This is a genomic window from Methanosarcina sp. KYL-1 (assembly GCF_024372725.1).
Classification (GTDB): Archaea; Halobacteriota; Methanosarcinia; order Methanosarcinales; family Methanosarcinaceae; genus Methanosarcina.
This window is the reverse complement of sequence record NZ_VOUA01000023.1, coordinates 1-57,671: the sequence shown is the minus strand read 5'-3', so window position 1 is coordinate 57,671 and position 57,671 is coordinate 1. Positions and strand designations below refer to the sequence as shown.

Genomic DNA, 57,671 nt, shown 5'->3' with positions numbered 1-57,671 from the left:
CACAATACTCCTTGAAGAGGGTGCCTGGGGCGATGGTTTTGACTTCCAGGGAAGGAACTGGGCTACGTACTTCACCTGTGAAATTCCGGAGGAAACCCCGATTATCCCCGATCCGACTCCCCTTGAACCCTGAAATCAAGGAAAAAACATAAGCCTGCAGGAAGACTTTACTCTGGACACTGATGCGGTCATGTTACATGGAAAAAAGAAGACAACTGCTTTGAACCCCGGGTTGTATAATTTACTCCCCTCTTACAGAAGTTCTCCTGCATGAAAAAGATAAACAAAATACAAAGAGACCGAATTCCAGAACCCCAGACCCATGGATTTCGGTCCCTTTCTTCCTATCCCTACTTTTTTATTGCCAGGACACATTTTTGCATTAAAATTGCATGCAGGCGGTGAAGATGATCGAAGAGTCTGCCAATCAAATGCCAGTGTTATGTGGTTCAGTCGAGTCCTGTTCACTGCTGCTTTCCTCAAGCCTCCCGCCAAACGTTGCACTGCTGCCAGTTCCTGTCAATTCCTCTACGCGGACTGTGACCTGATCAGCTTCAAAGGTCATGCTCACCTGGAAATTGTTAATATTGGAGACTTCATTGTAATAGAAAACAAATTCGTTGTCAGTTTTCCAGAACCCTTTCAGTGCCAGGGGTCCGAACTGCCCCCCGGGAGATAGGCGATAAACATTATCCAGCCCGACCAACAGTATCTGTGGACCTTCTTCCAGAGAGAGATTAAGAAGGGCTTCTTCCTGTCCCTCAAAACTCAGGGAAATGGCTTCTATTCCATAGGGATTTGGCTCAACCACATAAGTTTTGCCTGAGATCTTCTCTGCAGTTTCCGGAAGAGCCGGCACAGGTTCCGGATCAGGTGGGGTTGAGGCAGCTGCTATTTTTTCCTGAAGCTGTCCGTAGGCTTCCGAATTTTCCGGAAGGGCCTGATCCGACTGCAGAGATGCAAGAAGGAAGGGGGCAAGCTCATCGGGCTCAAAACCCCCGCCTGTGGTCACAAGTATAATGTTTTTCTCAGGCCAGATAGTTATGCGTTGACCTCCACGACCCACGGCTTCATAAATTCCAGGGACACTACCTGAAGTCCACCACTGGTAACCATATCCATCGCCTTCTTCCAGAGAGACGTGCTTTTGAGTGGATTCAGACACCCACTCTGCCGGAACTACCTGTTTACCCTCCCAGAAACCTCCGTTCAGATAGAGGTAACCCATTTTTGCCATGTCATAAGGGGTCAAACGCAGGTCCCCCCAGCCGTGATTATTCCCCTGAGGGTCGGAAGGCCAGCTGACATTGGAGATACCAAGAGGCTCAAAGAGACTTCCATTGGCATAATCCTGTTCGCTCATACCGGTGGTCTCCCGGATGATCCCGGAGAGGAGGTGGGAATTACAGCTGCAGTAGACAAAGCGGGTTCCAGGCTTTTCTGCCATGGGCAGGTCAAGCACAAACTGGACCCAGTCAGGGCTTTCCCGCATCTGAGAAAGTGTGGCTTCATCGTTGGCACACTCAAAGCCGGATCTCATGGTAAGAAGGTCTTCGAGAGTCATTGCCTCCTTTTTCGCATCAACATTTTCCACGGTGCGATCCGGGAAAAATCCCAGGACAGGCTGCTCGACCCCGGAAATGTACCCCTCGGAAATGGCAATGCCGGTCAGGGCAGAAGTGAAACTTTTGGTAACGGAAGCGGTGTCGTGTATGGAACCCTCAGAAAAAGGATAAAAGTAAGCATCCGTCACGACATAACCGTTCCTTATGAGCAGCAGGCTGTGAATGTTAACGTCCTCTTCCCGGATGTAATCCAGCGTCTCAGCCAGCTTTTCCGAGTCAATCCCCTGCTGTTCCGGGGTTGATGTCTGCCAGCCCTCTGTGGGCCAATATACGACTGCTTCTGTACTTGTCTCTGTACCTGTCTCCATTCCTTGTTCTATGCCTTGCTCCGTGGCCGACTCGGGCGGTTCAGCGCAACCTGCGGCTGCGAGCATGACCGCCGTGAGAGCCAGTAATCCGAGAAATTTCGAATTCTTTGCATTCCCCATTAATTCTACCCCCTCATAACAGACCTCAAAAAGGATGCCTGAGCATTTTGAATTCAGCTTCAAGCAAACCGGGGATCCCCCGCAAAAATAGAAACAATAATGCAATAAAAATGCAACAACAATATCTGGAACTTCTGAAAATATATATCTCAAATAATATTATGCATTTTGACCATAAAAACAAAACCTTTCCCCGGGGAAAAGTGAGGCAGTTTATCTAATTTCAGGGCAATTAAAAGGTTGAGCAAGATGCCAGTAGATCAGATCCCAATCGGTAAATTTTCCTTCATGACCCGCCTCTCCCAGAAAGCGCTCAGGCTCTATGACAGCAAAGGGCTGCTTGTTCCGGAAGCAAAGGACCCTTTCACAGGATACCGCTACTACACGGTTTCCCAGCTTGAGCAGGGAATAAAGATAAAGACCCTTTCCTACATGGGTTTTTCCTTAGACGAGATTGCCGTGCTTCTGGACGCGGAAGGTACGGGAAACTGCGAAGTCATCGAAGCCTGCTTCAAAAAGAGGCTTGAGGATATCCGGCTGGAGATCGGGCAGCTGCAGAATATCGAAGGCATTTTGCAGGGCGCCTGCAGACACGATGGAAAATTTATGGAGTTATTCAAGATGTCAGTTACAGATCCAGTTATCAAGGAAGTCCCTGAAATGCGCGTAATAAGCAAGCGTGAAAAGGGGATTTATGCAGTGACTATCGGAAAGCTCATCGGCGAAATCTGCGCCTGCGTAAGCAGCCCGGAAAACCAGCGGAACCGCGTGAAAGTTACAGGCCCTGTCATGTTCATCTGCCACGACGAGGAATACAAAGAAACCGGTGCCGATATTGAAGTTGCTCTTCCGGTTTCGGGCAGGGTCTCGGTAGAGGACCTGAAAATGGAAGTAAGGACCCTCCCTGCAGTCAAAGCTATTTCCGTTATCTACAGAGGCCCCTATCAGGGCGTCGAAGCCGGCTACAACCGGATCTTTGCTTATGCTGCAGAAAACAACCTGGAATCCCTGGGAACTTTTGGCCCGAGCAGGGAACTGTACTTAAACGATCCTGCCGAGGTGCCTGAAGCTGAACTGGTGACAGAGATTCAGGTCCCGATAAAAGAAGGAAGTGAGTAAAGCATCAGAAAGCTGGAGGGGTAAAGGAAAGCTTGAAGGGTAAAACCCAATCCAGCATTTTTTACCATCATGAACAGAAAAGCCGTATAGTTCAGTAGTAAAAAGTGGGTAGTCCTTTTTTAATCGGTTGATTTATTTCGGAATTTTCGGAATGGTATCTCCCTTTTTTCTTCCAGGCATCCTGGAACGGCTGGCTCCAACCTTCTACAATGGAGTAAAAACGTAGACATTCGCCATACAGGAAATTCGATAAAGGACATGTCAACAGGTTAAGCAGGAAACACAAAAAATTAGTGCGTGCATTATGAGTATGCACGCTTAAGATTCGGGTATTAAGGAACGTAGTAGCCATCTGAGAGAGTTTTCAAGAAAGCGACGATAGCAGCTTCCTCTTCAGAAGTCAGACTCAGGTTGCCCAATTCTTCAGTATTAACATTTTCAGTGACTTCAGGCAATGGCCAGCAGTTCATCTTCAGGGCGTCCTTCTCCGTGGTGAAGGGATCTGGGCATGTATCCAGTAAATCCCTGGTATTGTAGAAGTGCACAATACTTTCCAGGCTCTTGAAGTACCCGTTATGCCCGTAGGCTTTGGGGAAAACCTTTCCAGGCTGCTGGGCCACGTTCCTCAGCGTTGGCACTTTATGTTTGCCCATGTTATCAGCGGCGTAAGTTGACCACTCTGGTCTTGTCGCCAGGAAACCTCCAAGACCCGGATCAACCCAGTCCATTCCTTCAGGATTGATCGCTTCACCATCGACGAATACCGTGTCCATGTCGTAGAAAGGATTATCCGGGTTTCTGGGAATCCCCAGGTTATCGAAGGTGAAATCCGTGAACAGGGGAGGCTCGCCATTTTCCGGGTTGCTTGGATGGCACGCCGCACAATTTCCACCTTCACCTACTTGTTTAATACCATCGTTATTATTCGGTGCGTTGAACAGCTCAAGACCCCACGCTTCCTCCTCAGTCAACTCGTCACCTCTCGTCAGGTTGGCATCATATTTGGAAGAGAACTGGTTGACCTCACTCGAACTTTCATAAGCTGCGATCGCCAGAGCAGTTCGATTATAACTCTCATTGATCTCGTCTGTGTCGCCATAACTTATCGGTTCACCCCAGACTAGTTCCCACAGCCAGACATATTTCGATGCAGCTATCTGTTCCAGAACGGCCTTTTTGTCAAAATTATTCTGTTCTACCGGATTCAAGAATGGGCCCATGGCTTGATCTGCTGCAGGATTCCCGAGCACTTCGCCAGTGGCTCTACCATCCCAGAAATTTCCTCCAATGAACAGAACTTCCCCTGGTTCATCCCCTGGTTCAGTATAGAGGTTGGGGCTCAAGGTGGCATAGGCTGCACTTGGTGGTTTGCGGTTTCCGAAGCGCTGAGGCACAGCACCCCGGTATACGGAACCTTTGAGATTAATGCCAGCAATTGGTCCGGTAAAGCCGACTTGCGGAGCATGGCAGTCGGCGCAGGACATACTGTCAGGATCTGAAATTTTGTCAAAAAATATATTTTTCCCAAGCTTTTCTTTATCAGTCAACTCTGCAGAAGCCGACCCAACGAGAACTGTCAGGAGCAGAACCAGCAAAAACATCCATAACCTTATTTTGGTCAAATAAATCCCCCTTATTATTCTGGTGCATTCCGGAAAAATCAGATGATGTCAGTTACAGGGTACGGCCGTCACCAATCATCACCCCCGACAAAGAATTCCATAACGTCCCCCTTTTGTGGAATTCAGGAAATGTATATGGGCCATTATAATATAAACATGCCGATTTTAATTTTCAAAACCAATTTTTGTGTATCTATTGTGTATACAAATGGATTAAGACGGCATATGTTCGGATTCTTAATGAAAAACGGATTAAAAATAAAAATGTGGTGTTATTTTTAACATAGCCTTCTCTGCGGCGGTTCAAGCATAAAGGCAGGAAAATTCAAACCTGTAAAGGAGCTACAGGTTACTGCTGGTTTTTATCTTTTTTTCTCCAGAAATACAACAGTATTGTAGACAGGTGGCTCCGGTTGGACTCTTTTATGTTCCTCAAAGCCCTCAGGCAAATCAAGCAGGCAGTCCCTGTTCAGCAGTTTCCTGAACCCCTTTTCGTAGATCCTGCATGAGACCCTGCTCCCTACCGGCATAACCTCCAGAAGGCGTTCGAATATTTCCTTTTTGGGCTCGGCCTGGGCAGCTATCATCAGGGCTTTTATCCCAGCCTCCGGCTTTAAGCTCAAATCCTTTCCGTTTAACGAAAAATGGTTCCCATTTACTATTGTGACAGCTTCGGAAAGCCCCAGTTTTTTGAGCACTCTCTTCGAAAGTCCTGCGCGCCCGGAGTCCTGCTCGATCCCCGTGCTTTTTACCCCGTGCTGCCTGAAAAAGACGATCAGGGTAAGGGGAAGCGGGCCACTTCCGAGAAAGAAAACCCTGTCTCCGGGGGAAAGCCCAAGACCTTCGTATTCCGTGCGGACCAGCTTGAGGTAATTCTCATAAAAATAAAACTGTTCCAGGGAAGCCCAGGGGGAGTCGCTTGCAAGGATTTCGTTTGCGTGCTCGGTTTCAAGTTTTACTGTGTACAGGTTCCTGAACCTGCTGATGTCAGCAAAGACCGGGTCAAGTTCTTTCTTTTGCAGGATCTCCCATGCTGTATCATTCTCGATGTCCAGGGTGATCAGGGCATCCAGTTTCCGGAACAATTCCTCGTTTCGGTCGGACGGCCCGTACAGGATTTCTTCATCGGGCAGGTTTCTGATATTCCGGTATAGACTGAGAATTTCTTCAATAATATACTCTGGCGAAAGCTCCGAACCACCACTAACTGCTACAGTCATAACAACCCCCGTAGGATATTTGGGGGTCTTATGATATATTTCTGTTGAAAATCCATCAATAGTAATCAGTAATCAGTAATCAGTAGGTATCACCGGAGATCCTGCATTTCTATTTCTTTATACTTTCTTTATACTTTGCAGTTTTTTTATTTAAGTTGTCGGCACCGGGAAAGTTCATTAACGTTTTGGACGCCGGTATAATATTCAGCGGGCATATTGTTTCTGTTTTCTTTTAATCACCGAATATGCATATAATTATAATAACTTAACTTTTATATATAAAAAGAGTGGAAGAGTTAATGATTTCAGTTTATTAAAAAGGTGTATCTATGAATCAGCTAAAAAAAACAATTTGTGTTCTTTTTTTACTTACCAGTATGCTACTAGCCGCGGGATGCGTTTCAGAGAAACCTGCAGATGATGCGGGGAATGGCTCCCTGTCTGAAGAAGTAACCGGAACTATCGCCGCGGAACAGGTGGGAACTCTCCGTGATGCTCCAAGTGAAGTTCTGCTTCAGAAAGAGTATATTGCTTCCGGGGTAAGGGATGCTGCTTCCCTTATAGAAGAAAAGGGAGAAGAATCATTCCCCGAATTCAGGCAGCCCGAGAGTGAGTGGTTCCAGGACGACTTTTATGTCTTTGTCTGGAAAACCGATGGCATGCGACTCGTATATCCTCCAGACCTGGGCGGGGAAGGAAAAAATATGAGCGGGCTTCAGGATTCCAGGGGAAAACCGATAGGGAAGCTCTTCATTGAAACGGCTCTTAGCGGCGAAGGAGAGGGCTGGGTTTCGTACTACTGGCCGAAACCCGGAGAAGTCGAACCGTCCCTTAAATACGCCTTCATAAAGGGGGTTTCGGTTGACGGCGAGGACTGCCTTGTGGGATCGGGGTTCTACGCCGACGACTACATCCTGACGAAAAACCTGGACGAATGCGAGTACTTCAGCCGGGAAGGAAACATTTTCATAAGCAACCTCTTCCACCCGGACCTTTATGAAAGGGACATGTACATCGACTACAGCATCGCCCACGCCATCATCAGGCCCGGAGAAGCCCTTGCCCCCCACAGGATGAAAAACCCCGAGATCCACTACGTCCTGGAAGGAGAAGGGGTAATCTACATTGAAGACCTTCCTGTCGACCTGAGGCCCGGGCAGATGGTGTACATCCCTGCAAATGCCACCCAGTCAACCCACAACACCGGCAACACGAACCTGACATTCTTTGCAATAAACGAGCCGGCCTGGAAAGTGGAAAATGAGGAAATCCTCGAGTGATCCATTTAAATTTGAAGGACCCATTTGAATTTGAAGGACCCATTTGAAGAGCTGAAAGGCTTCAGACCTCTTTACTCTTCTTTTTGGTCCGCTTCTACGCAAAAATGGAAAAGATAAAAGAGGAGTAGCAATGGAAATTTTCATGAAAGCTGCAATAGAAGAAGCAAGAACCGGTTTGCTGGAGGGTGGAATCCCCATCGGCTCCGTCCTTGTCAGGAATGGGAAGATTATAGGTAGAGGTCACAACAGGCGTGTCCAGGACAACGACCCCCTTGCTCATGGGGAGATAGTCTGCCTGAGAAATGCAGGAAGGATCGTAAAATATCACGACACGGTGCTGTACTCCACTCTTATGCCCTGCTACCTCTGTGCAGGGGCCGTGGTGCAGTTTGGAATAAAAAAGGTAGTGGTCGGGGAGTCCAGGACGTTTGAAGGTGCAAAGGAATTCATGGAAGTCCACGGTGTGGAGGTTATAGATCTGGACCTTCCGGAATGCAGGGAAATGATGGAGGAGTTCATCGGTAAATATCCGGAAATCTGGAACGAGGACATCGGGGAATGAGAAAAATAAGGATAAAGGATTAAACAGATAACAGGTCAATGGGGGTTACGACTTGAAGATTGACTTTTCAACAATTGCTGCCAGGTACGAGGCCCATTCCCTGGTCCAGATGCCTGCGGCAGACCTGCTTTTAGACTTGCTTGAAATAGGGAGTGCTGACGATGTGCTGGACCTGGGGTGCGGGAGCGGGAAGCCTACCAGGAAGATCAGGGAAATTACCCGGGGGAAAGTGGTCGGAATCGACCCTTCCGAAGGGATGATCAAAGAAGCGGTAGAAAAAAGCAGGGGGATGGGCATAAGCTATGAGGTCGGGAGTGCGGAAGAGCTGGACTGTGAAGCCTGTTTTGATGTGATTTTTTGCAATTCTGCCTTCCAGTGGTTCAGTGACCCGGAAAGAGCGCTTGACAACTGCTCCCGGGCTCTTCGGAAAGGGGGGAAGCTTGGAGTGCAGGCGCCTGCTAAAAAGGTGTACAGCCCCAACTTCGTAGAAGCGGTTCAAAAGGTAGCAGAAGACCCGAGGACAGGAGAGGTCTTTTCTCACTTTAAAGCCCCCTGGTTTTTTCTTGAGACCGAAGCTGCGTACAGGGAATTATTTGAAAAACACGGCTTTCGGGTGCTTCTGGCAAAAATAGAGAGCGTAAAGACAGCGCACACGCCAGAAGAAGTCTTTGACATATTTTCGGGGGCAGCGGTCGCGGGATACCTTAACCGAGACTGCTACGATAGTGAGATTGACGCCGGGTATGTGGAAACTTTCAGGGAAATCGTAAAAGAAGCCTTTGTCCGGCAGGCCGGTGGACAGGGAGAAGTGAACCTGGTCTTTAACAGGCTCTTTCTTGTGGCATTTAAGGAATGAGCAGGTAGAACGCAAAAAAGCAGTACAAAAAAGCAGTGCAAAAAAGCAGTGCAAAAAAGCAGTGCAAAAAAGCAGTGCAAAAAAGCAGTACAAAATAGAAGCACAAAGAAATCGGGAAAAAAGCATGACGATTGACCGGTTTTTGGTCCAGGTTAGCTAACTTTGATCATCCTTATCCAAAAATTCGTTCCAGGTCTTCCATCCCCAGGGAAACTTCAAACTCCTTCAACCGATAAAATTTCTTGGCCCGCATATCGTCATCCTCAAGCCGCAGGTCACTTTCAACAAATCCGGCTTTTTCCAGGCGTTTGAGGTGCAGGTTCACCACCTGTCTTGAGAGGTCCAGGTCTTTGGCGAGTTCGTATACGTACCTCTCCCTTTCGGCCAGCAGGTAGAGCAACTTTAACCTGACAGGATGAGAAAGGGCCTCGCCGATATCAACGATTTGCTGAAGTGATTTTGTCATCAGGAATACCTTCACATGTTTTTGTTGACGCTGGACCTGGAAACATTCCCTGAAATTGCCTTCATTCCTGAAGTTGTCCTATCCATATTAAGCTTTAGATTTTTGAGCTTTAAGTTTTGAGCTTCTGATTTTTGAGTTTTATGTTTTTGAGCTTCAGATTTCTTCCAGTTTATTTTTAATTTCTTCAACTGTCTTTTTGATATCTTCTATATCCTTTTCGATCCTCACAAGCTTCTCGTTGTCCCTGGGAGCTGCATAGCCGGACCTGCTCAGCAGCACGACCACTGCACCAACAATGATCAGGATGATGAGAATGTTCAGCAAAAAACCCCATATAGAACCGTACATGCCGTATCCCATACCGTTCAAACTGTTCACCTCGAAAAAACAGACCTTTACCGAATGTATCTTTTTTCTTTATTTTTTCAAGTTCTCTTTAAGTTCTCTTTATATTGTCCGGTTTTTCCTGAGTCATTTATCACTGCCATAAATATAAAAACTGATGGGTAAAAGGGGTTTTTGCTGGCTGTATACGAATCAGGGTCTCGGGCTCGGACTCAATAAAAAAGGAATGGCTTAGTAGCCATAAGCCCTGCAATAACCCGTTCCTCTTGCATACCTTCCGCCAGCCTGAGGCTCTGCAGGAACATTATAGTCGGTAAACACGTCACCTGTCACCGCATCGATTCTGGCCTGTTTGTAAACGCCGTCCTCATTCTCATAAAAAACTACCCACCATCGGCCCATCTGATAGATGTCATCCTCTGAAACACCGGAATCGATCTTCTTCTTTGCGATTTCAAAGGCTTCGTCTGCGGTCTCTACTTCAAGTTCTACAGTTTCATCCGTGGAGGCATAGGGACAGTAGGAGTCGTATACAGGGCAGTTGCCGGGTCCGTATCCGGGACCGTAACCCGCACCATAACCCGCTCCTCCGTTTCTTGCAGCCCACATACGCATATGTCCGTACCCGTAGCCTGTTCCTGCATCATCCGAAGCTACGGCATTGACAACCGCTGCCCCTAAAGTGCCTATCAACAGTGCGCCAAGGAGAATTGCTATTATTTTCTTCATTTTTTTACACCTTCGTTCAATTTCATTTTTATGCCGTTCTATTTTTGTGCTTTGATGCCTTCTTAGTAATCTGAGCTGTGACCTAATAGCTTACACAACATATGTAGTGTTTATACTACATATGTAGTTATATCTCCTATATATACCCTGGGCGCAGCTGTCATTTTATATAAAGGGTTTAGCGGTACTTCTCGTGCAGCCAGCCCATAAGCGGCGGGACCCAGCAAAGGTTTGCGGCAATGGTCTCAAGGGCGGTGAAAGTCTGGGTGGTGGGGCTAAAACCCAGGAACCTGGCTGCAAAAAGCCCGAGGGGCACAAGCGTAATTACGAAAAGGCTTGCCAGCATAACCGGATGACGGACATACCTGTTCAGGCCGGCTTTCCAGGCCCCTTCTTTTCTCCTCAGGAACAGGAGGCCTGAAATATTAGCTCCTATCTGGTCGCTCAGGGCATAGAAGTAAGGAATGTAAAAACCCTGGATGCCGTAGACGTCTACCCCTGCCAGCCGGCTTCCAAGATCGATGACCCAGGGGACTGCAAGCCCGAACAATTTACCCCAGCCGTAGGCTTCTGCCATGCTGCCTTCGGCCTTCCGGAAGCGCTGCCTGACGGAATAGATCCCCTCAAAGATACTTTCCCCCTCCCCTGCCAGGGTCCGGACGATCCACTGCCCGACAGGGCTTCTCTGGTAACCCTGCAAATCCAGGAAAATGCCTGCAAGAAGCCCTATGGCATAACCCGGCAAGGTGTATTTTATCAGTTCGGAAAATTCTTCTCCTTCAGGGAGTTCTTCGTTTTCCTCATCTTCTTCAACGTCCCCTCCATTTTCCTCATCTTCTTCAATTTCCCCTTCAGTTTCTTCTTTATCCATTTTTTCATCTTTCTCGAATTCGTTCATCATTCTGGAATTATTTATGCCTGGATCATTTAAAAAAACAGGTGTAAAGGCAAAAGGATAAGCACAGGATAGGTCTCATGAATACGGTTTTAAATAAAAAAATAATTTATTGCAGCTGTTAAACTGTCTTTGCAGGAAACAAATATAAACCGTCCTGCCAGATTATACATTCGAGCGTACATGGAAACTTTTGAGTGCAGGACAATTGACATTGCTCCTACGATTTCAAAGTTGCTGGAAATCCCCATGGTCCTTCCCACAGGGAAGCCGATCCCCGAGGTCGAAGCCTTTACCAAAGGAAAGCCCTGCAAAAGAGCGGTAATAATCATTGTCGACAGCCTGGGCTATTCCCTTTTCAGGCGCCTCTGCCCCGTAATGCAAAATTTGCAAGCTCTTGCCAGGGAAGGGGTCCTGTTTAAATGCAAGTCCCCTGCGACCCACACCTCTCCTGCGATTGCGTCCATATTTACAGGCTATTTCCCGGAGGAGCACAGGATATTTTCAACAGGGGACATCTATGTTGAAAGGGCAAAAGACCCTGAGAACCCAAAACTGAAAAGCATCATGGAATGGGCTTACCAGGCAGGGATGAAAGCTTCCGCCGTGATCGAATCCGAAGGGGCGGAGAGTTTCAGGGGCAGGATAAAAGAGTTTTATGGGGTCCCGGATTCCGAAGACATCCTGGACTATGACCGAAAGATTACGGAGTACGCCGTACAGGCCCTCAGGGAAAAACCTGACATCCTGGCCGTGCACCTGCGGGCTCTTGACCGCTTCTCCCATCGGGCCGATAGCTGGGAAGAACTAAAAAAAGCTGCAAAAGCCGTGGACGAAAATCTCGGAGAGGTTTTTCAGAATTCACAAAAAGGCACCATTTTCTTCATCTGCGGGGACCACGCAGTCCACGGAGGGCAAAAGTGGTTGAAAAATGCCACCGGAGAAGAGGTAAAAAACCACCAGGAAAACCTTGTGGCATTGATCGCAGGCTGCTGTTAGAAATAGAGAAGACTCAAAAACCGGATAAAACTACTTTCTACTCTCAAATAAACCACTTTCTACTCTCAAATAAATCACTTTCTACTCTCAAATAAAACTACTTTCTACCCTCAAATAAATCACTTTCTACCCTCAAATTATTCTAATACATTCTTTCCGGTCTGAACCGTGAATGGTAATGTATATTAATTATAATTCTCAATGTTCTGCGGGGAAAAGCTCCATTCCTTCAACAGGGTCCGGAAAGCCCCGGTAGAGTACAAAGGTTTTTAAATAAACTTCAAGTTAAGTTCCCTAAATACATCCAGCTGGAGAAGATCTTGCATGCAGGAAAAAATCAAGGAAATCGCATCCCGGGTCCGTGAACTGCGGGAGCTGTCTGATATTTCGCTCGAAGAAATGGCAGATTATCTGCAGGTACAGGCCGAAACCTACCAGAATTACGAAAACGGAACCGAGGACATTCCGGCCAGCATCCTCTTTGAGATTGCCCACAAACTGCAGGTGGACATGGCAACCCTTCTTACGGGAGAAGAGCCCCGGATGAACATCTTTACCGTCACCCGTGAGGGAAAGGGGGTCAGTGTGGAGAGAAGAAAACAGTACAAATACCAGAACCTGGCTGAAAAGTTCATCCACAAAAAATCAGAGTTTTTCATCGTTACGGTCGAGCCCAAACCCGAGGGCATAAGACCCGGAACCAACTCCCATCCCGGGCAGGAGTTCAACTACGTGCTTGAGGGAAGCCTGAAAGTCTACATCCACAACAATGAAATAATCCTGAATGAGGGTGACTCCATATTTTTTGACTCCAACTATGAGCACGCCATGGAAGCTCTTGGAGGAAAACCTGCAAAGTTCCTGGCCGTAATCATGTGAATTTTCATCAAATGCCGATTAAGTCATAAATACCGATTACGAGTACTGCCCCGAAAGCCTTCGAGTATCATACAGGCTTCAATCATAAAAGCTTGAATCACACGAGCCTTCAATCATATAAGCTTGAATCATACAAGCTTCAAATCTCACAGAAAGCACAAACAGAAAGCACTTAAAACGGGTGTCCAGAATGACTTCCTTGCTGAGCCGATTTGTTTCACAGACTGATTTTGAGTCATACGAGGATTTCCAGAAAAACTTCAAGATCCTCGTCCCTGAAAATTTCAACTTTGCATACGACGTGGTCGATGCCTATGCGAAGGCCTGTCCTGAAAAAAGGGCAATGGTCTGGTGCGACGATTATGGGGAAGAGAAGATCTTCACCTTCAAAGACCTCAAGTATTACAGCGACAAAGCCGCCAATTTTTTTGCAAATCACGGGGTCGGGAAAGGCGACTATGTGATGCTTACCCTGAAAAGCCGCTATGAGTTCTGGTACTGCATCCTGGGGCTGCACAAGCTGGGAGCAATAGCGGTCCCTGCAACCCACATGTTGAAAACCCGGGATATAGTCTACAGGATAGAAAAAGCCGGGCTGAAGATGATCGTCTGCATTTCCGAAGACGAGGTCCCTGAGCAGGTGGACGAAGCCCATGCCGAATGCGGAGACATCCCCCTTAAAAAGGCCCTGGTCGGGAGAGAGCCCCGGGACGGCTGGATCGATTTCAGGAAAGAACTCGAAGAAACTTCCCCCGATTTCGAGAGGCCCACAGGGGAAGCTGCTACAAAGAATGAAGACATCTGCCTGGTATACTTCTCCTCCGGGACTTCCGGCTTCCCGAAAATGGTGGAACATGACCATACCTACCCCCTGGGGCATATCCTGACTGCAAGCTACTGGCAAAAAGTCGAAGATGACGGGTTGCACTACACGGTCGCAGACAGCGGCTGGGGAAAATGCGTATGGGGAAAGCTCTACGGGCAGTGGATTGCCGGCTGTGCGGTCTTTGTCTATGACTACGACCGCTTCGAGGCAAAAAACATGCTGGAAAAAGCTTCCAAATACGGGGTTACGACGTTTTGCGCCCCGCCCACCATCTACCGCTTCCTTATCAAAGAAGACCTCTCCCAGTATGACTTCGGCAGCCTGACGTATGCGGTCGTTGCAGGCGAACCCCTGAACCCCGAGGTGTTCAACCGCTTCCTGGAATTTACGGGCATCAAACTCATGGAAGGGTTCGGACAGACCGAAACCGTTGTTACAATTGCGACCTTCCCCTGGATGGAACCAAAACCAGGGTCCATCGGAAAGCCAACCCCCGGTTTTAAGGTTGAACTCATGGACCGGGACGGCAGGCTCTGTGAGGTGGGAGAAGAAGGGGAAATCGTAATCAACACCAGGGAACAAAAACCGGTCGGGCTCTTTGTCCACTACGGAAAGGACCCTGAAAAGACCGGAGAAACCTGGTTCGACGGTTACTATCATACCGGGGACATGGCCTGGATGGATGAAGACGGGTACTTCTGGTTTGTGGGAAGGGCTGACGACATCATCAAGACCTCCGGGTACAAGGTAGGGCCCTTTGAAGTGGAAAGCGCCCTGATCCAGCACCCTGCAGTGCTTGAGTGCGCAATCACCGGAGCCCCCGACCCGGTAAGGGGCCAGGTCATCAAGGCGACCATCGTGCTTACGAAGGACTATACCGCAAGCGAGACACTTAAGAAAGAGCTGCAGGAACACGTAAAAAGTGTTACTGCCCCGTACAAGTATCCCAGGATCGTGGAATTCGTTCCCGAGCTCCCGAAGACCATCAGTGGAAAGATCCGCAGGGTGGAAATCCGGGACATGGATCAGAAACAATAAAAAATAAAAAATGATATAATACAGTCAGGAATACAGTCTAAGTTAAGAGGAAATTTAAGGAATCTTTCCCTGCCAGATGGAAAAAGGGACCTGATCAAAAAAGGCTCTGAAAAGAAGAAGAGAGGTCTGGAAAGGAAAGAAATAAGTACCTTAAACTTTTCCTGAGAAGTTTGCTCTGAAAGGGGACCGACCCCGGACTGTACCCTTATGGCTGTATCTTAATTTTTTGCAGTTATAGATTATTTATATACACAGTTCCGAAAAATGGCAGGCTCTCCACTTTCCAGGGAAAACCGGTTGCAAAAACAGGGGCATGAATAGTTCCGGAAAAGAAAAAGTGAAAAATAGAAGTCAAAAAGGAAGGGATAAATCCGGAAAACAGGGCCCTTAAACCCGGGAAAGGGGATATAAGGCTGTGGAGAACCTGAAAAAAGACGGGAAATAAAACCATATGAGGATCCGACATGTCAAAAAGTGATAAAAAAGAACCTTACCCTGTTATCAACATCCTGGAGTGCAAGGCCTGCGGGCGCTGCCTCCTTGCATGTCCCAAAGGCGTGCTTTCCATGAGTGAGGGCCTGAACGCAAGGGGCTATCACTACGTTGTGTATAAAGGTGAGGGCTGCTCAGGCTGTGCAAACTGCTATTACACCTGCCCGGAACCCCTGGCAATCGAAATCCATATCCCCCTGAAGGAGGAAGAAACCGAGTAAGGCAGGAAGGAGGAAAAAAGATGGCAACACAACTAGTAAAAGGCAACTCCGCAATAATCATCGGCGCAATGTACGCCGGATGCGACTGTTTCTTCGGATACCCCATCACTCCGGCAAGTGAAATCCTGCACGACGCCTCCAAGTACTTCCCTAAAATCGGGAGGAAATTCGTCCAGGCCGAGTCAGAAGAAGCCGCAATCAACATGGTCTACGGCGGCGCATCCGCAGGGCACAGGGTAATGACCTCATCTTCAGGCCCGGGAATCAGCCTGATGCAGGAGGGCGTATCCTACCTGGCAGGTGCGGAACTCCCCTGTGTGCTCGTGGATGTCATGCGGGCAGGGCCGGGGCTCGGGAACATCGGGCCCGAACAGGCCGACTACAACCAGGTGGTCAAGGGCGGAGGGCACGGGAACTACAAGAACATCGTACTTGCCCCGAATTCCGTGCAGGAGATGTGCGACTTCACAATGAAGGCTTTTGAACTCGCCTTTAAGTACCGGAACCCGGCAGTGGTCCTTGCGGACGGGGTGCTCGGGCAGATGATCGAGTCCCTGGAATTCCCAAAAGAAGCCATAGTCCCGAAAATCGATACAACCTGGGCTGTAAACGGCACTGCCGAAACCAGGCCGAACCTGATCACCTCGATCTTCCTGGATTTCAACGAACTCGGGCAGTTTAACGAAAAGCTGCAGGCAAAATACGAACTGATCAAGCAGAACGAGGTCGACTGCGAGGAATACCTGACCGACGATGCCAGTGTCGTTCTGGTCTCCTACGGGATCAGCAGCAGGATCTGCAGGTCTGCCGTGGACCTTGCCAGAAAGGAAGGCCTCAAGGTAGGGCTCTTCAGGCCAAAGACCCTCTTCCCATTCCCAGAGGCGCAGTTAAAAGCCCTGTCTGACAAAGGCTGTTCCTTTATCTCAGTGGAGATGAGCAACGGGCAGATGATTGATGACATCAGGCTTGCCATCAACTGCTCAAAGCCGGTGGAACTCGTAAACCGTATGGGAGGAAACCTGATTACCCTCGACCAGGTTATGGACAAAATCAGAAAAGTTGCAGGGGAGGCATGAAAATGGCAGCAAAAATCATAGGTGATGAAAAGGTAATCAAAAGGCCTGACGCCCTGTATGCGGAATTCCCGAGGAAGGGTGGAGCCGCTCCCACAGCCACCCACTACTGCCCCGGCTGCGGACACGGGGTTTTGCACAAGCTCATTGCCGAGGCCATTGACGACCTCGGGATCCAGGACAGGACCGTCATGATCAGCCCTGTGGGCTGTGCGGTCTTTGCTTACTATTATTTTGATGCAGGAAACATCCAGGTCGCCCACGGCCGCGCTCCTGCAGTCGGGACCGGAGTTTCCAGGGCTGAGGATAACGCTGTGGTCATTTCCTACCAGGGTGACGGTGACCTTGCCTCTATCGGCCTGAACGAGACCCTCCAGGCGGCAAACCGGGGCGAAAAGCTCGCTGTCTTTTTCGTAAACAACACCGTATACGGCATGACCGGCGGACAGATGGCTCCCACAACCCTTGTGGGCGAAAAGACTACCACCTGCCCCGAAGGCCGCGACCCCCGCTTTGCAGGCTATCCGCTCCACATGTGCGAGCTCCTGGACAACCTCAAAGCCCCTGTCTTTATTGAAAGGGTTTCGGTCTCGGACATCTCCCACATAAGGAAAGCCCGGAAGGCTGTCAGGAAAGCCCTCGAAGTCCAGCGCGACGGCAAAGGGTACGCTTTTGTGGAAGTGCTTGCCGCCTGCCCGACCAACCTGAAGATGGACGCCGAACAGGCTATCAAGTTCATCAACGAGGAGATGGAAAAGGAATTCCCGCTCAAGAACTTCAGGGACAACTCCGAAGAAGCCGAACCCCTTGACCGCGGGACCAGCGACTTCACAAAAGAAACTCTGGACAAGCTCTTCGGCATTGAAGCCGGAGCCGAGGAAATTCCCCCCAGGACAGATTTTACTCCTGTCCAGACCAAGATTGCAGGTTTCGGAGGCCAGGGCGTCCTGAGCATGGGCCTTATCCTCGCCCAGGCCGGCTGCAAGGCAAACCTCAACGCCTCCTGGTTCCCCTCCTACGGCCCGGAACAGCGCGGAGGGACCTCCAACTGCTCGGTCGTGATTTCAGGCCAGGCCATAGGCTCCCCGACAGTCTACACCCCTGACATCCTGGTCGCCATGAACCGCCCCTCCCTTGAAAAATTCGAAGGGGCAGTAAAGGAAGGTGGGGTTATCCTCTACGACGCAACTATCGGAGAAGCCGAGACCCCTGCAGGCGTGAGAGCCTTTGCAGTCCCGGCCACCGAAAAAGCCAAAGAATCCGGGGACGAAAGGGCCGCCAACTCCTTCATGCTCGGAGTCCTGATGGGCCTCGGAGTAACCGGCCTTGATGAGCTTGCCTTCAAAGAAGCCCTTGCCGAGAACTTCGCCGGCAAGCCCAAAGTAATCGCTTTCAACCAGATGGTCCTGGAAGCCGGGGCAGAGTGGGCTAAAGAAAACGCCTGAGTAAAACTTCAGGCAAATTTCAGGCAAATTTCAGGTAAACTCTTAATTCAACCGGCAAACAGGCGGCTGGACCGAAGTTTCATCTGCCTGCAAGCCTTCTTTTTTGAATTTCCCCTTCACGTACACTTCCCCCATTTTAAAATCAGCAGCAAAATTTTTTAACACAAATCAAAAAAGAAAGGTTAAAATAGATGTAAGAAGTCGTTTAAATTAAAGAGCGGCATAAACGCTTTTCACCACCTCTCAAACTGCTTTTTGCCGTTCTTTACCCATTTTACTTTTTTTCCAGTTTTTTCTTTTTTATTTTTTTCCTTTTGTCTTTTTTGCTCTTATCTTACTTTTTATCTTGATATTTTCCCTCTTTCGTTAGATTTCCTGGATTTTCTCACACAGTACGGCGGTTTTAAATGCAGGAACGCGCACGGAAAGTGTGGATTTTTGGGAAAGTGGGGTCCGTTTTTTGAGGAGTTTTAAGACTTCCCTGGGTGGGTTTGTGATTTGATTTTGATTTGGGTCCGGGAGCAGGAAATCGGTATATCTGACTGTTTTTGTCCGAGCGAAGCGAGGTTAGAGCAGGAAATAAATTAAAATGAAAAAGGATTAGCCCTTTAAAATAGAAATGGAAAATTTTCATTAAGATCATTTTCCACAGGGATATAGCGCAAATGAGTAAAGGCCTGATACATGAAGATTTCCTAATCGGATTGTTGAATCTACTTATCAGTAAATACTATTTTTTAACCGTTTAATGTTTGTCAGATCTCTCAAAAAAAGCAACTTGCTCATTGAAAATAAACATTTTGTGCTTAAAATAGGATAAGAAATGCAACCTGCGCTGCTCAACTACTGGAAGTAATTTTAAAATTTAGGACCACTCATAAGGTTTATAAAAGTTAAGTACCTCATAAATAATGTGGAATAAGAGTAAAAATAAATTCACAAGTACTATGTAAGTAAAATAAATTCTCAAGCACTATAAGTAAAATAAATTCTCAAGCACTACAAGATAAAAATAAACTCTTAAGTAATTGGCAGGGGCCTGGTTCCCGTCCAGCGGCCCCTACCGATGATCCAACCCCGGAGATTGAGAGGAAACCCTTAAACTCTCAATCTACACTTTTTATAATCACGTGTACATATATATCATAACCGATCCAAAATATTTCTTGCCTTTGGAATCTTGTATGATGATGTTAATTTTTGCCTTCATTGTAATTTTTAACGGCGTTAATTTCTTCGGTGTTTATTTCTTCGGTCATCTACATTTACGTAGTTGATATTTATTCGATCAAATCGAAATAAATAAAACCTTTTTCAAATTGCTTTTCAGGTGCCTGCACTCTCACCGGCTGGGAAACCGACGGAGTTTTCCATTAGTATATATGTATGACGAATATGAATGGCTGTCGCCTACTTTTACACAGCGCTCCTCAAGTAAAGAGAAAAATAGCTGGCTCAATATCCCTGGCTCAATATCCCTGGCTCAATATCCCTGGCTCAATATCCTGAATTTTAGCTCCTACAAGCTGAAGTCTTCATCTCACGGCATTTTTTCTGTTCATCTTTTGTCCAGAGGAGTAAGCCCGGTCTTTCTAAAGTAAGAAAAGGAAAGAAAAGGCAAAAAGTAAAAGCGACCAAAAAGCCGGTAATGGTGCAAACAAAACAGAATTTCCACCGGCAGACTGGCTCAGTCACAAAGGGTTGGATGCATCATGGAAACATCATACCGGGGGTTAATCAGTAATGATTAAAAATTAAGAATTAAGCGTTAAGGCTCCTTTCAATCTAATTCACTCACAAGTTTTATTAATATGCAAAAACATTACAAAAAAAGGCAGTCCAAATCAAAAGTCTTTTATGAATCGGAGATAGGGATCCGGTTCCCGTTTATAACAGATCCCTATCAATGATCTAACCCCAGAGATTGAGAGGGAACCCTTAAACTCTCAATCTACATGTATTTTATTATTATGTTGTTCTATATATAATAATCGTTTAAAATTATGTAACCCTACTTAATTATTCAATCATCTTTATACTTTTCCTGCAATTGAAAGTTTCAGGGGCATTGAATTTTTCTACGGCTTTAATATAATTATCTATACATTAAAATTCCGTGTAAAGCCATTTTTGTGTTTTTCTCTAATCCAACTTTTTCTCCAAAACCTTTTATGCAACTTTAATAGCTTTCACCTGTTTCCTGTCTGCTGGACATCTACAGATCGGAGTAAAGAAATACACCGTTGAGAGGGCTGAAGAAACGAGTCTAGCTGAAGGGATAGGAAGTAAAAACGAGTCTAACTGAAGGGATAGGAAGTAAAAACGTAAAAGGATGTAAAAGGAAGTAAAAATGAGATAAGTGTTCCGTAAAGTGTTCCTTACTTTGATTCATGTTTACAGGCGAGTGTTGGCCGTCTTTTTTCCCTCCGAAAAATATGAGACTAAAGGAGAAGGACAGGTAGATGGTACCGATGATGCCGACATACCTTCAACATTAAAAATCCTTTCCATTCATGGAATTTCACAAGCTTTATCTAGAAATAATACCTCTAAAAAAATAAAATAGCAAAACGAAAGGCATTTCAAAAGTAGGTGATAGGAGCCGAGTTCCCGTTCAACGACTCCTATCAATCATCTAGCCCTGAGATTGAGAGGAAACCCTTTAACTCTCAATCTACATTTCCTTTATAGTGTTGTAAACCCATATATCATAATCGATGTAAAAAGTAATTTGTTGTTTTAATCTTCAACCACGTTACTTATTTTTCCGTTGTTGAAACTTTTTACGGCTTTATATATTTTCTCGGCATTTTATATAAAATACGGATACCCTTTTATCGTTCTTTCTTGTCGTTCTTTCTTGTCGTTCATTTTTACCAGTCATTCTTACCAGTCATTCTTACCTCTCCTTTTCTTTGTCTATTGTCCTTACTTTTGCGGATGCTTGCGGATAATGCAGAGCAAAATAACAGTCTATGAGGACCTGCAGTATCACAGAATTGGAAACTCTCAGGTGTCCAAAAAGCGTAAAAACTGTTAGGAAAAAGAAGAAATGCCAGGGAGAAAGAACATGCCGGATGGACAATTAAACCTGGAATAAATAGTATGACCATTCATAAGCTTTATTTATCATGAAGGACATTTCAAAAACCAGGCGCAATATACAAAAAGTATTTTAAGTGTATATTTTAGAAGTGTGTGACAGGGGCCAGGTTCCCGTCAAAGGCCCCTATCGATGATCCAACCCAGGTGATCGAGAGGAAACCCTTTAACTCTCAATCTACTTATTTTTATAATCACAGAGCTATATATCATAACCGATGTAAAATATTTGATGTTATCTAAAATTTTGACCCCATTGTATTTTTTCACAGCAGTGAAATTTTCAACAAATATAAAGTATCCACCTTAATTACAAAATTAATTACAAAATTTACATAAGATATTTGCCTTTTTTATATTGGGTCTTTTTGCCATTTTTTCCAGCTTGCAGGCTTCAATGCATGTAATTTATGCAGCATGTCCTTTTTTTGCCTTCAATTCGTTGCTATACTTGCGGGAAAAGTGCATGTGAACCGGGTACAAAAGAATCGGGACAAAGGAAGCAGTAGAAAAATAAAAAATAGAATAGGGCGCACAGGCCCTTTAAATCACGTACTTTAAATCACATACGCCTTCAGCGGCGGGAAGCCGTTGAAGTTTACGGAACTGTAGCTCTGGGTGTAGGCGCCTGTTGTAAAGATGTAGACGCGGTTTCCTTCCCTAAGGGTGTGGGGGAAGGCGTATTTGTGGTGCTCGTAGAGGATGTCCATACTGTCACAGGTAGGGCCTGCAAGGATTACCTCTTCGGCGTTGCCTTTCTTTTCGCAGTAGATGGGGTATTTGATGCATTCGTCGAGGGTTTCGATCAGGCCCCCGAACTTCCCGATGTCAAGGAAGACCCACCTGTACTGGTTGAACCTGGCTTTCTTGGAGACCATGACCACTTCGCTTACTATTATGCCGGCATCGGCGGCAAGGGAACGGCCAGGTTCTATAAGGATTTCCGGGAGTTCTTCTCCGAAGTCCTCGTGTAAAAAGCGGCGTATTTCGTGGGCATAGGTCTCAAGGTCGTGGGCCGGGGAGAGATATTTGGCAGGGAAGCCTCCTCCCAGGTTGATCATCTTCAGCTTGATGCCTTTTTCACCCGCAGCTTCGAAAAGGTATTTGCACTTGGAAATTGCGTTATCCCACTGTCCGATGTCACGCTGCTGGGAACCCACATGGAAGGAAAGCCCGTAAGGTTCCAGCCCCAGGGATTCGGCTTTCAGGATTAGCTTGTAGATTATGTCCGGGTGAGCCCCAAATTTCCTGGAAAGCGGCCAGTCTGCCCCATCGCTTTCCGTGAGAATCCGGAAAAAGACCCTCGAACCCGGTGCGTTTTTTGCAAGCTTCTTAAGGTCGCTTTCGGAGTCCGTAACATAAAGCCTTATGCCCTTCTCATAGGCGTAAGCAATGTCCTTTTCCTTCTTGATCGTATTTCCGTAACTGATCCGCTCAGGTTCCACCCCAAGCCTGAGTAGCTGGTCCAGCTCATAGACTGTTGCCACATCAAAGCTGGAACCTTTGTTTTTAAGGGCAAGAACGACCTCATCCATGGGGTTTGCTTTTACTGCATAGTGAATTTTTGCAAAAGGCATATGCTCGATAATTTCATCGTACATTCGCTCAATCTTCTGCAGATTCACAATAAGGAACGGAGTCTCTTTGTCCTTGGAAAACTTTTTAATCTTTTTGAAATCTTCACTGGAGATAAAATCTTCCAGTGGAAACTCATATGCCTCTTTTCTCATATCTACTCCTTATTCGGTCTTAAACTGATTCTTAATTTTTAGTACTTAATCGCTTTAAATCGATTTTTAAGAGTTTTGGATTGATTATTTGAAAAATCCGTAGATAAAGTGGTCCAAATAGTGTTTTAAGTATATAAAACTAATTCTTGAAGAATATAAGGATTTAAAAAGGTTTAAAACCTCATAATATTCAATTAAAATCGTTATATTCAAAAAAAAAGCTGAATTAACCTTTATTTTCATTCTAACGAAGTTTCAAGCTTTTTCCGGTTTTTTTAGTTTTCCTGGGTGGTCAGTTCTCTTTTTACGTCCTGCTTCACTCCTCTCTTTCCCTTTCTGGTTCACTCCTTTCTTCCTCTTGTTTTAAGAAACACCGCCAGGATGCCAATGCCTGCCAGGGTAAAACCATAAGCCATAACTTCGGCACTCAGCTGGAGGAATAAAAATACTGTTGAAAGGGCGCCTATGGCCGGAGGCAGGGGAAAACGGCCGATGTTTAGGGGGACCCTGAAGGGGCGCTTTTTCTCGGGTTCTGTATAGCGGAGCTTTATCAGGGAGAGGTTGACCATGAAAAAGACAATGAAGATCATGAAATTTGAAATGTTTGCTACGGTTGCAATGTCCCTCAGGAAAACAAAGGCGACAGCAAGGACCACTATGAAGGAAATTGCGGCCCAGGGGGTTCCGAACCGCGGGTGGACCCTGGCCAGGATTTTTGGGAGCGAACCCGAGTCCGCTATGCCGTAGATGATTCTTGAGCCTCCCAGCATCACGACAAGTACGGTGTTTACCGTGGAAAAAAGGGCGATCCAGGAAAGAAGGGCAAAAGCGTCAGCTCCTAGGGCCACAGCCGCAATATCGGCAAGTGGGGCACCTGAAGTCCCCAGGGCCCGAAAGTCAAGCACGCTTACTGCTGCTACTGCCACGCAGACATAAATGAGAACCGTAGAAAAGATTGCAAGGAGCAGGGCCATAGGCGTGGTCTTTTCGGCGTCTTTTGTTTCCTGGGAGAGCCGGACAATGTCTTCAAAGCCTAGAAATGCGAAAAAGATCAGGGCCGAAGCTTCAAAAACCCCTGCTGGGCTCGTAGCCTCAAAGTAATCGACCGAGCCCAGATAAGGAAGCCCCACCCAGATAATAAGCAGAAGCCCTGAAAACTCTATCAGCGTGATAAGAATCGCAAGCCTCGCCGACTCCCTTATCCCGTAAAGCATTATAAGGCCCAGGGCAAGGATTAAGCCGATTGCCCCGCTTAAGATTCCTGCCCCGAAAAGGGTACTGAAGTAGCCACCGAAACCCAGGGCAACCGCAGAACTGGTGATAACCACCACGTAGATAATCAGTAGCCCCACAAGGAGCCCTGTCCTTTCCCCAAAAGCCCTCCTGACAAATTCATACTCTGCCCCGGCCCGGGGGTACATGGAAGAAAGTTCCATGTAGCTGAGGGCAGAAAGTGCAGCAGTCACCCCTGCAAACAGAAAGGAGAACCATACAAGGTTGCCTGCAAGCCCCGCAGCTTTTCCCACAAGCACGTAAATCCCTGCCCCAAGAATGCTGCCTATCCCGGTTAGCGTGACTTCCGGCAGGCTCAGCTCCCGCTTTAGTGTCGACTCCCCTTCCACAGCAAACCCCTCTCCATAATAAAGCAAACCCCAGGTAACCTTTACCGCCTTCCCCCTCTCGCAGGCTTTCAGCAGGCTTTTCGGAGCCTTCCCCGCCTTTTCCCTGCCTCTTCCCTGAGCCTCTCCTGAGCCCTCCCGGAGCAATATTTTTCCAGGAATTACATTTGAAATTCAAGTAATTATATACCCGGAGATAATTATATACCCGGAGAAACAATGTTTCTGAAAATTTTGCTTCCAGGCGTTCAGTTTCCTTCTTAAATGGAGGTCGAAAGAAGATTGAATACGGAAGACCTATACTCTTTAAGCTGCTAACACACTGTATGCAAATTAACAGGTTGAGTTCCATCACCCGCTCCATTGACCTGTCCTATCCCACAAACAGGGCCATTGCGGTAATCAGCCTCCTTTTCCTTTTTGGGATTGCATATTTTCAACTTTTTTCCGGAAAACCGGTCTCTGTGGCACTTGTTTCAGGTTTCAGGGCAGGTTTTTCTGTCTTTTTTGCCTGGGCACTCGCAAGGGAAATTGATCCTGATAATGAGCTCTCGGCTTTTGCTGCAGCCTTTATGGCCTGTCTGTTTTTCCTGTATTTCCTTTCTCCTTTTTTCCCTTCTCCGTTTCTTCCTTCTCCCGGGCTGCTCGCCCTGTTCCTGTTTCTTCTTTCAATCCGCATCATAAACAGGAGCACAGGCCTTCCCGCAAAACTTTCCGATTCCGTGGGGGTGCTGCTGCTCTCAGGCTGGCTTTCCCTGCAGGAAAGCTGGATCTTCGGCCTGATTGCTGCACTGGCCTTTTTCCTGGACGGTTTCCTCCCCGGACCAAACCGCAACCACAGGGTTTTTTCAGGAGCTGCATTTCTCATTTCCCTATTTGCACTCTCTGGAGCCGGAGCAGCCGGAACAGTAGAAGTAGCCGGAGGAAAAGAAGTCATTTTCGGGGATGCAGGAATGTTAGTGCTTGCAGCATCCTTTCTTTTCCTGCCTCATATCTTTTTTTCCCGGAAAATCAGGACAAAAGGAGACCTTTCCGGGAGCCCCTTAACTCCGATAAGGGTTCAGGCAGCCCAGCTCAGCTCCCTGGCAGGTGCACTACTGCTTGCAGGGCTTGAAGGGTGGTGGGGAATAGAAGTTCTCATGCCTTTCTGGGGAGCGTTGATCGGAGTCCCTATTTACGGATATGCCCGGCTCCTGCTGCAAATGTTAAGTAAGGCCTGAACCTGGAAATGGTCTGAACGCGGAAATGGCCTGAACGCGGAAATGGCCTGAATTCCTAAATTGCCTGAACCCGGAAATTTCAGGCCATCCGGCCTCCAGTTCACCCTTTCATTTTTTGAGCGAGCTCGCGTCCGATTTCCTCTACTTTTTTCAGGTCTTCTGCCCCGGCCCTGCCTTTTACCTGGACCGTTCCCACAACTTCAAGGTTCAGGGGGGCCAGGATTTCTCCTGCCTGTTTTACTGCCCCTCCTCCCCAGCCGTAGGAGCCGAGCAGGACCCCGTACTTTGCGGGGGGCTTGAGTGCTTTTATCAGGGAAGCGCCGTGAAGGGCGAGCGGGTGCATGCCTGCAAGGACAGTGGGTGTCCCGAGCACGACGGCCCGGGAGTCCACGAGTTCCTGGGCAACGTTTCCTATGTCGGAAACTGCAAGGTCATACAGGCGGACCTCGATTCCTTCTTTTAGCAGGGTTTCGACCATAGTCCGGACCAGCTCGCCTGTGGAGCCCCACATGCTTACATAGACTACGAGGGCTTTGTTTTCGGTTTCCCCAGCCGTCCATTTCGCATAGGCGTCCATGATCCGCTTTGGGTTTTTGTAGATCGGGCCGTGGCTCGGGGCGATCATCTCGATTTCAAGGTCCTTGAGTTTATCAAGGGCCTTTGCCCCCATTTTCCGGAAAGGCATCATGATCTCCCCGAAGTAGCGTTTGGCCAGGGGGATAAGGTCTTCGATCTCTTCGTCAAAGGTCCCCTGGGCGGTGTGGGCTCCGAAAAAGTCGCACGGGAAAAGGATTTTGTCCTCCGGCAGATAGGTGAACATGGTCTCGGGCCAGTGGAGCCAGGGGGCTTCCATGAAGCGGAGGGTCTTTCCCCCCAGGTCGAGGCTGTCTCCCTCGGCAACGGTCCGGATCCTTTCTTCCGGAATGTCGTGATAGATCCTGGCCATCTTTACGCCTCTTTCCGTTGTGACAAGCACGGCATTTGGGGCTTTTTCCAGGATGTAACGGATTGCACTCGAATGGTCGGGCTCGGCGTGGTTCATGATTAGGTAGTCCAGTTTTTCCAGGCCGGAGACCGTGTTAATTTTAGTTTCGAATTCTTTTTCAAACCCCGGGTTCACGGTATCGATAAGGGCTGTTTTTTCCTCTCCCTTCACGAGGTAAGCGTTATAGCTCGTACCCTCGGGCAGCGGGATCAGCGCATCAAACAGCCGGCGGTTCCAGTCCTTTGCCCCGACCCAGAAAACATTTCCGGCAATTTCGGGAACGTTATAGCTCTCCATCTTTTCTTTCCCCTCTCTCTCGAGTCGGCAGGAAACGGCAAGAAATGCCAGCCTGAAAATCAGGCTGCTGCCTGTCCATTCGACAAGTATATTTATTTAATTACTGTATGGTACTCGCCCAATATATCTATTGGGCAGGCCCTCCTGAGGTATCTGTTTCAAGTGTTAGAAAAAGCCGCCTCCTGATTCTTTTCTTTTAATTTCCACTTTTTTACAAAGAGCTTCCAAAGGAAACGTTTATATAGACAGCAGTAAGTTATCTTCTTCCTATCAGGCAAGAATTCACAAAATTATGATTGATGTGGGAACAAGCGAGCCTGAAAAATATTCGGTATTGAAATGAGGCTTTGAATACTCGAATATTCTAATCGGACGTGTTTCAATCAAAAGAAGGGATAATTATGAAAACATCATCAATAGAACTTAATCCGAACAAACTGGTACAGTACCTCAACAAACCAGCAAGCGAATTCACCAAAGAAGACATTATAAAATTCATTAAGGAAAACGGCATTAAGATGCTCAACTTCCGCTATGTTGGCGGGGATGGAAGACTTAAAGCCCTCACCTTCGTGATCAGAGATGAAGAGCACCTTGACAATTTACTTTCCGCCGGTGAGAGAGTAGATGGATCAAGCCTTTTTACGTACATTGAGGCAGATTCAAGTGACCTCTACGTCCTCCCTAAATACAGGACCGCCTTCGTAAATCCTTTTGAAGAAATCCCCACTCTGGATATCCTCTGTTCCTACTTCGACAAGGACGGAACCCCCCTCAAAAGCGCGTCTGAAACCGTCATGAAGAAGGCTCTCCAGACTCTTACCGAGAAGACAGGCTACGAGCTCCAGGCAATGGGCGAACTCGAATACTACATCATCGCCAACAAAGATGAAGTCAACATGAATTTCCCGGCCGTTGACCAGAGAGGATACCACGAGTCCAATCCCTTTACCAAATTCGATCAGCTCAGGAAGGAAGCAATGATGTACGTTTCCGAAGCTGGCGGAAAAATCAAATACGGGCACTCTGAAGTCGGGAACTTCACTGACGATGAGTACTACTACGAGCAAAACGAAATCGAATTCGAGACTGACTCACCTGAGAGTAGTGTCGAAAGTCTGCTTGTTGCAAAATGGATGCTCAGGATGCTTGCAGACCAGTACGGTGTAATTGTCAGCTTTGCCCCGAAGATCACTGTCGGAAAAGCCGGAAGCGGGCTGCACGTCCATATGAAGCTCCTGAAGGACGGAAAGAGCGTTATGGTCGAGAACGGCGATGTTAGTGACACTGCAAAGTGTGCAATGGCTGGTCTTCTTGACATTGCATCAGGAATCACTGCTTTTGGAAACAGGATCCCCACATCCTACCTGCGCCTTGTCCCCCACCAGGAAGCTCCTACAAATATTTGCTGGGGAGACAGGAACCGCTCTGCCCTTGTCCGTGTTCCCCTTGGCTGGTTCGCTGAAGAATCCAGCAGGATGATAGCCACCGCCAATCCAAATTACGACGATGAGTTCAAGAGCCACAGCTACAAATCTACCTTCGAATTCCGCGCTGCAGATCCCTCGGCTGATCTTTACCTCCTCCTTGCAGCCTTTGCTGTAGGTATCCGCCACGGGTTTGAAATGGACAACGCTCTTGAGGTTGCAAAGAACCTCTACATCGGTGTCAACATTTTCAAGGAAGAGCACAAGGACAGGCTTGCCCAGCTTGAACACCTGCCTGCTTCCTGCTACGAGTCTGCTCAGGCCCTGAAGAACCTGAAGGATGTTTTCATGCAGTACGATGTCTTTACTGAAGGTATGATTAACGACTCCGTAAAATATCTTGAAGGCCTTAACGACAACCAGCTCAGTGAGAGACTCTACGGCAAGAACGAAGAAATCAGGAAACTTGTGAACGCTTACATCCACATTGGATGATATCGTAAAGACTTCAAACAACCTTTTTTCTTTTTTCCACCGGGAAAAAAGAGCAGGGTTCATGCTTCTCAGGAAGCAGAACCCTGTAAAAAACGATTTTTCTCCTTATTTCTTACAATTTTTTCTCCTTTTCCTCCTTAATTCTTACAATATTTCTGACGCGTTAATGGTAATCGAGATCCTGAACCAGGTCTTCGTAAACGATCCTGCGGTTTCCTGACAGAGGGTTAGCAGCCATTGAATTGAAGGATTCCTGAACTAAGGCCGAACTTACTGGAATAGCCTTATCGACCCGTTACTCTCCCGGCCGCAAGTCCGGCTTTCCCGAAATAAATGGTAAAAAGATGAGTGGAAAGTAAGTTCCGGTCTGAAAAGTTCACTCCAAAAGATACTCAACAACAGTCTTAAAAGCCGCCGCTAAAGGACTGTGTGAATTGAATGGGATGAATAAGTTGAGACAGCGTTAGCTGCGCTGTGAAGACTTAGCTGCGCAGTGAAAACTTCTTTATTACCTGATGAACAATGATTATTCCTTATCCCTTATCTTTACAGCTGTTCCGTATGCAAGTATCTCGGCTGCCCCTGCCATAACCATGGAGGTCATGAACCTGACATTTACCACGGCATCAGCCCCCATCTTTTCGGCATCCTCCACCATGCGGTTGATCGCCTTCTCCCTTGCCTCTTCAAGCATCTCTGAGTATTCTGTCAGTTCGCCCCCTACGACGCTGCGCAGCCCTGACATGATGTCCTTGCCGATATGCTTGGCCTGAATAGTACTGCCGCGGGCCATTCCAAGGGTACGTGTGATCTCCTTTCCTGCTATTGTATCTGTGGTTGCGATTATCATGTTCTCACCTAGTATCTCCTTTCAATCTCCTTATCCTCAGCACCCATTTTTTCCTTTATCAGGGCCAATAAAGCCAGTACTATACCTGCTACAATTGCCCCGATGGACATTTTAAGTACCAGGCTGGACTCTATGGTAAAAAAATCATAAAGGGCATATCCCACCAGCAAGATGAAACCTGTGACTGCCAGTCCGATGCCAAGATTTTTCACTGCTGTGTTGCTGTTCATGGAACACCTCTCAAACAAAATTTGAAATCATACAGAAACCAGGTTGCTTGAGATATTATATAAGTACAGGACATATTATATCACTTTCGTTATATTAATGGACATGTTTCATCTTATAAAACTATACCAAAAAAATGAGGCAGTTCCCCTACTATAACCTTAAGCCACTGCAAGAAAATACTTATTACCTTGTGAAACATAGGTGGGCGTAACTGCTTTGTAAGATGTTGCATCATAAGCTCATCTTCAAAAGCTTAAAACCTTGATTGCGTATCAAACTCTTGCTGCGTGGATGTTAACAATGGCTGCTTCAGTGAAAAATAACCCGCAAAATAGGCCGCCTGAGAGTAATTGGCGAAATACGTTATATACAATAATATTTGAAGCAGACACCCCCGCTGGAAAGCTTTTTGATGAAGTCCTGATTCTTAGCATCCTGCTGAGCGTTATTGTCGTTATGCTCGACAGCGTAAGCAGTATCGCGGTTAGATATGGCAATTTGTTCTATATCCTGGAATGGGTTTTCACGATACTGTTCACAGTGGAGTATTTTTTGCGCCTTATCTGTGTTGGCCGCCCCCTCCGATACGCCACGAGTTTCTTTGGTATCATAGACCTGATGGCAATTCTTCCGACATATCTTAGCCTGCTGTTGCCAGGCAGCCGGTACCTGCTGGTGATCCGGAGTTTACGGTTACTCAGGGTTTTCAGGGTGCTCAAACTTGCTCAGTATCTTGGTGAAGCTGATTTATTGATAAGAGCTTTACGTGCGAGCCGGCGAAAAATAACCCTATTCCTGTTTACTGTTTTGAACCTGGTGGTGATACTGGGCTCCCTGATGTACGTTATCGAAGGGCCAGAGAGCGGGTTTACCAGTATACCCCGGAGCATCTACTGGGCAATCATAACCCTTACAACCGTGGGATACGGGGACATAGTCCCCGAGACGAATCTCGGACAGGCCCTGGCATCGGTTATCATGATAATAGGGTACAGCATCATAGCGGTCCCGACAGGCATTGTCACATCCGAGATCACCTATGCAGGCAAATACTCTAAAGGAAGGGTATGTCAAAATTGCAGTTTTGAGGGACATGACATCGACGCTAAATTCTGTAAGCATTGTGGGGCAAGATTATGAACTTACATTTGACTGTTTGGTCTATTTTTCAGGAACGTTTTCCATACTTTTAACACAACCGTAAACCTACAGTAGAATTCCTGAACTAAAACTGACTTAACCGGATAGCCTTATTGAGTCGTTCCTGTTCCGGACTCAAGTCCGGCTTTTCCGGAATAAAATGGAAAAATATGAGTGAAAAGTGAAAGAAACAGCGTAAAAATGAGTACAACAACAAAAAATAGATTAATATTTAAAAACAGTCTGAGGTCATATTACTCTAGATTTTCTAATTATCTTTTTGGAGAGGGGTGCCAGGCAAGCTGGCGGAGGCTTTTGAGTTTTTATCGAGAAAAAATGTTTTTTCGGGTCGAAAATGCATTCTCCATAACCGGGAATCGAAATTTTTCCAGAAGCTCAAAAAGACAAAACAGCAGCTTTTTGATCGGAGCCGGAATTTCTGGGTTGGGTTTATCTAATTTGAAGAAATGATAGTGCTTTGACTCAGAGAAATTCAGGATAAAAAGACCCGGATTGATTCAAAAATGACAGGAACGAGCAATCCAGAAGAAAATAAAATAGAAAGCTCTGGTAAATCTGGAAACCAGAGCAAAAGTTCAGGAAAAACCCTGAATTCAGAAAACGCCCCGAAAATCACCATCATCTGTTCTGCCCCTGACCTTGCCAGCCAGAACATCAAAGAACACCTTCTTGCCCTCAGGGAATGGAAGCACCTGGAACTCCCGGAAAACTCCGGGTTCTCAGCAGCCCGTGAATCCGCAGACGGGAAGTTCAGGCTTGTGGAAATTGAGGAGATCCATGTTTTTCAGGACGGGCTTGATAAGAAACTTGAAGCTGCTGGGCTTCCGGCAGAACTTATTATCTTTGCTTCCAAGCATAGGAGCAAGGAAGAAGTCAATTCCCTGACCGTGCACTGCACAGGAAACCCCTCCGATGAAGCCAGGCTCGGAGGCCGCCCGAGAGAACTTGCAGTCTCTTCCCCGCCTGCTATGAAGTCCATCCTTATGGAGATGAAGAGGCTGGCCGGAGAAATGGGCCTGAAATACGACGTGACCCTGGAAGTGACCCATCACGGGCCGACGGAACTCTCGGTGCCGTCCATCTACACCGAAATCGGGAGCACAGAGGTCCAGTGGCAGGACCCTGAAGCCGGAGAGGTAGCTGCAAAAGCGATCCTGGCCGTTTCCCTGGAAAAGGTTCCCGTAGCCCTTGGCTTCGGAGGCGGGCACTATGCCATGCGCCAGACGGGGATGCTGCTGGAAACCGGAATATCCTTCGGGCACAACTTCCCCAAGTACCAGCTCGAATTCACGGACGAAGCCCTGATCAGGCAGGCAGTCGAAAAGTCCGGGGCCGACTTTGTGTATTTTGACCGGAAATCCATGAAAAGTGAGGACAGAAAACGCATTTCCGAAATTGTGGAAAAGCTCGGGCTCCAGGTCTTAAAAGAGTCAGAGATCAGGGAAAAGTACGGTCAGGAACTGTAAATTCAGGAACTGTAAATTCAGGAAAATCAGTACCTGGAAAAAATACGGCTCTCAGGAAATATATTTTTCAGAAACATGCTCTTCATCCGGAAAGATAAATATACCTCTTGCCTTTAATGGCAGCTTTGAAAGCCAGGAGAAAAGGGCATTCCAACGACTATAAAGGGCATTCAAATGACTGTAAAGGTTATTCCGGTGTAGGGGCAAAACCATCATGTTCGGCATTGACCTGTTTCCTGTTTTACTGCGTTTCCTGTTCGGGGGGAGTGCGGTTGTAGCTGCTACGCTGATTGCACGGGCTTTCGGGGGCCGGATTGGAGGTATTTTTGCTGCTTTTCCGGCGGTGTACCTGGCGGCAGTCGTGGGCCTGAGCCTGGAGTATGAAGGTAGCGAACTCCTGTTCGTGTCCGAAGAGCTTTCAAAAGGTGCGCTTGTGGGGATGCTTGCCGATATCGGGTGTGCCCTTGCAGCCAGCTACCTGATCCTCAGGTACGGGTGGAAAAAAGGGCTGGGTTACTCTCTGCTCCTCTGGGCTGTGCTCGCCCCGCTGATTTATTTCGCGTGGTTCGGGTTTTGAGGAATTAAATTGAAAAAAAATAACTCAGTGGTAATAACTCAGTGGTAATAACTCAGTGGTAAAATGAGACGGAAAGAGAAAATCAACCCTGCCATCGGGGAATCCGAAGGCCTTTTATGAAAGCTGACGTAAGGGACCTGGGGTTAAGGTTCGTCTTCGGAGGGACTGCCGTAGCTGCCTGTTTTATCATGCTCCAGATACTTCCCTGGAAATCCTTTGCGGGGATTTTTGCCGCTTTTCCGGCGGTAATGGCCGCAGCCGTGATCATGGCCGGGCACTTCGGGAGCTCGGAGCAGGCCGCAGACATCGCCCTTGGAGCCAGTGCCGGGATGATGGGCTGTACGGTCTGCGTCTTCGTAGCCAGCTTCTGCATGCAGCACCTGGGAAAATGGGGCATCTCCCTTGCTATTGCCCTCATGGCCTGGCTCGTCAGTTCCTTCATGTTTATCCGGCTGATGCACGGGTTTCTGGAAAAAAGGAAAGAAGGAAGAAATAGAGAAACCAATCACTGAAATATTTTCAAGGAAAAATATTCTAAAGTTAAACAGGGTAAAAATTCAACTAAAAGTTCATGTGAGATTTACGTGAGATTCAGGTAATATTTCAGGTAAATTCGAGGCTAAAACGGCCCGGGTCAACTCATTCTTTTAAATTCATCGGCTCTCCGCAGCACATAACATCGCCGGTACAGCATGCCCCGGTTGTGCAGATTTCCCCGCACTCTTTTACCACCTGAAGTTCGAATCCGCATTCCCCGCAAACAAGAATCTGGCCTTTCTTCAATTCCCCACAGCGCATATTGAACCACCGATTTTGATTGATGAGAAAAATACGTATTCCGGATTCAAACTGCTTTTGAAACAATGGTTCTGAGTATTCTTCTATGAACAATCCGAAAAAAATCAGGGAAAAATCAGGGAAAAATCAGGGAAAAATCAGGGAAAAATCAGGGAAAAAATCAGGAAAATCAGGAAAATCAGGAAAATCAGGAAAATCAGGAAAATCAGGAAAATCAGGAAAATCAGGAAAATCAGGAAAATCAGGAAAATCAGGAAAATCAGGAAAAAATTGTGAAACCCCCGGCTAGCAGGGGCGGCAGGTTTAGAGCCTGTTTTTTGCTGCTTCTACGGCTATGTCCTTGAAGAGCACGTGGAGTTCCCAGAGCAGTTTCCTGTTGGCTTTGAATAGGGCATAGAGCAGGTCTAAAAGCCTCATGCTTTCGAATTTCACGTCTTCGACAGAGTGGGCAAGGGAGTTCAGGTCTTCATCGCTCAGGCTGACAAAGCAGTTTTTTACGATGAGGTTCGTATCGATCTTTTTACCTATGCCTGTCTTCCACCGCTTTTCGTAGAGTTCTTCCAGTTTCTCTTCTGAGACGTCCCCTGCGGAAATGGCTTTGTAAGCGGCTTCTCCTGCCATTTTCCCGGCATCCATGCCGTTAAGGATCCCGCCGCCTGTGATAGGGTCAGCCTGGCGGGCAGCGTCTCCGATCAGCATGAGCCCGTTTGCGGTGAATTTTTCAATGTTTCCCGAAACCGGGACTCCCCCAAAGACCATTTCGACGATTTTGCCTTCCGGGAAGTGTTTTTCCACAAACTTATTGAGGTAATCTACAGGCCTGGGCTTGAACTTCCCGCCCTTGCTCCCGAGAATCCCTATTCCTACGTTTGCTTTCCCTTCTCCTTTCGGAAAGACCCAGACGTAGCCCCCTGGTGCTATTTCGTTTCCAAGATAGAATTCACAGCATTCCTGGTCAATGTCCACTCCTGCTACCAGGTACTGGACACAGGTCTCGATATCTGCGGGCTTCAGGGAAGTATCAATTCCTGCCCACCGGCCGACCTTTGACTCGACGCCGTCGGCCCCGATGATGATGTCCGCACGTACCTCGTACTCTTTTCCCAGGTGCATGAGCCTGATTCCCTTTACAAAGCCGTCTTCAAGGACAAGGCCCGTGGCCCGGGTCCTGACCCTTACCTCTGCTCCGGCTTTCGCGGCAAGTTCTGCAAGGGCACGGTCAAAGATTTTCCTTTCGAGGACAAAACCGACTTCCTTTCCCGAGAGTTTTTCTGCCATCTCTACCTTTGTTCCGTCAGGTGCGTATACGCGGGACCCATTGACGTCGGCGCAAACCCATCGTTTATCGATTTCCACGTGCTTCCTGAGAAATTCCTTGCTCACGCCTTCGGCGCAGCGCACCGGAGCTCCTATTTCCTGGCGCTTTTCTATCAAAAGCACATCAAGCCCTTTTTCTGCCGCGGTTTTTGCAGCAATGGAACCTGCAGGTCCAGCTCCGACCACTATGACGTCATACCGCTCCTTCATTTCATTTCCTCATATTTTACCTGAAATTCTTCTATTTTTTAACTATCTCATACCCGGTCTACTTCCAATGCTCGGTCTACTTACCATACCCTGTCTGCTTCCCATGCCCGGTTTCCTTCCCATGCCCTGTCTACTTCTCATACCCGGTTTCCTTCCCATACCCTGTCTACTTCCTATGCCAGGTTTCCTGCTTCATTTCACTAATTCAATTGCTCCCACAGGGCAGATCCGACCGCACATACCACACGCTGTGCAGGTATTCTCATCTACTTCCACCCAGGTTTCGATGAGTTCGAGGGCTCCGCCGGGGCAGACTCCTACACAGGCACCGCAGTATCCGCATTTGTATCTGTTTACATTTACTTTCACAAGTTCACCTGCAAATTTAACGGAAAAATTATGGTTCCTGATTAAAGTGCAATCTTTGTATATAAGTTCGGGTCATGTTCCCAATTCAAATTAACTGGAATTCTCCATTCCTGCATTTTCCGGACCGGGGATTTGCTGGAAAATCCTGTGTTCCCTGAAAAGAAAGAGAAGAGTCAGGACAACAGCCATCAGGTCTGCAACCGGAAACGCTGCCCAGACCCCATTGAGGTTATAGAGCCGCGGAAGGAGGAATACCATGGGCAAAAAGAAGAGGATGGGACGGGAGACCGAAAGAATAAAAGAAGGCCTTGCCCTCCCGAGGGCCTGGAACAAAGTTGCCCCGATTATATTAATGCCCACCAGAGGCATACCAAAGACGAAAATCCTCATTGCGGTTTTTCCCAGGTCCAGCAGTGCCGGGTCGGAACTGAAGATTGAAAGGAGCTGCTGCGGGAAAAGAAACATGACCAGAAACCCTGCCGTCCCGAAAGAAACTGCTCCCAGGGCCGCAATTTTTACGGCTTTGACTACCCTTTCAGGTTTGCCTGCCCCGTAATTGTAGCCTGCAATCGGCTGGAGGCCAAAGGACAGGCCGATGAGGGGCATAAAAACAAACGAAAAGAGCCGGAAAATAAGCCCGTAAACGGCAATAGCGACGTCTCCCCCGTAAACCGCAAGGGCGGCATTTACGAAAATCATCGTAACACTCTGTGAAATGTCCATCACAAAAGGCCCTGCCCCTATAGCTGCGATCTCTTTTAAGATCCCGATATCGGGTTTCAACATCTCAAAGCCGAAGTGCACGGCGCTTTTTCCTGCCAGGAAATAATGCAGTATCCATAGGGCACTCACACCCTGGGAAAAGACGGTTGCAAGAGCAGCTCCGCGGACTCCCATCCCGAAGCCGAAGATCAGCAAGGGATCAAGCACGATGTTCAGGCCGGCTCCGAGCAGCATCGCATTCATGGAAAAACGGGCGTTTCCTTCCGCACGGACTATGTTCTGGACTGCTATCCCGAGGATGCAGGTAATTGCCCCGGCCAGTATGACCTTTATGTACTCCACGGCATAGGGCATGATCCCTTCCGTTGCCCCGAAAGCTTTCAGGATCGGGGAGAGGTCTGAGAAGCTCAATACGAAAAAAAGCACCCCCATTACAAGCCCAGCGGAATAGACATTTCCAAGGGCTCTTCTTGCCCTTTCAATTTCCTTTGCCCCAAGAGCTCTTGAGATAACGGACGCACTCCCGGTCCCAAGCAGAACGGCAATCCCTATAAGGATCATCTGGATTGGAAAAGCAACCGTAAGCCCTCCTATCGCAAGAATACTCTCATCCGCTCCATACGCTTTTGCCACAAAAAAAGTGTCCACGACATTATAGAAAGCCTGGACTACCATTGCAATGATACCTGGAAGTGAAAGCTTGAAAAGCAGCTTTTTGATTTCTTCCCTGCCCAGAAAATCACTTTTTCCTTCCATTTTTTACTCCTTACTGTCCTCATCCCTGTTTTGAAGCTCAGCCGATTCTCTTGCCTGAACCCTGCCCTCTCCTCTGCCTGGGTTTCTCTCCTGATCCGCAGGTTCATCCACAGGTTCCTGCGTTGCCAGTTCAGGAGGCTCAAAACAGGGTTCAAATAGCTTTCTTGAAGCTTTTTGTAGCAGCTGCCTGAAGTCCTCTTTTTCTTCAGATGTGAAATCCGAAAGGAGGGTATCGACAAAAGCCACTAGCTTTTCCAGGACCACTCCCCGCATTTCCTTTCCCTTTTCGGTCAGGTAAACTTTGTAGGCCCTGCGGTCATCTTCGTCTACCTGACGATACACGTACCCTTCTTTTTCCAGGCTCTGGACCGCTCTCGTGCTCGTGGCTTTGCTTACCTTCAGGGCCTTTGCGAGAGTTTCCTGGGAGATGCCGTCCCTCCGGTATAAAACCATTAAAAAATCAAACTGTCCGCTCCCTATCCCGTAAGGTTCGAGCTCCTTTACCATGTAAGCCAGGTGGCTCCGGTAGATGTGGGCGATCGGGCCGCAGATTGCTCTTGGGTCTTCCATTGTTGAATCCTCTATTTTTGGGGAATGGTGAAGAGATTGTTTTGAGATTGAGTGTTTTCAGATTGAGTATTTTAAATTCCGAGCCAAATAGTTACATATGAAACTAAATTACGAATCTCTTCTTAAATCTGATTGCATAAATAGTTACTGATGAAACTAATTCATCCCCTTACCCTTATCCTGTAAACCTATTCCGAAACCTTTCACTGTATCTTTCTAAAAGCGCACTTTACTTTCTAAAGAATCATAGAAAATTTTAAATATCAGTTTTATCAATTTGTTGTAAATATCAATTATTAACAATTGCATCTTTTGTAGTTGTTAAACATTAAGTTTTCATTAAATGAACTTCATGTAAATCCCCAGACGCTTACGGACCGACGCTGAAATACGCTATGGAATCCCTGCATCTGTACGCCACAGTTACATGTATGGCGTCCTGGAGGAAGCATGTTAGACGACAAAAGAAGGAAAGAAATCAGGCGGTTGATGCTGGAAAGGACAATACTTTTCAACAAATTATTTGAAAGAGAAGTCTATCGGAAAATCTCCCAAACCAGGTTGGATGAGCTCGAAAAACTCAGTAAACAGCAGCCTCTGGCAATCATAATAATTGGCACGGCAGGAGAAATAATTCCTTCATACCTCGGCCTGTGCATGAATCTGGACAGGAGCAGCCTCTCAAGGATGATAGACTCCCTCGAAAAAAAAGAAATTGTCGGGAGAAGAACGGACCCTGAAGACCGCAGAAAAGTCCTGATATCCCTTACTGAAAAGGGGAAAAAGTACTATGAAATTATGAATAAGAAAATGGAAGAAGTTGACGTTTTTCTCATGGGGCATCTTGAGGAACAGGACATCAAAGATTATGAAGAATGCCTTAAAACAGAGGTACGGATCATGAGAAAAATCGATTCCGTAAAGGAGGCAGGAGATAGATCCTGAACAGTAAAAATCCCGGCCGAACGGGTTCACGCATTCGGCCCGATTTAACGGATCACACTGATAAAACATTTACAGAACTCGGTCCCCTGCATCCGGGGACCTGAGCAAACACTTTTCAGGGGGTTCTATGAGAAGCATGCTGACCTGATTTTTAAGTTTACACAGTTCATTAAAAGGTTTCCTGAGTAGACATTACACTACCAGGGAAAAGATTTACTTCATTTTTCATGGGATATCGGTTTTGATTAGCCGTGGCTATGTATTTTTGCCCGGATTAAGTTGCTGACAAATAAGGCCTGATAATGAATCAGAAAATGAATCAGAAAATGAATCAGAAAATGAATCAGAAAATGAATCAGAAAATGAATCAGAAAATGAATCAGAAAATGAATCAGAATATGAATCAGAAAAGCACCCGATGATTACCACCCGGACTAAACCTGCTAAACACTAAACATCCGGATTAACCTGCTAAGCATCCGGAATAAACCTGCTAAGCATCCGGAATAAACCTGCTAAGCATCCGGACTAAAACCTGAATATTTCAGGTGAAGTTTGTCCTGAGATCAGAAGATAGAAATCATACCTGTTATGCCTCCAAGGGGGTAGCGCCATAAAAAACATATTCGAAAAATTAGGAATTTTTATCCAGAGTAACCGTCCGACCATAATTGCTGTCATGTTCCTTCTAATCCTGCTGTCCTCGCAGGGGGCACAGATGATCGAGATGGCTTCCGGGACAGAAACTTTTGTTTCTAAGGGCACACAACTGTATAAAGATTATGACCACCTTTTTAAAAAGAACTTCCAGACTGAAAGCATTGTAGTGATGGTTGAGGGAAATGAAGTCACATCCGCAGCCGTGATGAAAGCCGCGGACAGGCTGGAGCAGCAGATGCTGACCGTTCCGGGAGTTCTATCCGTCACAAGCCCTGCTACCCTGATAAAGCAAATCAATTACAAAGCTTCCGGAAGGGCAAAGGTCCCCGATTCGGACCGGGAAGTCCAGAGTATACTTGAGAGCCAGCCGGAACTGTTTGAATCTCTCATGCCTGACGGGACCCATATGATGATCGGGATTAAAATTGCAGGCAGTACGACTGATCAGCAGCGGGAAGACATTCTGAATGTCCTGGATACTTCCCTGAAAGAAGCTGCTTTTCCACCGGGGTACAGCCTCATTATTACGGGTTCTCCCGCCCTTAGGCTTGACATTAACAAAGAAATAAGCCAGAGCATGGGGGTCCTGCTCGGAGTTGCCTCCCTGTTGATGGTTGTCGTGCTCCTCCTCGTCTTCAGGCATGTCAGATGGGGGCTGCTGCCTCTTCCGGTTGTGCTTCTGGGGGTCTTTTTTACATTCGGGGTTATGGGGTATGCCGGAGTGCCCATGACAATGGTCTCCATGGCAGCTTTTCCCGTCCTGATCGGGATAGGGATTGACTATGCCATCCAGTTCCACAACAGGATGGAAGAGGAAATCCGGTTCGGGAAGAGTTCAGGACAGGCCCTTGTCCGTACCATCAAGCACACGGCCCCTGCGGTCCTGATAGCCCTGGCAATGACTGCACTTGGCTTTATTCCTCTTTTCACTTCCACCATCCCCATGATCCGGGATTTCGGAAAACTGCTCCTGATCGGGGTAATTATGTGTTACATCTCTGCAGTCTTTTTCGGGCTGGTAACTCTTTACAGTTTTGACTGGCTTGCAAAGAGGAATCCGTTTGGGCTTTTCAAAAAGAAAAATGGAGAGGGAAAAACTGAAACAGGCCCTGAAAGTTCTCCCGGGGCAAAGGTGCAGGAAGCAAAAGCAGTCGAAAAAGTCCTTATCCGGGTCGCCGACTTTACCATCAAACATTCCAGGGTCATCCTCGTGATCTCCTTGCTTACCTGTTTTGCGGGACTTTATGCCGACCAGTCAGTCCCGATCCAGAGCGACACGAATTCCTTCATCCCCCAGGACATGCCCTCCCTGATATATTATAAGCAGATGCAGGACATAATTCCCGGAATGGGAGACCACCTGAACATCATTCTTAAAGTTAAGGACAACAGTGACCCGCAGGTCCTGGAGTGGATGGATGAGTTCAGCAGGCATGAAGTTGCAAACCGGGGCCATGTCTATGCAGCTACGAGCATTGTAGACCTTGTAAAGGAAAGAAACGGCGGCACCATTCCCGAAACTTCCGAAGAAATACGGAAAATATACAGCAAGATCCCGGAAAGCGAGAGCAGAGAATACAAGCAGGGGAGCCAGCTGCTTACAATTGACCTTGATATAGGGCAGGCTATGGAGAACCTCGAGATCACGGGCATTAAAGAGCTGCGGGACATTGTTCAGGAGGATATACAATGGATGCAGCCCCCTCCCGACGTCACTGTCACCATTACCGGCCAGAGTGTGGCAATGATTGACATAATAAGTGCCCTTACGAGCGGGAGAGTCTTTATGACCATGCTCGGAATAGGGCTTGTGCTGATAGGGTTGGTCGTGGTTTACAGGAACCCCATGAAAGCACTCTCCCCTATAATTCCCATGTTCATTGTCGTCGGCTGGTCAGGCCTTGTCATGTCCGGGCTGGGCCTTGCATATACGCCGATGACTGCAGTGCTCGGAGCCCTGATCCTGGGGGTGGGGTCCGAGTACTCCATCCTGATGATGGAACGCTACTTTGAGGAAAAAGAAAACGGGCTGGACCCTGTGGGAGCTATCAACCAGGCGGTGACCACCACCGGCTCGGCTCTGATAGCTTCCGGAGCCACTACGGTCTTTGGTTTTTCAGCCCTTATTTTCTCCCCGTTCCCCATTCTGAGCAATTTCGGGCTGGTAACTGTTATTGATGTTTTCCTGGCAATTTTTGTCACCTTCGTGGTTTTCCCGCCCCTGATCGTGATGATGGACACCCGTCAGGAGAAGAGAAAAGCATGAGCAGTCTTATATAAGGAAAAAAGGCGGTGGAGTGGTTCCTGGACACATACCTCAATTTTCAAATCTTATTTTTTATTTTTCTCCTGTCCCGGCACCTCTCCATGCACTGCCCGAAGCGACCTGAATAATTTCCTCAAAAATCGAATCTATCCGCTTTCATCCCAGTTTTAATTTGTCTCAAAACCCCGGACCCGGCCTTACCGACTTTGATCAGGTCATTTTGTCAATAGGGGAGGCTGGCGAATTGAAGACAACCATGAAGACAGCCATATACACCGCTGCTGGTCATTTAATTAGCTTGCTGAACTTCACCGAAGCAACCGGAATGGCATCCCCAGTCGTTATTTCCCGAGCGTAAGCGAGGCCAGAGCATTTTAACAAAAAATTCAAAAGATGTATGAAAGGAAAAAAAGCAGACATTAAACTTTCCTGTGCATTAAGTGGCTGGTTCCATATTTAAATTCCCTGGTTCTATAAAAATTCCAAAATCAAGTAGAATTTAAGTTGCTATCCTTTGGGAAATTATCTATGGAACACAGCTAGACTTTTCAGATTTCTACGTTTCTGTCTCTTAATTTATAAGGAAAGGCCGGCCGACTTCACGCCTGGAGAGAGTTAGGGGTTCTGCAAATCAGTAGTTTCTACGGAAGTCTTGTTGACTGAAGTGACTACTCCCATCACTGAAGTTACGGGCATCTATCAGAATTCTGAAGAGATTGTAGCCCCAATCTCAGAATGTTAATAGCAGCATTATGATCTCTATCAAGAGTAAGACCACAATAAGGACAACTGTGTATTCTCTCTGATAGGTCTTTTTTAACTATTTGACCACAGCCTGAGCACATCTGTGATGTATTGCATGGATTGACAAGCTCTACACGTTTACCAGCCCATTCTGCCTTGTAAGACGTGATAGTCACAAGTTTACTCCATGCCGCATCAGCAATATGCTTTGCCAGGCAATGATTTTTGGTCATATCTTTAACATTCAGATCTTCAAATATGATAAAGTCGTAAGCTCTGACCAGATTGAGACTTACTTTCTGTACAAAATCCTCTCTCTTGTTTGCGATTCTTTCATGAACACGTTGAACAGCTTTCAAAGCCTTTGCTCTTTCAGGTGTTCCTTTTTCAAGTTTTGAGAGCTTTCTCTGTACTTTTGCCAGAGCCATTTCTTCCGTAATAAAGAACCTTGGATTTGGCACATAATTCCCATCAGAAAGAGTTAGGAAACTCTTGATGCCTACATCTACACCTGCTGATAATCCGGTTTTTTGCAGTTTTGTCGGCGTATCAGTTTCAACCAGAAAAAAACAAACCATTTTCCTGTAGGCATCCTACGAATCGTAAGTCTCTTTATCTCCCCTTCTACTGGCCTATGCAACTTGATCTTGAGTTCACCTATTTTGGAAAGAGATAATCTTTCAGAATTTAGATAAAAACCGAATTGAGTATAAGTGAAGCTGTCATATCTTCCGTATCCTCTGAATCGAGGATAACCGGGGTTTTCTCCATTTTTCACTCTACGGAAAAAGGCTTCAAAGGCAAGGTCTACTCTCTTGACGACTTCCTGCAGCACCTGAGAATGAACGGTTTTCAATTCGGGCTTTTCTTTTTTCCATTCGGGAATCATTTTCTTAGAATCATAGTAACCTATGTTCTTTTGTTCTAATTCCCATGTGTTTTTCCTGAGTGCGAGTGTTTCGTTATACGTCCACCGGCAAAGCTCAAGAGTGTTATTCATAGTTGTTTTTTGAGCCTTTGTAGGTAGACCCTATACCGTAACACTTTCAACAATCATTTCACCTTTTGAGTTTCAATATACATTTGGATTACATCTTTTGTTGTATCTCCGCATGTTCCAACATAATAAGAAGGATTCCAGAGATGACCATTCCATAATCTACTCCTTATTTCAGGATGCATTTCGAAGAGTTTCTTTGCAGTAATCCCCTTAAATATTTTCACAATATCGGCAGGGGCGAACTTTGGATGCATAACAATGAAAAGATGCACATGATCCGGCATTACTTCTTGAGTCACAAGAGTTACACCTTTTTCTTTTGCTATCTTTCCATGAAGCTCTTTCAAATCTTCCGCTATTTTTCCAATAAGGACTTTTCTCCTATATTTTGTAGACCATACGAAATGATAATTTGTATTATATGCACATCCTCTTGCACTTATCCAGTGTTCTTTTCCGGTCATGTAATATATACATATGGTAACCATGTGTGTATTAATTTAACGCTATTATGTTGAAGTTGACGGGCTGTATCCCACCATTGAAATGGCAGGGATTAGCCCTTACTTGATCCTAAAAAACAGGATGTAATGCTTTCCTGAACCTGAATGAATGATACTATGACTTCTTCACTCCTCCATGAACTCCCTAATCTCCATAAATTCCTTAATATCCATGAGCCCCTTAATCTTCCATATACTCCCTTACTTTCTTCAACATCTTCCGGATCTCAATTCCCTGCGGGCAGACCTCCTCACATTCTCCGCACTCAACGCAGTTCCCGGCTTTTTCTTCCGGTGCCAGAAGGACTCCATACTGGAACCTGGCATTCTCCACATCATCGAGCACATAAACGTCATTCAGATAACCAAGGTTCCGCGGGATATTTACTCCCTGAGGGCAGGGGATGCAGTACTTGCAGCCGGTGCAGTTGACTTTGATCCGGGTTTTGTAGATCCCCTTGACTTCGGCTATCAGGTTTTTTTCTTCGGGGGAAAGGGAGTTGGCGAGCCCTTCGTCCGCAATTCTCAGGTTTTCTTTGAGGTGCCCCATCTCCGACATCCCGCTCAGGACGACGCTGACTTCGGGATAGTCCCAGAGGTAGCGGAAAGCCCATTCTGCGGGGGTCCTTTTGATTTTTGAACGTTCCCAGACCTTTTGGGCTTCTTCCGGGACTTTTGAAGCAAGGTTTCCGCCGCGCAGGGGTTCCATGATGACAACAGCAATGCCTTTTTCAGCTGCGTATTTCAGGCCCTCGGTTCCGGCCTGGAAGTCTTCGTCCAGGTAATTGAACTGGATCTGGCAGAGGTCCCAGGGGTAGGCGTCCAGGACTTCCTTGAAAACGTCCAGCTCGTCGTGGAAGGAAAAACCGGTGTATCTGATCTTCCCGGCTGCACGGGCCCTTTCCAGGAACTCTATAACCCCAAACTTTTTCAGTTTCTCCCAGTAGCTTTTTTTTACGGCGTGCAGGAGATAGAAGTCAATGCAGTCCGTCCGGAGCTTTTCAAGCTGCTCGTTTAAAAAGCGGTCCATGTCCTCTTTGCAGTTTACGCGCTTGCAGGAAAGCTTGGTTGCCAGGTGGACCTTTTCCCGGTAGCCGTCGGCAAGGGCTTTTCCCAGGAAAACTTCGCCTTTCCCGCCGTGATAGGAATAGGCAGCGTCAACGTAATTTACCCCGTGGTCAATGGCGTAGCGGAGGAGTTCGATTGCTTTTTCCTCATCGATATTATCAACCGCCCCGTCGAGGACGGGAAGCCTCATGGAGCCGTAGCCGAGAATGGAGGCCTTCTCACCTGTTTTTCCTAGTTTGCGGTACAGCATTTTTTGCCCCGGTGTCAGTCCTTTATTTATCCATAATTTATTTTATTTATCCTTAATTTTCAGATTCAATTGCTTTTTTGCTTTTTGCCCTTTCAAGCACAATCAATTATTTCGCGGGCTCTTTTGCCATTTCAGCTAAAATCAATTATCCCGCTAAATCCATTTAATGCATCCGGAACTAATTCACAGGCCATGACATTTTCGTCGGGAATCTCAGGTGTATGTTTGATACTAAAAGTCACAGCCGGCCTGAACCCGAATCTATGGTAATAGGCAGGGTCGCCTACAAGAACTACTACCGTATAACCCAGCTCTCTTGCCAGCCTGAAACTTTCGTTTATCAGTTCGGAACCGACTCCTTTGTTCCGATATTCCAGCAGGACGGAAATAGGTGCTATCAAAAGGGCTTCAAATTTACCATTACCGGTCGTGATATACATTTTTGTCAGCATAATATGCCCGATTAGCTTGCCGTCTTCCTCTGCGACCAGTGCAAGTTCGGGAATATAGTTACCGCTGTTGCGCAGCTCAACGGCAAAATCCTGCTCTTTGCCATTGGAAACTTTTGCGGTTTGAAATGCAACTTTTACCAGATCGTATATCTGGTCGAAGTCTTTCTCTGTTTCTCCTCTGATGATCATTTGAATTCTCCCGGAACGATGAACAATTGGCCTATTGCATAAATAAAGTTGTGAGATACAGGTAAAGGAGTTGTAAAATATAGGTAAAAACCTTTGCATATTTTTTTGGAATACCGAACTTGGGCACAAACTATATATACCAAATAATATAATTAGGGCAATACTAACTAACAGAAGGGTCGGAATATGATGGAAAAAAGAGAGCATTTATTGATAGTTTTTGAAAACCTGTTTAATATTAAAAGCAAATGCTCTTGTGAGATCTTCTCTGAATGCGGATTATCGGATATTACTGTAAAGCAGATAGGATATCTAAAAATCATTGATGAACACGGGGATGTGACGTTTAGCAAACTTGCTAAAATCACCAATAACTCGAAACCCACTATCACAGAGATGATTAACAAATTTGTCAAAATGGAGTGCGTTTACAGGGAAAAATCCCCCGAGGATGCCAGAATCTACTATATTCGCCTGACTGAAAAAGGGCAAAAGATAGCAAACGCCGAACAGAAAGCCTTGCTCCGGGTTATTGAAAGGATGGCCGATTCCCTGGATGAACACGAAATGGACACCCTTATCAGACTTCTTGATAAGGTTAGCTAATTTTTTTTAACTTGCAAAATAGTTAGGTTAATTCAAACTAAGTAATTTCGACGACAATCGGGATAATTGCGATAATAATCTGGATAATTTCGACGACAATTGCGATAATAACCGTGATAATTTTAGACAATAATTAGGACGACGAACAATGGATACAAAACGAACCGAAGATAACAGAGAAACCCTTGTAATGCCGCTCTTTGAGATAGCGGTCTACCCCGGAAGCCGGGCAAAATTCCTGGCTGACAGAAACACAGGAGAAATACTGTCAAAAGAGCTGGAAAATGCCAAATTTACGTATGCTGTCGGACTGACAGTAAAGAGCGGGACCAAACCTTCAGACCTGTCCGAAGATAAGCTGTACAAAACAGGAAACCTGCTCAAAATCACGTATGTACAGCCTGCCGATGGTGGGTATCTGATTGCTGCAAGGGCGGTCCAGAGGGTAGAGGCTGTTTCCCTTCACCGGAAAGACGGGCTGTTCTATGCCGCATATGAACCTGTTCCTGACCTGCCTGACCTCGATGAAGGCATTCAGGCAGAAATGATGGAGAATATCAAAAGGACAGTTCACGAGATCAGCAGCCGTTTCCAGGGTTCCGAACAGTTTATCCGGCCCATTGACAGGATGGATTCCATTGACCAGATACTCGGATATGTTATGCCGTATATGCCGATAAAACTTGCAGAAAAGCAGGCCCTTCTGGAGATCGAATCTGTTCGTGAAAGGTATCTCGCATTCCTTGAGATCCTGATGAAGCAGAAAGAAAATGTCAATATCCAGATGGAGATGGCAAAAAAAGTTACCGATAAAGTAAACAAATCAAACCGGGAGGCGATGCTCCGGGAGCAGCTTAAGCTAATCCAGGAAGAGCTGAATGAAAGCGATGATTCCGTTTCAGGAGAAGGTGGATACCGGGAAAGGATTGAGAACTCGAAGATGCCTGATGAAGTTAGAAAGAAGGCACTCTCAGAGCTGAAGAAACTCGAAACCGGAGGCCCACACAACCATGAAGCCCCCGGAATCAGAAATTACCTGGACCTCCTGGTCGACCTTCCCTGGGCAACCGAAGAGAAAAAGAGCATCGATATTGCCGAAGCCCGCCGTGTGCTCGAAAACAACCATAACGGGCTTGAAAAGGTCAAGGAAAGAATAATCCAGCACCTGGCGGTAATGAAACTCAAACAGGAAAAACAGGGTTCGATCCTGCTCTTTGCAGGCCCGCCAGGCACCGGCAAGACCAGCCTTGGGAAGAGCATTGCAGATGCCCTGGGAAGGGAGTATGTCCGGGTCAGCCTCGGAGGCGTCAAGGACGAATCAGAGATCAGGGGACACCGCCGGACCTACGTGGGAGCCCTTCCCGGAAGGATTATCCAGGGCATGAGAAAAGCAGGCACAAAGAACCCGGTCTTTATTCTCGACGAAGTCGACAAGCTTTCGGCTTCCTACGCAGGAGACCCGGCAAGTGCCCTTCTTGAAGTCCTCGACCCCGAACAGAACAGCACCTTCTCGGACCACTACCTGGAAGTCCCCTACGACCTGTCCGAGGTACTGTTCATCGCCACCGCCAACTCCCTGGCAACCATCCCGGCACCGCTCCTGGACAGGATGGAGCTGATCGAGATTTCCGGCTACACGAAAAACGAGAAGTTTGCAATCGCAAAAGACCACCTGCTCCCCGAGACCCTCGAAGAACACGGCCTTGATGCGGACAAACTCAAAATCGAAGATGAAGCCCTGAAGCTGATCATCGAAAAGTACACCCGCGAAGCTGGAGTCAGGCAGCTTAAAAAACAGCTTGCAAAGACGGCAAGGTTCGTGTCCGAAAAGATCGTCTCAGGGACCGCCAAGCTTCCCTACGTGGTAAAGCCCGACATGCTCAAAGAGGTCCTCGGAAAAGAGATGGTCCGGCAGGAAGAAGCCAGGAAAGAGAACATACCCGGCGTGGTAACCGGTCTTGCCTGGACCCCTGTGGGAGGGGACATCCTCTTCATCGAAGGCACCTTCATGCCCGGAACCGGAAAGCTCACCCTTACCGGCCAGCTCGGGGACGTGATGAAAGAGTCGGCCCAGATCTCCATGAGCCTTGCCAGGTCCAGGCTTGCAACCCCCGCAAGCACTGCAAACCCCGCAAACAGCTTCAACTTTACCACAAGCGACATCCACATTCACGTCCCTTCGGGTGCAACTCCCAAAGACGGCCCGTCAGCCGGCGTGACCCTCTTTACCGCCCTCACATCCCTGATCACCGGCAAAGCCGTTGACCCCAAACTTGCCATGACCGGGGAAATAACCCTGAGCGGTTCTGTCCTCCCTGTCGGCGGCATAAAAGAGAAAGTCCTCGCAGCCCACAGGGCAGGCATAAAAAAGGTCATCCTCCCCAAGGAGAACGAAAGAGACCTTGAAGACGTGCCCGAAGATGTCAGGAAAGAACTCAAGTTCGTGCCTGTAGAGACCATTGAAGAGGTCCTGAAAGAGGCACTGGATATTGAGCTGCCAAAGCAGGTTTTGTCGTTTGAAGGGAATGGATTTTCGGCTGCGCAGAATGTTTGAAGAGTGTTTAAAGATTGAAGAGTGAAGTTAGAGGATGGGACCATTATGGTTTGAAAGAGCCGTAATACATCTCATCCTTATAGATTTTAGATTTCCCGGAATATTCCGGGAACATTTCGACTATTTTTGAGTAACCCATTTTTGTCTCTTTTGAGGCGGAAACTTCGTGAACTTGACCAGAGCAACCGGAATGGTATCTCCCATCGTTCTTGTCCCGAGCGTCAGCGAGGCCTGCCCAAAACAATTTCCAGAGTGAAAGAATATATCAAAAGTAAGCACCCTGACAGAAGGAATCAACAATGAAAAAAAATCCAGCACAGGACTGGAGAGCTGTACAAAATACTGCAGCTCAATAGACAAATACATCCAGCTCGGAAACTTTCCCGATGCTGATAAAATCCCTATCCCGGGTGGCAATCTTTTCCGCCCCGTTTACCACGGCTATGCCTGCTATGAGGACATCCGCACTGTTTACCGGAGTTCCAAGGCCCAGCAGCCTGCCCATTATATCACTGGCTTCCTCAGCGGCTCTCAGATCGAAGTCCAGTATTTCAATTTCGGAGAAAAACCTTCTGAAAAACTGCTCTTCTTTCCTTGCTTTTCTGTGTTTGACCCCTGAGAGGATTTCGTAGTAACTTATAGCAGTGGTTGTCACATCTTTGTCCATGAATTCCCGGGTTTTTTCTACGCCCCTGAAAAAGTCGATAAGGGTACTGGTGTCGAGTACGATCATATCCTGAGCCTCGAAAGTTCCCTTATTTTCCTGGAATCCTCTTCCAGCCCCTCCAGAAGTTCTTCGTCTTTCAGTGCACCAAAATAAGCCGAGAGATCCCCCTTTTCTCTCACCAGCATGCGGTCTATAACATCGCTGAAGCTTTCTCCCTCACGCTTCGCATTTTTTAGCAGATCGTAGGTATCATCGCGGATTGAGATTGTCTTTGTACCCATGTATATGTGTATGTTAACACAGAAATATAAGTTCTTTGTCCGGGACAAATATCCGGAGTCGATCTAACGAAACGCCTCTACTTTTCAGAACCTATTTTCCAGCACATTTCGAGCATTTTCCATTTTCAAAAGGATAAAGCAAAGAAGCTGTTAAGTTTCATCCACTTTCACCACACCCGTGAAGAGCTGTGAAAAAATTCAAAGCTGTCCACCACTTCCGGATCAAGCCCCATTTCTCCAAATATCTCCCTGAAAACTGCCCGGTATTCATCTTCAGGTATCGTATCCCCACTGCTTCCCGGAGGCATTACGATTTCGAGCCTTACCTTTCCCGAGGCATCGAGTTCAACTATGTACCTGTTCTCATTATCATAAGCCACTACCTTTGCTTCCGGGACGAGGTACTTTACGGAACCCAGCCGTTTCCCGTCCTTTAAAAAGACTTCTGTGGGGTATGCATTAATACCCAAACTGGTTTCGTAACCGAACTCATCACTGTTTTCCATAAGATAGGCATATACAGCCGGGAAATCCGGAGATTCGTTCACCGATATTTCAGCGTCCCAGGTCTGGTTTTGTGAGGCTTTTTTCAGTTCCTCAAGATACTTTTCCGAAGCATTTTCATCCTGACCGAAGAGGAGCCCGAATTTTTCAAGCATCCAGGAGTCATCCGGAAATTCCGATAGCTGTATGGGGGACTCGGGGTCGGAGTGGCTGAAGTTCGAGATGACTACACAGGTTCCGGTCCTGGTTTCAGCTTCGGATTCGTTCTCACATGCGATGACCATAAGCTCGGAGTTCTTGTCATAGTTAAGCCTGATGTTCTCCACAAGAGCAGCACTTCCGAAGCTTTCCCGGACCTCAGGGACATCCCCGGCCTCAAAGCCCGAAAAGTTTCCGGGCCAGGGCCAGGAACCTTCCACCTCATAGCCTGCTTTCTCCGCGTTCGTAAGTGCTGAACTGTAATCGAGAGGCCCGATATCAACTTCTTCGGAATAGTACCAGGAGCTGTCAATAAAACCCATTAATAGGAAAGGGCCGAAGATACACAGCACGAGAAGGAGGGGAATGAGTAATAATAGTATCAGTATGGCTTTTTGCTTATTCATGAAACTCTCAACTCCGGGAAAACATCAGTAAACTGAGGAGGCTGTTAGTATTCCGAATTATATGTCGAATCTTAAAAAGATCGGTGATAATATCTCTTAGTTTTCCATAACACGACATTATCCATACTAAAATAATAAATAAGTTAGGTTATTTTGCAAGCTTTTGAGTAAAAATTGTTCCGAGAACTAGCAAAGGTAGCCCAAAAAAATGATTGATTCGCAAGCCTTTTTAAGGAGCAAAATACCGGGGCTATTTCCTTCTGCTTGATCGAACTTAACCGGTGCAACCGTATTGGCATCTCCCGTCGTTCGCAACTGCCAGAATGAAAGAATACATCAAAAATAACCACCACTGCAGAAGGATAAAAACGAAGTATACGCCCACCACACCTTTTAGAAGAGGTGTATTCGAAAACAAAAAAGTAGTTTCAATTTCTCTTTCTTATTCATTTAATTTGAGAGCAAGCCGGTTGCTTCGAAACCGGGGGCGTGTAAGGGGTTGGGATACGAAACCGGCCCCATGTAAACTCCTGAGTGGGTATCGTAGTAATTTATAACCGTAGTGACAACATAGAAAATCAGGTTGTGAGTATAATTTCAGAACTAATCGAAATGGAGGAAAAAACCATGAAATTAATAGCCATAAACGGAAGCCCCAGAAAGAAATGGAATACGGCAACCCTGCTGGAAAAAGCCCTTGAAGGTGCGGCTTCGGAGGGTGCGGAAACAGAAATTATCCACCTCTATGACCTTAATTTTAAAGGCTGCACAAGTTGTTTTGCCTGCAAATTAAAAGATGGGAAAAGCTATGGGAAATGTGCAGTGAAGGACGAGCTGACACCCGTGCTGGAGAGGTTGAAAGATGCTGATGCAGTGATCCTTGGATCGCCCATCTATCTAGGGAACTCTACGGGGGAGATGAGGTCGTTCATGGAGCGCTATATATTTCCATACCTCGTTTACTCCAATGAGTTGCCCACGCTCTATCCGAAAAATATCCCTGTTGGTTTTATCTATACGATGGGGGCAACGGAAGAATACTTAGATATGATAGGGCTCAGGAAAACTATTGAAGTGAATGAATATATGGCGAAAATAATCTTCGGAGATTCCGAATCCCTGTGCAGTACCGATACCTACCAGTTCGATGATTATTCAAAGTATGTTGCCGACAGGATTGACCCTGTGGAAAAGGCAAAAAGGCGAAAGGAAGTGTTCCCGCAGGACTGTGACAAAGCTTTTGAGATGGGAGCCAGGTTCGTAAAGCGGCAAACAACCCTGTAAATTCTCACAACTTTTACTTTTTGGCTTTTGTCTTTTTGTTAGCTTTTTTTACTTTTTCATTTTGTTTTTCCTTTGAAAGACCTCTCTTGCATAGAGATTGACATGTTGGGGAGGGGCAGTTCATATAAAAATTCAGGTCAATAGACCAGAACGTCCAGGTCGGAAACTTTCCCGATGCTGATAAAATCCCTATCCCTGGAAACAATCTTTTCCGCTCCGTTTACAATGGCTATGCCTGCTATGAGGACAATGGCCATCAGAAACGATTAACTTGACATCTCTTAAGCCTGTTTCTTTCAGATCATCGAAAAGATCTTCCCAGAACAGGGAGTCTTCACTGTCTGCCAATCTTGTTCCAAGAATCTCACGGTAACCGTCGTCCCTGATCCCGGCAACTACAAAGAGAGCTTTGTTTTCATAATGAAGTCCATCTCTTATCTTGAAATAAGTCGCATCAATGAGCAGGTAAGGGATTTCATATTCTATTGGTTTTGACAGGAATTCTTCAACCTTCTCATCCAGTTCTTTGGTAATCCTGGAAACAGAAGAGGCTGAGATTTCTCCTGCTCCTAATGCAGTCATGACCTTTTCCACCCTTCGGGTGGAAACACCTTGCAGGTAAGATTCCGCTATAGCGGATAAGATGGCTTTTTCAACTCTCTAATACTTCTCAAACACCTGAGTTTCAAAGGGAAACTCACGGAATTGAGGCTTCAACAATTCGAGTTCTCCATACTTGGTCAGGAGAGTTCGGGGTTTGTATCCGTTTCTACTGGCTCTGCGGGAATCAGTTCGCTCATAACGTTGTGCTCCAGCCTGGAGAAGGGCTTCTTCTTCCATTACAAGGTTTAAAACCAGGTAATTAGCTGGCGAATTCCATCTCCCTGATCGACAAAATAATCTTTTATGAGTGAGAATAAATTAACCATTGACTCTGCATCCTGTTTTTTTGTGGTGAAGAAAAAGGATACAGAGTCAATCATAATTTACAGAAATCTCGGTACACCGCCGATCAAAAAAATAGATCCAAAAATAGATCCGAAAAATAGATTAGGGAAATTTATCGGACTGAGAAACAAAGGTAAAAACAGGCATTTAGATAAAAAGGAAAATAAGATAAAAAGGAAAATAAGATGGGTAAAAAAGCAGAGGATTCAAAAAGAAAAAAGGGAAAAATTTTCCGGGCACGGAATTTTTGCAGCTTTAAAGCCCGGAAAGGATTTTTGCATGGAGTTCCTTTATTTCCTTGAGTTTTTCCACATTTTCTTCCGTATCTCCAATTTTCATGCTTTCGAAGTTTTCAAGTGCGAGTTCCGCCACAATAGTAGAACTGGTCAGGATTTGTTCTTCAGCCTGCACCTTCAGGGTTTCAAGTGCCCACTGGCTCTGGAGCACGGTCCCGTACAGCCCTTTCTTAAAGGAAAGCTTTCCAATCTCTTCAATAGAAAGAGCACTTGAACTCAGGGCTTCGTCAGAGTATTTTTCCGCAGCTAGTTTTCCCAATTCTTCGAGCAGGATTAGTGTGCTAAGAGTCTCGGTTTCAAGGCCTTCTCCTGCTGCATTTTTGCCTATTTCCCCAAGGAAAGTAATCGCACTCAGCAGGGTATCTTCCATGCCCTGAGCGGCCGCAGCTGCCCCGATTTCCTTTAAAGTCACGCACATGGTAATTGTTTCTTCCTGGCCCTTCTGCGTGGGGGAAACTTTCCTTATTTCCATAAGGGTAGTTATAGCCACCTTTGAGCCGGCCTCAAGCCCATTTGCAGCCGACGCCCTGCCCAGTTTCCCTATTACCACAACGGATTTGTTCAGGGTGGATTCGCCGCCCTTTTCGACTGATGCCTTTGCCAGTTTCCCCATGGCCAGGACGGAATTGATCGCAACCAGCTCCATTCCCTCTCCTACTGCCGCCTGTGCGATTTCATCGATGCAGCGGATAACCCTCTCAGCATCCAGCTCCTCTTTTTCTTTGATGAAATCTCCCGCAATCCCGGCAAGGGAATCAAGAGCCTGGAAAACCCGTATCTCATCTTTTTCTTCAACCGAAGATAAACCCACATCAACAGCCTCTGCTTCGCTTAACGTAATCATTTTCTTTTTCCCTCTTTTTCAGGTTGATAGAAGTAAATCAAAACTTCCGGGTTCAGCATGATTTCACTTTTGCCCGGCCAGACTTGCTCCATACTATTACGCAGGGTAATAATTGTCTGTTTTACTCTATGAAGTTATGAGGATATTAGTGTTACTATATTACAAATAAGGTTCTGTTTTTAAAGAAAAACAGGTAGTTCCTGATTAATCGGTCGAGACTACTCCAGAGGTCCGGAAAAGGTAATCTCTGAGCTCCTTTCCCCTCTCCGCAAGTATCTGGAGCCGACCCGGGTTCCAGGAAAGAAAAGAGCAAACAAAATCAGATCCGAATAATCAGATCCGAATAATCAGATCCGAATACTATGAAAAGAGCCGGAATACCTGGAGAAATACTCCACCCGGCCTGAGAAATACTTCCTATGGCCCAGTAAACCGTTTTTCGGTCCGGTGTCAATAAAGTGCTCCCTTCAGCTTGCCTGGCGGCGTCTCCCAAAAAGAAATAAAAAGATCGGAATAATTTAACCTATCGGAGAAAACTTTACTATTTCATTTTTCCATTGCGTCTGCTTCGTTTGTGAACTCATACTCGCTGAAAGCTTCAAGGTCCATTTTCGCCATGAGTATATAGCTGATAAGGTATTTTTCGTCGGATTCGAATCTTATGGTTTCGAGGGAATGTGCAGCCTGGATAACGGTGTTTTCAAAGTTCCTGAAGTTTGAGCACATAAATTCGTAATCAGCGAGGGAGGGCATATACCGGAGGGAATTGTTTTCCCTTGCATGTTCTATCATAATGCCCAGAGCACCCGGGAACTCCTCGGAGAAAATTGTCGCTTCCTTCACCTGAGGAGGGGACAGAAGTACACCCGGCTGGGTGGGGAAGAGTCCTCCGTTCTCCGGAGTCCTGGCACCTGAATGCCCGTATGTATCCCTTCCCATGTTTCCCAGAGCAAGCGCCGCCACCATAGCCTCTCTTTTCATATCTTGCCTGGAAGCGGAGTTTACGATCTCTCCAAGGTATGCAGCCGCAACCCTGACTGCTGCTTCCATTTCCTGCCCTGCGGCGGCTTTCCCGATGGAACAGAAGGAGTACAGTATGCTCAGGCCGGTATCCTCCAGTTTCTGCCCTCTTGCAGCTTCTGCCATTCTTCCCAGGGAAATGAGGGAAACAAAAACCCCTATCTCCATTCCCTGAAGGGCAGCCGCTCTCCCTATGCCCTTTATCCTGGTAACAGCCCGTCTGGCATCAGGTTCAAGCCCTTTGTTTATGTATTCGGTTCCGCGATCTGTCAGGATATCCAGAGACCTGAGTACGCCCAGTTCATCATTATCTTTAACAGAACTCAAGCCAAGGTCTTCTGCCCCGGCCTCGTTTAAAGAGGACATTTAGTATAACCTCACCGGAATTTTTTAGCATATGGAAGAAAAACTGTTGAATTTATGCCATTAATACAATTCGAATTTTCATACAATTCGGCATTTTCACCCTCAATTCATGAAAAATACAGGCCCCTGGTACAGGGATTTCAGGCCCGGAATTCTCCCTGCCCCCGGGGGCAAGGAAGTTTACAACAATTACTTTCCTGAGATCTTTTAATACCTTTCCTGAGATTTTTTCTTGCCTTTTGGAGTCAGATTCAATTTTGCTTCGAGCCCCTCAATATCAAGGTTTTCGAAATGCTGGAGAGCCACCTCGGCAACAATAGAAGCACTCATAAGATAACGGTCATCGGCATCGAATTTGATCGTCTCAAGGGAATAAGCTGCCTGAAGCAGAGCTCTGTCCAGCCCCTGTTTGTCAGCGGTTTTTCCTATGTCCCACAGGAAGCGGGCCGTGGTATCGGCAGCTTCTTTAAGGTCCTTTTCGATCGCTTTGGAACCGAGTTCCTGCAAAATGAGTTCGGCATTTAATGCCGCTTCCTCAAACTTCTGGCTTGCTGCAGCCTTTCCCGCTTCCCCCAGCAAGGCCACTGTGCTTTCCGCAGCATACCCAAGTCTCTGCTGGGTAACGCTTTTTCCGATCTCCCCCAGAGCAAAAATGACTGCTATTGTTTCCTTCTTCTTTTGCCTGAATGCTGCCGTGTTTACCATTTCCCCGAGGCAGGAAGCTGCCACTTTTGCCGGGATTTCCATTCTCTGCCCTGCCGCAACCTTACCTATCTCGCCAAGCGCAAGTGCGATGCTTATCATCACATATTCCATTTCCTGCCTGCACGCTTCCTTTGCAAGAGGAGAAATAAGTAGAAGAGTACTGATAGTAACTGTTTCCAGCCGGGCTTCAGCTGCCGCTTTTCCTATTTCCTTCAGGTATTCGATAATTCTCCTGGTATCGCTTTCCTGCCCATCCCTCGCATACTTCACTGCGATTTCGACCAGGAAATTCAGAGCCTCTACTACCCCTGCTTCGTCCCTATTCTTAACCGATGCAATTCCAAGTTCGAACCCTTCGGTTTCGTCCAGCGGTAGAATCCTACATGCCCCCAGATTCTCTCCTTAATGAAATATGTACATGTGAGGATATTAGCTTTGCCATGGGGATAGCGCAGCACTCAAAGCGCCATTTCCAGGTGGCCAGAAGAGAATAAAGCATATAATTCCCAACATATAATAATAGTTTCAAAACGATAGCGAAAACTATATATAGAAATATACGGTAGTAAGATACCGGTTGCTTATGGGCGAAAGTCAAAGCCTCATTTCACACACACACACGAGAATCGAAACGATTACTCTAGAAAGGATAGGTTTCATCCCTTCTTCCTGTCCGTTCCTAACCTTTCGCTCGTAAGTAACCAGCCTCTTAAATCCTTCTTTTCCAGCGTGAACTACCCCTCCCTGCCTTCTTCGGAGTCGAGGAAGGGGCTTCCTTCGAGTACTCGAATCATCCAGGTATTGGCTCTAAGAACTCAATACCCATCTTCAAGCCTGTTTGTCGAAGATTATCGGCAAAAAACCGATAGCCTGTCCACAAGGCATTCTGTG

Annotated in this window: 52 protein-coding genes and 1 pseudogene (1 of these 53 running past the window's edge); 24 read left to right on the top strand and 29 right to left on the bottom strand. The window is 46.8% G+C overall.

The annotated features are described in order from the left end of the window. Nucleotides 1-133, top strand: the final stretch of a protein-coding gene (locus tag FTO70_RS13880; RefSeq protein WP_255336355.1) for a hypothetical protein. 404 nt of this gene lie to the left of the window's left edge; the window shows 133 of its 537 coding nt (coding positions 405-537); its start codon lies beyond the left edge, outside the window; its stop codon occupies nt 131-133. Nucleotides 134-427: 294 nt separating this feature from the next. On the opposite strand, the gene FTO70_RS13875 is transcribed toward FTO70_RS13880, so the two are convergent. Continuing rightward, nucleotides 428-2,053 (bottom strand): serine hydrolase, encoded by a 1,626-nt coding sequence (locus tag FTO70_RS13875; RefSeq protein ID WP_255336354.1) that lies wholly within the window; start codon nt 2,051-2,053, stop codon nt 428-430. A gap of 249 nt (nt 2,054-2,302) precedes the next feature. On the opposite strand from FTO70_RS13875, the gene FTO70_RS13870 reads away from it, so the two are divergent. Further along, nucleotides 2,303-3,172: a MerR family transcriptional regulator gene (locus tag FTO70_RS13870; RefSeq protein ID WP_255336353.1), complete on the top strand. Its 870-nt coding sequence runs from the start codon at nt 2,303-2,305 to the stop codon at nt 3,170-3,172. Between the two features lie 332 nt (nt 3,173-3,504). On the opposite strand, the gene FTO70_RS13865 is transcribed toward FTO70_RS13870, so the two are convergent. Continuing rightward, nucleotides 3,505-4,794 (bottom strand): cytochrome-c peroxidase, encoded by a 1,290-nt coding sequence (locus FTO70_RS13865; protein ID WP_255336352.1) that lies wholly within the window; start codon nt 4,792-4,794, stop codon nt 3,505-3,507. Nucleotides 4,795-5,156: 362 nt separating this feature from the next. Then, nucleotides 5,157-6,014 (bottom strand): nicotianamine synthase family protein, encoded by an 858-nt coding sequence (locus tag FTO70_RS13860; RefSeq protein WP_255336351.1) that lies wholly within the window; start codon nt 6,012-6,014, stop codon nt 5,157-5,159. A 377-nt stretch (nt 6,015-6,391) separates the two neighbouring features. Here FTO70_RS13860 and FTO70_RS13855 point away from each other — a divergent pair, with 377 nt between their 5' ends. The 3 genes from FTO70_RS13855 (at nt 6,392) to FTO70_RS13845 (ending at nt 8,712) form a co-directional block, all read left to right on the top strand. Beyond that, entirely contained in the window at nt 6,392-7,294 is a 903-nt protein-coding gene (locus FTO70_RS13855) for a cache domain-containing protein (RefSeq protein WP_255336350.1), read from the top strand. 130 nt (nt 7,295-7,424) lie between these two features. Beyond that, the gene (locus tag FTO70_RS13850; RefSeq protein ID WP_255336349.1) at nt 7,425-7,856 is read left to right on the top strand and encodes a nucleoside deaminase; all 432 of its coding nucleotides are present in this window, start codon (nt 7,425-7,427) and stop codon (nt 7,854-7,856) included. A 52-nt stretch (nt 7,857-7,908) separates the two neighbouring features. Further along, nucleotides 7,909-8,712, top strand: coding sequence for a class I SAM-dependent methyltransferase (locus tag FTO70_RS13845; RefSeq protein WP_255336348.1), 804 nt, complete (start codon nt 7,909-7,911; stop codon nt 8,710-8,712). Between the two features lie 172 nt (nt 8,713-8,884). Here the strand turns inward: FTO70_RS13845 and FTO70_RS13840 are convergent, their stop codons facing one another. The 4 genes from FTO70_RS13840 to FTO70_RS13825 form a co-directional block, all read right to left on the bottom strand. Further along, nucleotides 8,885-9,178, bottom strand: coding sequence for a winged helix-turn-helix domain-containing protein (locus FTO70_RS13840; RefSeq protein ID WP_255336347.1), 294 nt, complete (start codon nt 9,176-9,178; stop codon nt 8,885-8,887). 153 nt (nt 9,179-9,331) lie between these two features. Next, nucleotides 9,332-9,547 carry a hypothetical protein gene (locus tag FTO70_RS13835; RefSeq protein WP_255336346.1) on the bottom strand — a complete coding sequence of 72 codons (216 nt, stop codon included), beginning with the start codon at nt 9,545-9,547 and terminating at the stop codon, nt 9,332-9,334. Between the two features lie 207 nt (nt 9,548-9,754). Beyond that, nucleotides 9,755-10,252, bottom strand: a complete 498-nt coding sequence (locus FTO70_RS13830; RefSeq protein WP_255336345.1) for a hypothetical protein — start codon at nt 10,250-10,252, stop codon at nt 9,755-9,757. A gap of 178 nt (nt 10,253-10,430) precedes the next feature. Next, nucleotides 10,431-11,150, bottom strand: a complete 720-nt coding sequence (locus tag FTO70_RS13825; RefSeq protein WP_255336344.1) for a hypothetical protein — start codon at nt 11,148-11,150, stop codon at nt 10,431-10,433. A 180-nt stretch (nt 11,151-11,330) separates the two neighbouring features. On the opposite strand from FTO70_RS13825, the gene FTO70_RS13820 reads away from it, so the two are divergent. The 6 genes from FTO70_RS13820 (at nt 11,331) to FTO70_RS13795 (ending at nt 18,120) form a co-directional block, all read left to right on the top strand. Next, nucleotides 11,331-12,146 (top strand): alkaline phosphatase family protein, encoded by an 816-nt coding sequence (locus FTO70_RS13820; RefSeq protein ID WP_255336343.1) that lies wholly within the window; start codon nt 11,331-11,333, stop codon nt 12,144-12,146. A gap of 324 nt (nt 12,147-12,470) precedes the next feature. Further along, nucleotides 12,471-13,025: a helix-turn-helix domain-containing protein gene (locus FTO70_RS13815; protein ID WP_255336342.1), complete on the top strand. Its 555-nt coding sequence runs from the start codon at nt 12,471-12,473 to the stop codon at nt 13,023-13,025. Between the two features lie 190 nt (nt 13,026-13,215). Further along, a complete protein-coding gene (locus FTO70_RS13810; protein ID WP_255336341.1) occupies nt 13,216-14,889 on the top strand; it encodes an AMP-binding protein in 1,674 nt (557 codons plus the stop codon). A gap of 464 nt (nt 14,890-15,353) precedes the next feature. Beyond that, the gene (locus FTO70_RS13805) at nt 15,354-15,602 is read left to right on the top strand and encodes a ferredoxin family protein (RefSeq protein ID WP_255336340.1); all 249 of its coding nucleotides are present in this window, start codon (nt 15,354-15,356) and stop codon (nt 15,600-15,602) included. A gap of 20 nt (nt 15,603-15,622) precedes the next feature. Continuing rightward, a complete protein-coding gene (locus FTO70_RS13800; protein WP_255336339.1) occupies nt 15,623-16,678 on the top strand; it encodes a 3-methyl-2-oxobutanoate dehydrogenase subunit VorB in 1,056 nt (351 codons plus the stop codon). Between the two features lie 2 nt (nt 16,679-16,680). Next, the gene (locus FTO70_RS13795) at nt 16,681-18,120 is read left to right on the top strand and encodes a 2-oxoacid:acceptor oxidoreductase family protein (protein ID WP_255336338.1); all 1,440 of its coding nucleotides are present in this window, start codon (nt 16,681-16,683) and stop codon (nt 18,118-18,120) included. A 3,659-nt stretch (nt 18,121-21,779) separates the two neighbouring features. On the opposite strand, the gene FTO70_RS13790 is transcribed toward FTO70_RS13795, so the two are convergent. Beyond that, nucleotides 21,780-22,952 carry a type III PLP-dependent enzyme gene (locus FTO70_RS13790; RefSeq protein WP_255336337.1) on the bottom strand — a complete coding sequence of 391 codons (1,173 nt, stop codon included), beginning with the start codon at nt 22,950-22,952 and terminating at the stop codon, nt 21,780-21,782. Between the two features lie 341 nt (nt 22,953-23,293). Further along, complete coding sequence (locus FTO70_RS13785; protein WP_255336336.1) at nt 23,294-24,718, bottom strand: APC family permease; 1,425 nt, start codon at nt 24,716-24,718, stop codon at nt 23,294-23,296. 179 nt (nt 24,719-24,897) lie between these two features. On the opposite strand from FTO70_RS13785, the gene FTO70_RS13780 reads away from it, so the two are divergent. Beyond that, nucleotides 24,898-25,791, top strand: coding sequence for a hypothetical protein (locus tag FTO70_RS13780; RefSeq protein WP_255336335.1), 894 nt, complete (start codon nt 24,898-24,900; stop codon nt 25,789-25,791). Nucleotides 25,792-25,891: 100 nt separating this feature from the next. On the opposite strand, the gene FTO70_RS13775 is transcribed toward FTO70_RS13780, so the two are convergent. Beyond that, nucleotides 25,892-27,073 carry an FprA family A-type flavoprotein gene (locus FTO70_RS13775; RefSeq protein ID WP_255336334.1) on the bottom strand — a complete coding sequence of 394 codons (1,182 nt, stop codon included), beginning with the start codon at nt 27,071-27,073 and terminating at the stop codon, nt 25,892-25,894. Between the two features lie 401 nt (nt 27,074-27,474). On the opposite strand from FTO70_RS13775, the gene FTO70_RS13770 reads away from it, so the two are divergent. Both FTO70_RS13770 and FTO70_RS13765 read left to right on the top strand, forming a co-directional pair. Then, nucleotides 27,475-28,995 carry a glutamine synthetase family protein gene (locus FTO70_RS13770; protein WP_255336333.1) on the top strand — a complete coding sequence of 507 codons (1,521 nt, stop codon included), beginning with the start codon at nt 27,475-27,477 and terminating at the stop codon, nt 28,993-28,995. Then, nucleotides 28,988-29,215: a hypothetical protein gene (locus tag FTO70_RS13765; protein ID WP_255336332.1), complete on the top strand. Its 228-nt coding sequence runs from the start codon at nt 28,988-28,990 to the stop codon at nt 29,213-29,215. Before FTO70_RS13770 ends, FTO70_RS13765 begins: the two co-directional genes overlap by 8 nt. A 306-nt stretch (nt 29,216-29,521) precedes the next feature. Here FTO70_RS13765 and FTO70_RS13760 read toward each other — a convergent pair whose 3' ends face one another. Together FTO70_RS13760 and FTO70_RS13755 are read right to left on the bottom strand one after the other, a co-directional pair. After that, nucleotides 29,522-29,845, bottom strand: a complete 324-nt coding sequence (locus FTO70_RS13760) for a YbjQ family protein (RefSeq protein WP_255336331.1) — start codon at nt 29,843-29,845, stop codon at nt 29,522-29,524. Nucleotides 29,846-29,853: 8 nt separating this feature from the next. Continuing rightward, nucleotides 29,854-30,075, bottom strand: a complete 222-nt coding sequence (locus FTO70_RS13755) for a hypothetical protein (RefSeq protein ID WP_255336330.1) — start codon at nt 30,073-30,075, stop codon at nt 29,854-29,856. A gap of 301 nt (nt 30,076-30,376) precedes the next feature. Here FTO70_RS13755 and FTO70_RS13750 point away from each other — a divergent pair, with 301 nt between their 5' ends. From FTO70_RS13750 to FTO70_RS13735, 4 genes are all read left to right on the top strand, one after another. Then, nucleotides 30,377-31,216, top strand: coding sequence for an ion transporter (locus FTO70_RS13750; protein ID WP_255336360.1), 840 nt, complete (start codon nt 30,377-30,379; stop codon nt 31,214-31,216). Nucleotides 31,217-31,740: 524 nt separating this feature from the next. Beyond that, nucleotides 31,741-32,703, top strand: coding sequence for a D-aminoacyl-tRNA deacylase (locus FTO70_RS13745; RefSeq protein ID WP_255336329.1), 963 nt, complete (start codon nt 31,741-31,743; stop codon nt 32,701-32,703). A gap of 214 nt (nt 32,704-32,917) precedes the next feature. Next, nucleotides 32,918-33,280 carry a DUF3147 family protein gene (locus FTO70_RS13740; protein ID WP_255336328.1) on the top strand — a complete coding sequence of 121 codons (363 nt, stop codon included), beginning with the start codon at nt 32,918-32,920 and terminating at the stop codon, nt 33,278-33,280. Nucleotides 33,281-33,396: 116 nt separating this feature from the next. Then, complete coding sequence (locus tag FTO70_RS13735; RefSeq protein ID WP_255336327.1) at nt 33,397-33,792, top strand: DUF3147 family protein; 396 nt, start codon at nt 33,397-33,399, stop codon at nt 33,790-33,792. A 127-nt stretch (nt 33,793-33,919) separates the two neighbouring features. Here the strand turns inward: FTO70_RS13735 and FTO70_RS13730 are convergent, their stop codons facing one another. Beyond that, the gene (locus tag FTO70_RS13730; protein ID WP_255336326.1) at nt 33,920-34,078 is read right to left on the bottom strand and encodes a hypothetical protein; all 159 of its coding nucleotides are present in this window, start codon (nt 34,076-34,078) and stop codon (nt 33,920-33,922) included. An 85-nt stretch (nt 34,079-34,163) separates the two neighbouring features. Here FTO70_RS13730 and FTO70_RS13725 point away from each other — a divergent pair, with 85 nt between their 5' ends. After that, a complete protein-coding gene (locus tag FTO70_RS13725; protein WP_255336325.1) occupies nt 34,164-34,367 on the top strand; it encodes a hypothetical protein in 204 nt (67 codons plus the stop codon). Nucleotides 34,368-34,381: 14 nt separating this feature from the next. Here FTO70_RS13725 and FTO70_RS13720 read toward each other — a convergent pair whose 3' ends face one another. From FTO70_RS13720 to FTO70_RS13705, 4 genes are all read right to left on the bottom strand, one after another. Further along, nucleotides 34,382-35,605 (bottom strand): NAD(P)/FAD-dependent oxidoreductase, encoded by a 1,224-nt coding sequence (locus FTO70_RS13720; RefSeq protein WP_255336324.1) that lies wholly within the window; start codon nt 35,603-35,605, stop codon nt 34,382-34,384. Nucleotides 35,606-35,797: 192 nt separating this feature from the next. Continuing rightward, nucleotides 35,798-35,974, bottom strand: a complete 177-nt coding sequence (locus tag FTO70_RS13715; RefSeq protein ID WP_255336323.1) for a 4Fe-4S binding protein — start codon at nt 35,972-35,974, stop codon at nt 35,798-35,800. A 90-nt stretch (nt 35,975-36,064) separates the two neighbouring features. Beyond that, nucleotides 36,065-37,453, bottom strand: coding sequence for an MATE family efflux transporter (locus FTO70_RS13710; protein ID WP_255336322.1), 1,389 nt, complete (start codon nt 37,451-37,453; stop codon nt 36,065-36,067). Nucleotides 37,454-37,456: 3 nt separating this feature from the next. Beyond that, nucleotides 37,457-38,023 (bottom strand): MarR family winged helix-turn-helix transcriptional regulator, encoded by a 567-nt coding sequence (locus tag FTO70_RS13705; protein ID WP_255336321.1) that lies wholly within the window; start codon nt 38,021-38,023, stop codon nt 37,457-37,459. 450 nt (nt 38,024-38,473) lie between these two features. Here FTO70_RS13705 and FTO70_RS13700 point away from each other — a divergent pair, with 450 nt between their 5' ends. Together FTO70_RS13700 and FTO70_RS13695 are read left to right on the top strand one after the other, a co-directional pair. Continuing rightward, on the top strand, nt 38,474-38,968 hold the full coding sequence (locus FTO70_RS13700) for a MarR family winged helix-turn-helix transcriptional regulator (protein ID WP_255336320.1): 495 nt from the start codon (nt 38,474-38,476) through the stop codon (nt 38,966-38,968). A 586-nt stretch (nt 38,969-39,554) separates the two neighbouring features. Next, the gene (locus FTO70_RS13695) at nt 39,555-41,894 is read left to right on the top strand and encodes a hydrophobe/amphiphile efflux-3 (HAE3) family transporter (protein ID WP_304364500.1); all 2,340 of its coding nucleotides are present in this window, start codon (nt 39,555-39,557) and stop codon (nt 41,892-41,894) included. 686 nt (nt 41,895-42,580) lie between these two features. Here the strand turns inward: FTO70_RS13695 and FTO70_RS13690 are convergent. From FTO70_RS13690 to FTO70_RS13670, 5 genes are all read right to left on the bottom strand, one after another. After that, complete coding sequence (locus FTO70_RS13690) at nt 42,581-43,216, bottom strand: transposase (protein ID WP_255336319.1); 636 nt, start codon at nt 43,214-43,216, stop codon at nt 42,581-42,583. After that, nucleotides 43,144-43,638: a hypothetical protein gene (locus tag FTO70_RS13685; protein ID WP_255336318.1), complete on the bottom strand. Its 495-nt coding sequence runs from the start codon at nt 43,636-43,638 to the stop codon at nt 43,144-43,146. The genes FTO70_RS13690 and FTO70_RS13685 overlap by 73 nt, the downstream gene beginning before the upstream one ends. A 53-nt stretch (nt 43,639-43,691) precedes the next feature. Continuing rightward, entirely contained in the window at nt 43,692-44,102 is a 411-nt protein-coding gene (gene tnpA, locus FTO70_RS13680) for an IS200/IS605 family transposase (RefSeq protein ID WP_255336317.1), read from the bottom strand. Between the two features lie 220 nt (nt 44,103-44,322). After that, nucleotides 44,323-45,459: an aldo/keto reductase gene (locus FTO70_RS13675; protein ID WP_255336316.1), complete on the bottom strand. Its 1,137-nt coding sequence runs from the start codon at nt 45,457-45,459 to the stop codon at nt 44,323-44,325. Between the two features lie 131 nt (nt 45,460-45,590). Next, on the bottom strand, nt 45,591-46,100 hold the full coding sequence (locus FTO70_RS13670; RefSeq protein ID WP_255336315.1) for a GNAT family N-acetyltransferase: 510 nt from the start codon (nt 46,098-46,100) through the stop codon (nt 45,591-45,593). Nucleotides 46,101-46,289: 189 nt separating this feature from the next. On the opposite strand from FTO70_RS13670, the gene FTO70_RS13665 reads away from it, so the two are divergent. Next, nucleotides 46,290-46,706: a MarR family winged helix-turn-helix transcriptional regulator gene (locus tag FTO70_RS13665; RefSeq protein ID WP_255336314.1), complete on the top strand. Its 417-nt coding sequence runs from the start codon at nt 46,290-46,292 to the stop codon at nt 46,704-46,706. A 148-nt stretch (nt 46,707-46,854) separates the two neighbouring features. After that, nucleotides 46,855-49,260: an endopeptidase La gene (lon, locus tag FTO70_RS13660; RefSeq protein WP_255336313.1), complete on the top strand. Its 2,406-nt coding sequence runs from the start codon at nt 46,855-46,857 to the stop codon at nt 49,258-49,260. 349 nt (nt 49,261-49,609) lie between these two features. Here lon and FTO70_RS13655 read toward each other — a convergent pair whose 3' ends face one another. The 3 genes from FTO70_RS13655 to FTO70_RS13645 all read right to left on the bottom strand — a co-directional run bounded on the left by FTO70_RS13655 (nt 49,610) and on the right by FTO70_RS13645 (nt 51,317). Beyond that, nucleotides 49,610-49,993, bottom strand: coding sequence for a type II toxin-antitoxin system VapC family toxin (locus FTO70_RS13655; protein ID WP_255336312.1), 384 nt, complete (start codon nt 49,991-49,993; stop codon nt 49,610-49,612). Then, complete coding sequence (locus FTO70_RS13650; protein ID WP_255336311.1) at nt 49,990-50,208, bottom strand: antitoxin VapB family protein; 219 nt, start codon at nt 50,206-50,208, stop codon at nt 49,990-49,992. The genes FTO70_RS13655 and FTO70_RS13650 overlap by 4 nt, the downstream gene beginning before the upstream one ends. A 167-nt stretch (nt 50,209-50,375) precedes the next feature. Beyond that, on the bottom strand, nt 50,376-51,317 hold the full coding sequence (locus tag FTO70_RS13645; protein WP_255336310.1) for a hypothetical protein: 942 nt from the start codon (nt 51,315-51,317) through the stop codon (nt 50,376-50,378). A 585-nt stretch (nt 51,318-51,902) separates the two neighbouring features. Between FTO70_RS13645 and FTO70_RS13640 the strand changes: the two genes are divergently transcribed. Next, complete coding sequence (locus tag FTO70_RS13640; RefSeq protein ID WP_255336309.1) at nt 51,903-52,601, top strand: flavodoxin family protein; 699 nt, start codon at nt 51,903-51,905, stop codon at nt 52,599-52,601. A 252-nt stretch (nt 52,602-52,853) separates the two neighbouring features. Here the strand turns inward: FTO70_RS13640 and FTO70_RS13635 are convergent. From FTO70_RS13635 to FTO70_RS13620, 4 genes and pseudogenes are all read right to left on the bottom strand, one after another. Beyond that, nucleotides 52,854-53,580, bottom strand: a pseudogene (locus tag FTO70_RS13635) (transposase); the annotation flags it as partial. A gap of 224 nt (nt 53,581-53,804) precedes the next feature. Next, entirely contained in the window at nt 53,805-54,689 is an 885-nt protein-coding gene (locus tag FTO70_RS13630; protein WP_255336308.1) for a hypothetical protein, read from the bottom strand. A 546-nt stretch (nt 54,690-55,235) separates the two neighbouring features. Further along, complete coding sequence (locus tag FTO70_RS13625; protein WP_255336307.1) at nt 55,236-56,075, bottom strand: SDR family oxidoreductase; 840 nt, start codon at nt 56,073-56,075, stop codon at nt 55,236-55,238. Between the two features lie 207 nt (nt 56,076-56,282). After that, nucleotides 56,283-57,050: a hypothetical protein gene (locus FTO70_RS13620; RefSeq protein WP_255336306.1), complete on the bottom strand. Its 768-nt coding sequence runs from the start codon at nt 57,048-57,050 to the stop codon at nt 56,283-56,285. Nucleotides 57,051-57,671 lie beyond the last annotated feature (621 nt).

What these genes read in the sequence shown, in the direction of transcription:
- FTO70_RS13860 (WP_255336351.1), bottom strand. Translation starts at nt 6,014, where the DNA reads ATGACTGTAGCAGTTAGTGGTGGTTCGGAGCTTTCGCCAGAGTATATT.
- FTO70_RS13650 (WP_255336311.1), bottom strand. Translation starts at nt 50,208, where the DNA reads ATGGGTACAAAGACAATCTCAATCCGCGATGATACCTACGATCTGCTA.
- FTO70_RS13740 (WP_255336328.1), top strand. Translation starts at nt 32,918, where the DNA reads ATGTTCGGCATTGACCTGTTTCCTGTTTTACTGCGTTTCCTGTTCGGG.
- FTO70_RS13690 (WP_255336319.1), bottom strand. Translation starts at nt 43,216, where the DNA reads ATGGTTTGTTTTTTTCTGGTTGAAACTGATACGCCGACAAAACTGCAA.
- FTO70_RS13815 (WP_255336342.1), top strand. Translation starts at nt 12,471, where the DNA reads ATGCAGGAAAAAATCAAGGAAATCGCATCCCGGGTCCGTGAACTGCGG.
- FTO70_RS13755 (WP_255336330.1), bottom strand. Translation starts at nt 30,075, where the DNA reads ATGAACAGCAACACAGCAGTGAAAAATCTTGGCATCGGACTGGCAGTC.
- FTO70_RS13830 (WP_255336345.1), bottom strand. Translation starts at nt 10,252, where the DNA reads ATGAAGAAAATAATAGCAATTCTCCTTGGCGCACTGTTGATAGGCACT.
- FTO70_RS13670 (WP_255336315.1), bottom strand. Translation starts at nt 46,100, where the DNA reads ATGATCATCAGAGGAGAAACAGAGAAAGACTTCGACCAGATATACGAT.
- FTO70_RS13735 (WP_255336327.1), top strand. Translation starts at nt 33,397, where the DNA reads ATGAAAGCTGACGTAAGGGACCTGGGGTTAAGGTTCGTCTTCGGAGGG.
- FTO70_RS13685 (WP_255336318.1), bottom strand. Translation starts at nt 43,638, where the DNA reads ATGAATAACACTCTTGAGCTTTGCCGGTGGACGTATAACGAAACACTC.
- FTO70_RS13825 (WP_255336344.1), bottom strand. Translation starts at nt 11,150, where the DNA reads ATGAACGAATTCGAGAAAGATGAAAAAATGGATAAAGAAGAAACTGAA.
- FTO70_RS13630 (WP_255336308.1), bottom strand. Translation starts at nt 54,689, where the DNA reads ATGATTACGTTAAGCGAAGCAGAGGCTGTTGATGTGGGTTTATCTTCG.
- tnpA (WP_255336317.1), bottom strand. Translation starts at nt 44,102, where the DNA reads ATGACCGGAAAAGAACACTGGATAAGTGCAAGAGGATGTGCATATAAT.
- FTO70_RS13790 (WP_255336337.1), bottom strand. Translation starts at nt 22,952, where the DNA reads ATGAGAAAAGAGGCATATGAGTTTCCACTGGAAGATTTTATCTCCAGT.
- FTO70_RS13820 (WP_255336343.1), top strand. Translation starts at nt 11,331, where the DNA reads ATGGAAACTTTTGAGTGCAGGACAATTGACATTGCTCCTACGATTTCA.
- FTO70_RS13760 (WP_255336331.1), bottom strand. Translation starts at nt 29,845, where the DNA reads ATGATAATCGCAACCACAGATACAATAGCAGGAAAGGAGATCACACGT.
- FTO70_RS13870 (WP_255336353.1), top strand. Translation starts at nt 2,303, where the DNA reads ATGCCAGTAGATCAGATCCCAATCGGTAAATTTTCCTTCATGACCCGC.
- FTO70_RS13750 (WP_255336360.1), top strand. Translation starts at nt 30,377, where the DNA reads ATGGCTGCTTCAGTGAAAAATAACCCGCAAAATAGGCCGCCTGAGAGT.
- FTO70_RS13850 (WP_255336349.1), top strand. Translation starts at nt 7,425, where the DNA reads ATGGAAATTTTCATGAAAGCTGCAATAGAAGAAGCAAGAACCGGTTTG.
- FTO70_RS13705 (WP_255336321.1), bottom strand. Translation starts at nt 38,023, where the DNA reads ATGGAAGACCCAAGAGCAATCTGCGGCCCGATCGCCCACATCTACCGG.
- FTO70_RS13665 (WP_255336314.1), top strand. Translation starts at nt 46,290, where the DNA reads ATGGAAAAAAGAGAGCATTTATTGATAGTTTTTGAAAACCTGTTTAAT.
- FTO70_RS13780 (WP_255336335.1), top strand. Translation starts at nt 24,898, where the DNA reads ATGCAAATTAACAGGTTGAGTTCCATCACCCGCTCCATTGACCTGTCC.
- FTO70_RS13625 (WP_255336307.1), bottom strand. Translation starts at nt 56,075, where the DNA reads ATGTCCTCTTTAAACGAGGCCGGGGCAGAAGACCTTGGCTTGAGTTCT.
- FTO70_RS13745 (WP_255336329.1), top strand. Translation starts at nt 31,741, where the DNA reads ATGACAGGAACGAGCAATCCAGAAGAAAATAAAATAGAAAGCTCTGGT.
- FTO70_RS13855 (WP_255336350.1), top strand. Translation starts at nt 6,392, where the DNA reads ATGCTACTAGCCGCGGGATGCGTTTCAGAGAAACCTGCAGATGATGCG.
- FTO70_RS13875 (WP_255336354.1), bottom strand. Translation starts at nt 2,053, where the DNA reads ATGGGGAATGCAAAGAATTCGAAATTTCTCGGATTACTGGCTCTCACG.
- FTO70_RS13840 (WP_255336347.1), bottom strand. Translation starts at nt 9,178, where the DNA reads ATGACAAAATCACTTCAGCAAATCGTTGATATCGGCGAGGCCCTTTCT.
- FTO70_RS13655 (WP_255336312.1), bottom strand. Translation starts at nt 49,993, where the DNA reads ATGATCGTACTCGACACCAGTACCCTTATCGACTTTTTCAGGGGCGTA.
- FTO70_RS13675 (WP_255336316.1), bottom strand. Translation starts at nt 45,459, where the DNA reads ATGCTGTACCGCAAACTAGGAAAAACAGGTGAGAAGGCCTCCATTCTC.
- FTO70_RS13720 (WP_255336324.1), bottom strand. Translation starts at nt 35,605, where the DNA reads ATGAAGGAGCGGTATGACGTCATAGTGGTCGGAGCTGGACCTGCAGGT.
- FTO70_RS13770 (WP_255336333.1), top strand. Translation starts at nt 27,475, where the DNA reads ATGAAAACATCATCAATAGAACTTAATCCGAACAAACTGGTACAGTAC.
- FTO70_RS13810 (WP_255336341.1), top strand. Translation starts at nt 13,216, where the DNA reads ATGACTTCCTTGCTGAGCCGATTTGTTTCACAGACTGATTTTGAGTCA.
- FTO70_RS13700 (WP_255336320.1), top strand. Translation starts at nt 38,474, where the DNA reads ATGTTAGACGACAAAAGAAGGAAAGAAATCAGGCGGTTGATGCTGGAA.
- FTO70_RS13725 (WP_255336325.1), top strand. Translation starts at nt 34,164, where the DNA reads ATGAACAATCCGAAAAAAATCAGGGAAAAATCAGGGAAAAATCAGGGA.
- lon (WP_255336313.1), top strand. Translation starts at nt 46,855, where the DNA reads ATGGATACAAAACGAACCGAAGATAACAGAGAAACCCTTGTAATGCCG.
- FTO70_RS13800 (WP_255336339.1), top strand. Translation starts at nt 15,623, where the DNA reads ATGGCAACACAACTAGTAAAAGGCAACTCCGCAATAATCATCGGCGCA.
- FTO70_RS13710 (WP_255336322.1), bottom strand. Translation starts at nt 37,453, where the DNA reads ATGGAAGGAAAAAGTGATTTTCTGGGCAGGGAAGAAATCAAAAAGCTG.
- FTO70_RS13645 (WP_255336310.1), bottom strand. Translation starts at nt 51,317, where the DNA reads ATGAATAAGCAAAAAGCCATACTGATACTATTATTACTCATTCCCCTC.
- FTO70_RS13730 (WP_255336326.1), bottom strand. Translation starts at nt 34,078, where the DNA reads ATGCGCTGTGGGGAATTGAAGAAAGGCCAGATTCTTGTTTGCGGGGAA.
- FTO70_RS13805 (WP_255336340.1), top strand. Translation starts at nt 15,354, where the DNA reads ATGTCAAAAAGTGATAAAAAAGAACCTTACCCTGTTATCAACATCCTG.
- FTO70_RS13795 (WP_255336338.1), top strand. Translation starts at nt 16,681, where the DNA reads ATGGCAGCAAAAATCATAGGTGATGAAAAGGTAATCAAAAGGCCTGAC.
- FTO70_RS13775 (WP_255336334.1), bottom strand. Translation starts at nt 27,073, where the DNA reads ATGGAGAGCTATAACGTTCCCGAAATTGCCGGAAATGTTTTCTGGGTC.